Origin of the sequence: Bacillus sp. FSL K6-0993 (genome assembly GCF_037977205.1) — a bacterium.
Taxonomy (GTDB): domain Bacteria; phylum Bacillota; class Bacilli; order Bacillales; family Bacillaceae; genus Bacillus; species Bacillus subtilis.
The window spans coordinates 581199-622500 of sequence record NZ_CP150275.1; the positions used below are offsets into that span (position 1 = coordinate 581199).

At 42.8% G+C, this 41302-nt stretch carries 44 protein-coding genes, 2 tRNA genes, 1 rRNA gene, 3 pseudogenes and 1 riboswitch (2 of these 51 only partly in view); of the genes and pseudogenes, 30 read left to right on the forward strand and 20 right to left on the reverse strand.

Annotated elements, in window-relative coordinates; translation table 11 throughout:
* The 4 genes from MHH79_RS03040 to MHH79_RS03055 form a co-directional block, all read left to right on the forward strand.
* Positions 1–83, forward strand: partial view of a nitroreductase family protein gene (locus MHH79_RS03040; protein WP_100506840.1) — the 3' portion only. It extends 538 nt beyond the left edge of the window; only the last 83 of its 621 coding nucleotides appear in the window; its start codon lies off the left edge, out of view; its stop codon occupies positions 81–83.
* 15 nt (positions 84–98) lie between these two features.
* On the forward strand, positions 99–1037 hold the full coding sequence (locus tag MHH79_RS03045; RefSeq protein WP_063336268.1) for a ring-cleaving dioxygenase: 939 nt from the start codon (positions 99–101) through the stop codon (positions 1035–1037).
* A 97-nt stretch (positions 1038–1134) separates the two neighbouring features.
* Positions 1135–1524, forward strand: coding sequence for a DoxX family protein (locus MHH79_RS03050; RefSeq protein WP_003234169.1), 390 nt, complete (start codon positions 1135–1137; stop codon positions 1522–1524).
* A 185-nt stretch (positions 1525–1709) separates the two neighbouring features.
* Complete coding sequence (locus MHH79_RS03055; protein WP_063336269.1) at positions 1710–2048, forward strand: thioredoxin family protein; 339 nt, start codon at positions 1710–1712, stop codon at positions 2046–2048.
* A 50-nt stretch (positions 2049–2098) separates the two neighbouring features.
* Here MHH79_RS03055 and MHH79_RS03060 read toward each other — a convergent pair whose 3' ends face one another.
* The 4 genes from MHH79_RS03060 to MHH79_RS03075 form a co-directional block, all read right to left on the reverse strand.
* Positions 2099–2335, reverse strand: a complete 237-nt coding sequence (locus MHH79_RS03060; RefSeq protein WP_015482867.1) for a spore germination protein — start codon at positions 2333–2335, stop codon at positions 2099–2101.
* Between the two features lie 218 nt (positions 2336–2553).
* Positions 2554–2847: a hypothetical protein gene (locus MHH79_RS03065; RefSeq protein WP_250541155.1), complete on the reverse strand. Its 294-nt coding sequence runs from the start codon at positions 2845–2847 to the stop codon at positions 2554–2556.
* Positions 2848–2879: 32 nt separating this feature from the next.
* On the reverse strand, positions 2880–3110 hold the full coding sequence (locus MHH79_RS03070) for a spore germination protein (protein WP_038827548.1): 231 nt from the start codon (positions 3108–3110) through the stop codon (positions 2880–2882).
* 123 nt (positions 3111–3233) lie between these two features.
* Complete coding sequence (locus MHH79_RS03075; RefSeq protein WP_063336270.1) at positions 3234–3818, reverse strand: DUF421 domain-containing protein; 585 nt, start codon at positions 3816–3818, stop codon at positions 3234–3236.
* A 208-nt stretch (positions 3819–4026) separates the two neighbouring features.
* Here MHH79_RS03075 and MHH79_RS03080 point away from each other — a divergent pair, with 208 nt between their 5' ends.
* Entirely contained in the window at positions 4027–4734 is a 708-nt protein-coding gene (locus MHH79_RS03080) for a DUF421 domain-containing protein (RefSeq protein ID WP_063336271.1), read from the forward strand.
* Positions 4735–4748: 14 nt separating this feature from the next.
* Here the strand turns inward: MHH79_RS03080 and cotP are convergent, their stop codons facing one another.
* Genes cotP through MHH79_RS03095 form a run of 3 tightly spaced genes read right to left on the reverse strand, consistent with a single transcriptional unit; the run spans position 4749 to position 5721 of the window.
* Positions 4749–5180, reverse strand: coding sequence for a spore coat protein CotP (gene cotP / locus MHH79_RS03085; protein WP_063336272.1), 432 nt, complete (start codon positions 5178–5180; stop codon positions 4749–4751).
* A 12-nt stretch (positions 5181–5192) separates the two neighbouring features.
* Positions 5193–5435 (reverse strand): spore germination protein, encoded by a 243-nt coding sequence (locus tag MHH79_RS03090; RefSeq protein ID WP_014475957.1) that lies wholly within the window; start codon positions 5433–5435, stop codon positions 5193–5195.
* A gap of 13 nt (positions 5436–5448) precedes the next feature.
* A complete protein-coding gene (locus MHH79_RS03095; RefSeq protein WP_038827544.1) occupies positions 5449–5721 on the reverse strand; it encodes a spore germination protein in 273 nt (90 codons plus the stop codon).
* 354 nt (positions 5722–6075) lie between these two features.
* On the opposite strand from MHH79_RS03095, the gene MHH79_RS03100 reads away from it, so the two are divergent.
* The 3 genes from MHH79_RS03100 (at position 6076) to MHH79_RS03110 (ending at position 7651) form a co-directional block, all read left to right on the forward strand.
* Entirely contained in the window at positions 6076–6675 is a 600-nt protein-coding gene (locus tag MHH79_RS03100) for a TetR/AcrR family transcriptional regulator (RefSeq protein WP_015382890.1), read from the forward strand.
* Positions 6672–7016, forward strand: a complete 345-nt coding sequence (locus MHH79_RS03105; RefSeq protein WP_063336273.1) for a DoxX family protein — start codon at positions 6672–6674, stop codon at positions 7014–7016. The genes MHH79_RS03100 and MHH79_RS03105 overlap by 4 nt, the downstream gene beginning before the upstream one ends.
* Positions 7017–7177: 161 nt before the next feature.
* Positions 7178–7651: a GNAT family N-acetyltransferase gene (locus MHH79_RS03110; protein WP_015382892.1), complete on the forward strand. Its 474-nt coding sequence runs from the start codon at positions 7178–7180 to the stop codon at positions 7649–7651.
* A 10-nt stretch (positions 7652–7661) separates the two neighbouring features.
* Here MHH79_RS03110 and MHH79_RS03115 read toward each other — a convergent pair.
* A pseudogene (locus MHH79_RS03115) lies at positions 7662–8006 on the reverse strand (HIT domain-containing protein).
* Between the two features lie 469 nt (positions 8007–8475).
* Between MHH79_RS03115 and MHH79_RS03120 the strand changes: the two are divergent.
* Together MHH79_RS03120 and MHH79_RS03125 are read left to right on the forward strand one after the other, a co-directional pair.
* Positions 8476–9657 (forward strand): MFS transporter, encoded by a 1182-nt coding sequence (locus MHH79_RS03120; RefSeq protein WP_063336274.1) that lies wholly within the window; start codon positions 8476–8478, stop codon positions 9655–9657.
* 18 nt (positions 9658–9675) lie between these two features.
* Positions 9676–10242 (forward strand): TetR/AcrR family transcriptional regulator, encoded by a 567-nt coding sequence (locus MHH79_RS03125; RefSeq protein WP_047182160.1) that lies wholly within the window; start codon positions 9676–9678, stop codon positions 10240–10242.
* A 40-nt stretch (positions 10243–10282) separates the two neighbouring features.
* On the opposite strand, the gene vmlR is transcribed toward MHH79_RS03125, so the two are convergent.
* The 3 genes from vmlR to dinB form a co-directional block, all read right to left on the reverse strand.
* Complete coding sequence (vmlR, locus tag MHH79_RS03130) at positions 10283–11911, reverse strand: ABC-F type ribosomal protection protein VmlR (RefSeq protein WP_063336275.1); 1629 nt, start codon at positions 11909–11911, stop codon at positions 10283–10285.
* Between the two features lie 322 nt (positions 11912–12233).
* The gene (locus MHH79_RS03135; protein WP_014475969.1) at positions 12234–13610 is read right to left on the reverse strand and encodes an amino acid permease; all 1377 of its coding nucleotides are present in this window, start codon (positions 13608–13610) and stop codon (positions 12234–12236) included.
* A gap of 171 nt (positions 13611–13781) precedes the next feature.
* Complete coding sequence (gene dinB, locus MHH79_RS03140; protein ID WP_015482874.1) at positions 13782–14300, reverse strand: damage-inducible protein DinB; 519 nt, start codon at positions 14298–14300, stop codon at positions 13782–13784.
* A gap of 168 nt (positions 14301–14468) precedes the next feature.
* Here dinB and MHH79_RS03145 point away from each other — a divergent pair, with 168 nt between their 5' ends.
* Both MHH79_RS03145 and MHH79_RS03150 read left to right on the forward strand, forming a co-directional pair.
* A complete protein-coding gene (locus MHH79_RS03145; RefSeq protein WP_015252707.1) occupies positions 14469–14927 on the forward strand; it encodes a MarR family transcriptional regulator in 459 nt (152 codons plus the stop codon).
* Positions 14924–17581: an MMPL family transporter gene (locus MHH79_RS03150; RefSeq protein WP_100506844.1), complete on the forward strand. Its 2658-nt coding sequence runs from the start codon at positions 14924–14926 to the stop codon at positions 17579–17581. Before MHH79_RS03145 ends, MHH79_RS03150 begins: the two co-directional genes overlap by 4 nt.
* Positions 17582–17728: 147 nt before the next feature.
* On the opposite strand, the gene MHH79_RS03155 is transcribed toward MHH79_RS03150, so the two are convergent.
* Together MHH79_RS03155 and MHH79_RS03160 are read right to left on the reverse strand one after the other, a co-directional pair.
* Entirely contained in the window at positions 17729–18358 is a 630-nt protein-coding gene (locus MHH79_RS03155; protein WP_003234135.1) for a nitroreductase family protein, read from the reverse strand.
* Between the two features lie 15 nt (positions 18359–18373).
* Entirely contained in the window at positions 18374–18868 is a 495-nt protein-coding gene (locus MHH79_RS03160) for a MarR family transcriptional regulator (protein WP_072557150.1), read from the reverse strand.
* A 208-nt stretch (positions 18869–19076) separates the two neighbouring features.
* On the opposite strand from MHH79_RS03160, the gene MHH79_RS03165 reads away from it, so the two are divergent.
* Positions 19077–20285: a Bcr/CflA family efflux MFS transporter gene (locus tag MHH79_RS03165; RefSeq protein WP_015382899.1), complete on the forward strand. Its 1209-nt coding sequence runs from the start codon at positions 19077–19079 to the stop codon at positions 20283–20285.
* Positions 20286–20321: 36 nt separating this feature from the next.
* Here MHH79_RS03165 and MHH79_RS03170 read toward each other — a convergent pair whose 3' ends face one another.
* Positions 20322–21059, reverse strand: coding sequence for a sulfite exporter TauE/SafE family protein (locus MHH79_RS03170; RefSeq protein ID WP_015482876.1), 738 nt, complete (start codon positions 21057–21059; stop codon positions 20322–20324).
* Between the two features lie 248 nt (positions 21060–21307).
* On the opposite strand from MHH79_RS03170, the gene MHH79_RS03175 reads away from it, so the two are divergent.
* The 3 genes from MHH79_RS03175 (at position 21308) to MHH79_RS03185 (ending at position 24719) form a co-directional block, all read left to right on the forward strand.
* Positions 21308–21982, forward strand: coding sequence for a GntR family transcriptional regulator (locus MHH79_RS03175; protein ID WP_063336277.1), 675 nt, complete (start codon positions 21308–21310; stop codon positions 21980–21982).
* 126 nt (positions 21983–22108) lie between these two features.
* Positions 22109–23371, forward strand: a complete 1263-nt coding sequence (locus tag MHH79_RS03180) for a glycoside hydrolase family 18 protein (RefSeq protein WP_100506845.1) — start codon at positions 22109–22111, stop codon at positions 23369–23371.
* A gap of 160 nt (positions 23372–23531) precedes the next feature.
* Positions 23532–24719: a glycosyltransferase gene (locus MHH79_RS03185; protein WP_100506846.1), complete on the forward strand. Its 1188-nt coding sequence runs from the start codon at positions 23532–23534 to the stop codon at positions 24717–24719.
* 38 nt (positions 24720–24757) lie between these two features.
* Here the strand turns inward: MHH79_RS03185 and MHH79_RS03190 are convergent, their stop codons facing one another.
* Both MHH79_RS03190 and phoB read right to left on the reverse strand, forming a co-directional pair.
* Entirely contained in the window at positions 24758–25468 is a 711-nt protein-coding gene (locus MHH79_RS03190; protein ID WP_100506847.1) for a membrane lipoprotein lipid attachment site-containing protein, read from the reverse strand.
* Between the two features lie 65 nt (positions 25469–25533).
* On the reverse strand, positions 25534–26922 hold the full coding sequence (phoB, locus tag MHH79_RS03195; RefSeq protein ID WP_080467403.1) for an alkaline phosphatase PhoB: 1389 nt from the start codon (positions 26920–26922) through the stop codon (positions 25534–25536).
* A 327-nt stretch (positions 26923–27249) separates the two neighbouring features.
* On the opposite strand from phoB, the gene fra reads away from it, so the two are divergent.
* Positions 27250–27621 (forward strand): iron chaperone frataxin, encoded by a 372-nt coding sequence (gene fra, locus MHH79_RS03200; protein ID WP_100506848.1) that lies wholly within the window; start codon positions 27250–27252, stop codon positions 27619–27621.
* 74 nt (positions 27622–27695) lie between these two features.
* Here the strand turns inward: fra and MHH79_RS03205 are convergent, their stop codons facing one another.
* On the reverse strand, positions 27696–28193 hold the full coding sequence (locus MHH79_RS03205) for a YdhH/YoaO family protein (protein ID WP_100506849.1): 498 nt from the start codon (positions 28191–28193) through the stop codon (positions 27696–27698).
* A 17-nt stretch (positions 28194–28210) separates the two neighbouring features.
* A pseudogene (locus MHH79_RS03210) lies at positions 28211–28339 on the reverse strand (GNAT family N-acetyltransferase); the annotation flags it as partial.
* A 50-nt stretch (positions 28340–28389) separates the two neighbouring features.
* Between MHH79_RS03210 and MHH79_RS03215 the strand changes: the two are divergent.
* Complete coding sequence (locus tag MHH79_RS03215; RefSeq protein ID WP_340034984.1) at positions 28390–29367, forward strand: HD domain-containing protein; 978 nt, start codon at positions 28390–28392, stop codon at positions 29365–29367.
* A gap of 141 nt (positions 29368–29508) precedes the next feature.
* Positions 29509–30125 (forward strand): annotated as a pseudogene (locus tag MHH79_RS03220) (YdhK family protein).
* 15 nt (positions 30126–30140) lie between these two features.
* Here MHH79_RS03220 and pbuE read toward each other — a convergent pair.
* Positions 30141–31307, reverse strand: a complete 1167-nt coding sequence (pbuE, locus tag MHH79_RS03225; protein WP_063336285.1) for a purine transporter PbuE — start codon at positions 31305–31307, stop codon at positions 30141–30143.
* A gap of 55 nt (positions 31308–31362) precedes the next feature.
* Positions 31363–31462: riboswitch (purine riboswitch) on the reverse strand.
* Positions 31463–31638: 176 nt separating this feature from the next.
* On the opposite strand from pbuE, the gene MHH79_RS03230 reads away from it, so the two are divergent.
* The 8 genes from MHH79_RS03230 (at position 31639) to gmuG (ending at position 38884) form a co-directional block, all read left to right on the forward strand.
* Positions 31639–31950 carry a PTS sugar transporter subunit IIB gene (locus MHH79_RS03230; RefSeq protein WP_047182172.1) on the forward strand — a complete coding sequence of 104 codons (312 nt, stop codon included), beginning with the start codon at positions 31639–31641 and terminating at the stop codon, positions 31948–31950.
* Positions 31950–32282 carry a PTS lactose/cellobiose transporter subunit IIA gene (locus MHH79_RS03235; protein ID WP_015382911.1) on the forward strand — a complete coding sequence of 111 codons (333 nt, stop codon included), beginning with the start codon at positions 31950–31952 and terminating at the stop codon, positions 32280–32282. Before MHH79_RS03230 ends, MHH79_RS03235 begins: the two co-directional genes overlap by 1 nt.
* Positions 32283–32300: 18 nt before the next feature.
* A complete protein-coding gene (gene celB, locus MHH79_RS03240; protein ID WP_100506851.1) occupies positions 32301–33629 on the forward strand; it encodes a PTS cellobiose transporter subunit IIC in 1329 nt (442 codons plus the stop codon).
* 17 nt (positions 33630–33646) lie between these two features.
* Positions 33647–35044 carry a 6-phospho-beta-glucosidase GmuD gene (gmuD, locus tag MHH79_RS03245; protein ID WP_340034985.1) on the forward strand — a complete coding sequence of 466 codons (1398 nt, stop codon included), beginning with the start codon at positions 33647–33649 and terminating at the stop codon, positions 35042–35044.
* A gap of 147 nt (positions 35045–35191) precedes the next feature.
* Complete coding sequence (gene gmuR, locus MHH79_RS03250) at positions 35192–35905, forward strand: transcriptional regulator GmuR (protein ID WP_015382914.1); 714 nt, start codon at positions 35192–35194, stop codon at positions 35903–35905.
* Positions 35906–35933: 28 nt separating this feature from the next.
* Positions 35934–36833: a fructokinase GmuE gene (gene gmuE / locus MHH79_RS03255; protein ID WP_063336287.1), complete on the forward strand. Its 900-nt coding sequence runs from the start codon at positions 35934–35936 to the stop codon at positions 36831–36833.
* Positions 36830–37777 (forward strand): mannose-6-phosphate isomerase, class I, encoded by a 948-nt coding sequence (gene manA, locus MHH79_RS03260; RefSeq protein WP_063336288.1) that lies wholly within the window; start codon positions 36830–36832, stop codon positions 37775–37777. Before gmuE ends, manA begins: the two co-directional genes overlap by 4 nt.
* An 18-nt stretch (positions 37778–37795) precedes the next feature.
* Positions 37796–38884 (forward strand): mannan endo-1,4-beta-mannosidase, encoded by a 1089-nt coding sequence (gene gmuG, locus MHH79_RS03265; protein WP_063336289.1) that lies wholly within the window; start codon positions 37796–37798, stop codon positions 38882–38884.
* Between the two features lie 59 nt (positions 38885–38943).
* Here gmuG and MHH79_RS03270 read toward each other — a convergent pair whose 3' ends face one another.
* A complete protein-coding gene (locus MHH79_RS03270; RefSeq protein WP_024573398.1) occupies positions 38944–39798 on the reverse strand; it encodes a manganese catalase family protein in 855 nt (284 codons plus the stop codon).
* A gap of 335 nt (positions 39799–40133) precedes the next feature.
* Between MHH79_RS03270 and MHH79_RS03275 the strand changes: the two genes are divergently transcribed.
* The 3 genes from MHH79_RS03275 to MHH79_RS03285 all read left to right on the forward strand — a co-directional run.
* A tRNA-Arg gene (locus tag MHH79_RS03275) sits at positions 40134–40210 on the forward strand.
* Between the two features lie 13 nt (positions 40211–40223).
* A tRNA-Gly gene (locus MHH79_RS03280) sits at positions 40224–40297 on the forward strand.
* Positions 40298–40458: 161 nt separating this feature from the next.
* Positions 40459–41302: ribosomal RNA gene (locus MHH79_RS03285) — 16S ribosomal RNA — on the forward strand (it continues 706 nt past the right edge of the window).

The window sequence follows — 41302 nt, forward strand, 5'->3', positions numbered from 1 at the left end:
TTACGATTGGAAAAGAAAAAACAGAGAGCAGAAGACCGCGCGGCTACCGGAAGCCTGTGAATGAGTTTGTTGAGTATATGTAAAAGGAGCGGATAAAAATGGCTAAAAAAACGATGGGAATTCATCATATTACAGCGATTGTCGGTCACCCTCAAGAGAACACAGATTTCTACGCAGGAGTGCTTGGGCTTCGTTTGGTCAAGCAAACTGTCAATTTTGATGACCCAGGTACGTATCATCTTTATTTTGGGAATGAAGGCGGGAAGCCGGGAACAATCATTACCTTCTTTCCGTGGGCTGGAGCCCGCCAAGGCGTCATTGGAGACGGTCAAGTTGGCGTGACTTCGTATGTCGTGCCGAAAGGGGCTATGGCATTTTGGGAAAAGAGACTAGAAAAGTTCAACGTTCCATACACCAAAATCGAGCGCTTTGGGGAACAATATGTAGAATTTGATGATCCTCATGGACTGCACTTAGAAATCGTGGAAAGAGAAGAAGGAGAGGCTAATACGTGGACTTTCGGAGATGTAACGCCCGATGTTGCCATTAAAGGTTTTGGGGGTGCAACCCTATTATCAGCGCAGCCTGACAAAACCGCTGACCTTTTAGAAAACATCATGGGGCTGGAGCGAGTCGGCAAAGAAGGAGACTTCGTTCGTTATCGTTCTGCCGGTGATATCGGAAATGTGATTGACCTTAAGTTAACGCCTATTGGCCGCGGGCAAATGGGGGCCGGAACGGTGCATCACATCGCTTGGCGGGCTAACGATGATGAAGATCAGTTAGATTGGCAAAGATATATTGCTTCCCACGGATATGGTGTAACTCCTGTTCGGGATAGAAACTATTTTAATGCCATTTACTTCAGGGAACATGGGGAAATCCTGTTTGAAATCGCAACTGATCCCCCGGGCTTTGCACATGATGAAACACAAGATACAATGGGCGAAAAACTGATGCTGCCTGTGCAATATGAACCGCATCGCACACAAATTGAACAAGGGCTGCTGCCGTTTGAAGTAAGAGAGTTAGATTGATTTGACACATAAAAATAAAGAAACATATATTCAATTGATGATTGCTGGATACTGTCAGCAAAGAATCAGATGAAATCAAAGATGAGGAGAGATACAAATGGAAGATGCAGGACTGTTGCTTATTCGTATAATGATTGGTGTGGTGTTTTTGTTTTATGGCACACAAAAATTATTCGGCTGGTTTGGCGGATACGGGATTAAAGGAACCGGACAATGGTTCGAATCAATTGGGGTGAAACCAGGAAACGTTGCGGCCGCGCTATCAGGTCTTGGGGAGTTAGTAAGCGGAATTCTATTTATTTTAGGCGTATTCCTCCCGCTTGGAGCTGCTATCATAACGATCATTATGTTAGGTGCCATCGTAAAAGTCCATGGAGCGAAAGGTTTTGCGAATGGCGCGGGAGGTTTTGAATATAACCTGGTGCTCATTGCAGTTTCCATAGGGGTTGCACTCATCGGTTCAGGAGCTTACGCTTTGCATTTTTAATAAGAAAGTATGTAAGAACAGTTGCTGCTTGTCAGTAACTGTTCTTTTATTTTGATATTTTCGGCAAACTTGCAGGTACTCTGCAAAGCAAAAAAGCGGATATAATAAATATAAATCTGTATAGTGAATGATACGTATTGATGAGCTTGGTCATGAAAAACAGACCTATTTGAAGGAGTAAATGGATGAAAGAGATGGCAGGATTACATTCATTAGATTCTATAGAAAATTTTATCAAACAGCACAAATTCAGTTTTATTTATATATCAAGGCCTGGCTGTACAGTATGTCACGCAGTTCTGCCCCAGCTCAGAATAGTATTGGATCAGTTTCCAAACATCAAATTGGGGCATATTAATGCTGACGATGTAGCAGAGGTCGCCGGCAGATTTTCAGTTTTCACCGTTCCTGTGCTTCTTTTGTTCATTGATGGGACTGAGTTTCTAAGAGAAGCCCGTTTTGTTCATTTTGAACAGCTTGAACAAAAGCTGAAAAGGGTTTATCGATTATATGAAGGTGAATAAAGAAATAAGGTAAATAAAGAACTCAAATGAGTTCTTTTTTTTGCATCAATTTATTCTTCACTAGGTGAAGAAGGGTTATCAACCTGCCCTTGATCACTTGTATCATTATCACAACTTGCTGAAATAATAATTGAATTAGAAGGAGAATAATCTCCTAATGTGAAATTGACTCCGTAATTTTTGCTGTTCGCAGTATGGCTGTTTTGCAAGTTTTGTCCGATATCTGTATTGGCGTTTTGTGTCATTCCATTTATCGTGAGATTTGAAATGTTGATTTGAGATCGCATGCTTCAAAAACTCCTTTCACTCAGAAGTAGTCGTCATAGAGGACGCTGGCAGTCTATTTACTTCTATGATATTGCGTTTTTATATCATTGCATCAACATAATGGTAAAAATAATAGCGCCTCTTTAAGCGAGTGATTGAGCATCTTTTTTGAAGATGATCAACCTATCAGCAGAAATAAAGCCGCCTGATAAAGAGGCGGCAGATCGTTATATGTCATCTATGAATTTGGTGTATCGTTTTTCGTTTGCCTAAAGGATAAGATGGTCGTTTTTAATGATGAGTAGGAGCCTATAGCAGCGTAGCCATAAAACCAGCCCATAAATACGCCAGAAAAGAGGCTGTGTCGATGGCTTATGAAAACAGAAATGACAAGGCCTGTTATTAAGGCAACTGACGGTACAAATGTTTTGGGGATTTTCAATAATATTTTGAGGATTTGGGTTATCAATATAATGATTGGAACAGCTATTACAGCATCCCAAAAGTTTGTGTGAATAATTGGAAAAGGCATACGGCACCTCATGAAGTGTTCATTTCTTATTTTTACGCTAAAAGCTTGGAAAGCAGTTCTTGGACCGCATTTGTAACATGTAGGGCTTGATTGGCGGAGCTTGTTTGGCTTAAAGCATTGGATTCAAAAACCAAACCTGTATTATTCCCTCCGGAACCATCTGTCTCTTTAGAAACAGAGAAAGGGCTGATGGAAAATGCAAAACCGTTATTAAAAACGCTGTTTCCGGATATCGAATGAATATAAACTGGGAATTTCATCATTTTTCTCTCCTCTCTGTTATGACTGTTTATACAATATGGTGTGTGAGCAGCAATTGCTTAAACAAACCGGCAAAAACATTCAGTGAGAGACAAAAACCTGCAAAATTCCCCAAGTGCCTTTTGTTAATGCAGTTTTTTAGGGATGTTTTTTTTATTCTTTTTACCAATTTCATCAAAAATATTCTGATTGCTAGACAAATGGGCTTGTCCGTCCTTATTTATGAAATCCGGGTGAATGAGTTTTTTCAGATCCCTGACTGTTAAAGGCTTGGCGTCATCAGTTAATTCTATTCCTAATTGCCCGTTTGCCTCTAATGTCGCAATTTTGACATCTTGTATAGCCGTAACGCCGTGAAGCCGTAGCTGCATTTCAAGCTGATCAGCTGTAAGTCTCATCTTCTTTAGGTTTTCGATATGAAGCTGACCGTTTTCAATAACAATTTTTGCTTTTCCGGTTAACATCTTTTCAATGAAGTTCGATCTCATTTGGATCCATTCCATAACGATGAGTGTTATTGTGAAAATTGCCGCCGCAATTAATGTTTTGAAGAGGCTGTACTCGATGATTGGCTGAACGATAATAGTTCCGATCGAAATCATGACAACCGTTTGAGTTGAAGTCATTTGGGCGATTGATTTTCTTCCTGAAATTCTCAGTAAAATGACTCCGGCTACAATGAGAACAAGAGATTCCCAAGTGAAATTCATGCTACCACCTGACCAATGATGAATTAGATTTGTCATGGGATTGGCTTTCCTTCTGGCCAATCGCAATTTAATATATCCGAAAGGCAGTCGGTTCATTCTGTCCTGAACCGAACAATATTTTTGGTATAGATGGATATATTAAGCCAAACAATGATAGCAGCAGGAGTTTTTTGGCCAAAACAATCTGGGAAGCGGGGAACGCCATAACATGATTGAACTTGAAGTTGTCATTAGAACGGTTGCCAGCTTTGGCTTGCTGTTAATTGCAGAACGGATTTTAGGCAAACAGACAATCTCTCAAATGACGATTTTTGATTTTATTGCGGCGATCACACTAGGGGCGATTGCTGCCGGATTAGCTTACAATACTTCAATAAAACCGCACAATATGGCCATTTCGTTTAGTATTTTTGTGCTAACCATTTTTCTTATTTCGTTCCTGTCGATAAAGAACAGGAAGCTGAGGAAATTTTTTGCCGGAGATCCTACAGTGCTGATTCAAAACGGGAAGATACTTGAATCAAATATGAGGAAAATGCGTTACACACTTGATTATTTAAATCAGCAATTACGGGAAAAAGAAATATTTAATATCGAAGAAGTACTTTTTGCCATTCTTGAAACGAATGGTCAGCTGACTGTGTTAAGAAAACCGCAATTCCGGCATGTGACCAAACAGGATTTAATGATTGCGGTAAACCAAGAACACAGGCTTCCGATAGAGCTTATTATGGACGGAGAAATCATTGAGAATAATTTAAAGCAGAATCGTTTGACGGAATCCTGGCTTTTGGAAGAATTGCGAAAAAGAGACATAAAGGTGAAAGAGACCGTGTACGCAGTGCTGCTGGGTAATGGGGATATTTATGTGGATCAATATAAAGACCATATATCAGCCCCTATGGATAAGGAATGAAGGAACAATCAATCTTAAAGCCCCTTATTGAACGCAATGGTTTCAACTTGTCTTGGGTACGAAATGTGCAGAAGCCCGTTTAACATCTGAAACTGTAATAAATGAAATTCAGTAGCTTCAGGAAGCTGAATCGTCCGCTCAATTTCGCCGTAATACCGTTCACGCTGCACCTCCATTTCGGCAGGAAAAAGAGGGGTGACGGTTCCTTTGATCAGCAGCTGGGTTTTAGATAGTAAGCGGATCGTTAATTCTTCCTCATACAAACCGGGCATTTCCACAATGATAAAATTATATTCTTCATCTTGATAAAAGTCGTAAACGAGAGTATAGGTGTTGGTATTAAAAAATTGTTCCGGGGCTTTATACTTGAGCACATTTGTCCAAAAGTCATTTTGCTTATATTCATTTGTAATCTCAAGCCACTTTCTCATTTTTTCGAGATCCATCTAGGATCCTCCTTAAATTTGGTTTGAAATCGGTGCAGAAGGGTTTCCAATTTGGTCTTGATCACTGATATCAGTATCGAGGTTCCCGGTATTTAAAAGAGAAGAAGAAGGCGAAAAATCCCCTAGAGAAAAGTTTGCCCCAAAGTATTTGCTGTTCGCTGTATGGCTGTTGTGTACGGTTGGACCGACATCAATATTTCCGTTTTGTGTGACGCCGTTCACCTTAATATTTGCGATGTTAATTTGGTATGGCATAGCGAAACTCCTTTTAATCTAAAATTGGTGGTACTGGAAGCTGAGGAGCATTCATAGTGGTATTATCAGAGTTTCCGAGTTCTGTCTGGTCGTTGACATCAGGATCATTTAAGAAGTTTTCCATGATTGATTCTGCAGGTGATGTATCACCGAAAGAGGAGTTGATCCCTTGGGATTTATTATTTGCGGTATGGCTGTTATGCGCGGCTTCACCTATTGTAATTGAACCATTGCCCGAAATACTGTTGATCTTTAAATAATATAGGTTGATTATTGTAGACGGCATCCCATCACACCCTTCCATCATTCTGTACAGTACATTATGCGCCGCTGCACCCAATTGTTCCTTGCATTTGCGGGCAAAACTCTATCTGGCCCCGGAGTGATGCTCGTTAGAAAAAAAGAATAAAGTTTGTCACAGCCTGAATTTCAATCTATTGGCAAATACTTATCAGTGAATGAAAAGCCATTGATACAGTAATCAATGAATTGATTCAGTTATTCGAAATACATGAGACCCTTTAATAAAGGAAGCTGGCAAACAGGATCAGTTTGAAATCATTGACAATGAAGCTAATGCCATGAAATAATACTCGTGAATAACATTACTTGCGAGTATTATTTTTGGGGGTGGTCCTCGTTGAAAAGTAAAAAAGGACGTAAAGGAGAAGAAAGCCGGAAACGGTTACTCAAAGCTGCCGCTAATGAATTTTCGATTCGGGGATTCCATGACGCGAAGGTAAGTGAAATTGTGAAAAAAGCTGGGTTCACACAGCCTTCATTTTACCTGTACTTTCAAAGCAAAGAAGCCATCTTTGCCGAGTTAATCACCGATTTTCACTCTCGAGTCAGAAAGCTGACAGAGTCACTTCTTCTGGAAAACGGATTAAACACGGAGGATGTGTCAAAACGGGTACTGCTAGCTGTAGAGACTGTTTTTCAATTTTTGGCTGAGGACAAGGATTTAACCAAGATCGGCTTTTTTCTCAACCCGGAAGCAAAACAAATGAAAAAAGACTTGGCGATGGTTTTGAAAGAGAACTTAGAAGCAGAACAGCGGCTTGGCTATTTTCACTCTGAACTGGATATGGAAACTGTCGCTGAGTGTTTGGTCGGCATGATTGAACATTTAACCGATTCATTTTTGTTAACCGGAATCAAAGATCCGGCAAGCCTCGCAGCAGAGGTTGTGAATCTTTTAATATACGGGATGCTTCCGAAAGGGAATGACGTAAGATGATATCTATTATTATGAAAGTCAGTTTGGCAGTTTTTATGCTTGCGGGAGGCATCATAAAGGTAAGCCGCGTTCCCTTTCAAGTTGAGCATTGGCGGCATTATCAATATCCATTATGGTTTCTGACTGTTACTGGCATTCTTGAAATAGCCGGGGCACTTGCTATGATCGCGGGAATTTGGAATCGGTATGCAGCGATTGGAGCAGGTTTTCTGTTTGTCGTTCTCATGGCGGGAGCAATTCATGCGCATATGTTTCGAGCAAGACAATCGGTCATCATGGCGATACCAGCGATGATCTGTTTGATTGTTTCTATCATGATCATCATGGGGAGTTACACGTAAGCTTTTCACTAATGTTTAAGAACAAGCCCATTTGCAGGAAATCTCCTTTTCTTATCGAATAATAGAAAGTCCAGGAATTAACTGAATCAGTAAAATAGAGCTCCATTTCTGCGTTATTCGTCCGGCATCAGCTGGGCTTTTTTATAAAGGAGGAATACAGGATGGCATTAACTTTGGAAGACATGACTGAGGAAGAGTTCGAAGCCTTTCGCGGGATGTCCGTGCAAAATTATGCGAAACAAAACATAACGTCAGGAACTTGGACGGAAAAAGAGGCATTTGAGAAATCGGAGCAAGCATATGAGAACATGATTCCGAATGGGCGAGACAGCAGCAATCATTATTTTTGGAACATCACAAATGACCAAGGGGAAAGAATGGGCTGGCTCTGGCTGTATGCTGATCCATTTCATCCGCAAAAGGAAGCGTTTATCTATTCCTTTGGATTGTATGAAGCCTTTCGCGGAAAAGGACTTGCTCAATTGGCGCTTCAAACGCTTGATGAAAGAGCAAGAGAGCTTGGTGCGGAAAGGCTGGCTCTACATGTATTTGCACACAACGAGACAGCCGTCTATCTTTATCAGAAGATGGGTTATGCCATGACCAATATACGTATGCGGAAACAGCTGTGCTGACCCCAGACGCTTACTTAAGCGGTTCTCCAAACACAATATGCCAATGTAAATGTTTAGAGTCCTGGTAAGCTCCTAAGTTGGTGATTACACGGCATGCGCCTTTTTCGTCCGTCACCATGGAAGCGACCTCTTGAATGACACTCATTAATTCAAGAAGTAAGTCATGATCGGACTCTTACAAGGTGATTAACGAAGAGATATGTCTCTTGGAAACAGCCACAATATGAACCGGATAAAAAGGCTTTGTATGATAGTAAGCCAATATGTTATCCGTCTCTATTACCTTATTCACTTTCGTTTTGCCGCTAAATACCTCATCACAGTAAAAGTTTTCAGTCATATGATCCATCTTCATTTTGTTTGTTGGGTTTATCCTTCTACTGTCTTCCGTTATTTCCCTTCTTTTGCATTTGATTTAGGGGAACACTTTTTATCATTTTCAGTTCGTTTTGATGTTTGAAAACAAAATGGTGTCCTATGACGGCAGCAGGCTCTGATCCTTTCCTCCAGTATGGAAATGCCTATCTGGAAGTGGTGACAGGGTACTTTAAGATATAAACAAGGACAACGTGTGTTGTTCTTTTTTTATGTGCATTATTATTGAAATCGTCAACATTTTACGGAGCTTCTCGCCTATAACGATCGAATCAAACTTATTTTCTTCCATTTGGAAGTCTGACTATTGTCAGTTTTTTTGAGTGAAAACATTTAAAAATAAGTGGTTATCATAATTTTTTCGTGGATTTCCAGTTTACAATCTGACTATAGTCAGATAAAGTGAGTGTAACCAATTAAATCGATCAACAGAAAAGGAGAAGAAGCTCATGGAGTTACAGGCGGAAAAAATACATGCTGCAAAAATGTGGTCTATATCATTTATTATTGTCACGCTTTCAAATGCATTTTTATTTATGGTGTTTGAAATGTTATTGCCGACATTGCCTTTGTTTGTAACTGCTATCGGAGGCGGGGCAAAGCAAGTCGGATTGGTTACAGGGATTTTTATGATATCTGCCATTGCCATACGTCCTTTTGCAGGGGTTTTGGCTCAACGATTTAATAAAAAAAATTTACTTATATTTGGAATTGTTATCAGTGCCTGTTCAACCGGTGCATATTATCTGGCGTCAGATGTGAGCGTCCTATTGCTCATTCGCTTAATACATGGTGCCGGTTTTGGATTAGCTACTACTTATTTTGCGACGATTGCCGCGGAGATTATTCCGAAGGAGCGCCGAGGCGAGGGGATTGGCTATTTTGGGGTAGGCGAAACGATTGCTGTTTCGGTTGGGCCTATGATTGGTATCTCAGCACTGGAGCTTTATGATTTTGAGAGGCTTTTTCTAGGCGGGATGTCCATTCTTTTACTGGCAGTGCTTATGGCTGCACTTGTGCGGAGGCGGCCTGAAGCAAAAGACACGGGTGAAAAGGGAAGGATAAAGATAAAGGTGTTAGAAAGACGTGTGCTGTTTCCTTCGTTTCTAATTTTTTTAGTCGGCATTGCTGCATCTGGGATTATGTCCTTCTTTGCGCTCTATGCGATCGAAAAGGGTTTCCGAAGTGTCGGAATGTTTTTCTTTCTGATTGCAGCAGCCAGTTTTTTTATACGTCTTATCTCCGGGAAAATATTTGACCGATTCGGAGCGGCAGCCATCCTTATCCCCGCATCAATATTCTCAATAGCAGGCCTTTCAATATTATATATTGCCCAAACCAATGCAATGTTTTTTACTGCGGCGATATGTTACGGATTTGGGTTCGGCTCAATATTTCCGGCTATCCAGACATGGTGTATCAATCTTGTAGAAGAGCATGAACATGAGGATGCTATGGGGACATTCTTTAATTTTTTTGATATGGGAATTGGCGGAGGATCATTGTTATTAGGTGTGGTGGCAACGATTTATTCTTATCGGGAGCTTTATATCGCTTCTATTTTGGTGTACCTGTTGTTTCTTTTATTATATATTTTATTTATCTGTTCCAAGAGAAAACGGATGAAATAATTTGGGGAGGGCAGAACAGTGACCCGTGAGAATATAAAACGCACAGCCGTTCGCCAATTTAATGAACTTGGCTACGAGGGAGTCAAAATGGCGCATATTGCAAAAGAATTAGGAATTCGGAAACAATCTCTGTCCTACCATTTCTCGTCAAAAAAGGATCTGCTGATGGAAGTATACCCCGAGATTGTTGAAGAAGAAGTAGCGTTTATCAATGATTTTTTTGAATCACGAAAGCATATGCCAGCCAAGAATCTTATATATGATTTTTTAAAAGAAACACAGGTGCGCTTTCATGCTATGCCCAATGTAGCCTTTTTGCAGGCGATGTCGTTTAAGGCTCCTGCTGAAGTAAGTGATTTTATTTCAGCCCAGTACTTGATGTTTCTGCATGCTTTGAAAAGCCGGGTTGCACTTGTTTTTAAAGAATCGGTCATCACCTGTCCGCCCGAGAAGTGTGCGATAGCCTTCATCACTCTTTTTGACGGGCTGAACATTCAGCTGGTTTATGAGAATAAACAATCATTTGAGCGGTCTTTAGAGATTTCCTTCGATATTTTTTGGCGAGGGCTGAAGGCAAAAGCTTGAAAAATACCAAGGGCGAACAGCCCTTGGTATCCCCTACACGCTATTGATCCAGCTCTTTCATTCGTTTCGTAAGCTCATTGAAAGCCTGATCAAGCTCCTTGTACCCTTTATCATTTGGCGTCATAAAACTGAGCTTGCCCAGCACTTCTTGTCTTTCTGTCTCAAGCTTTAATCGAAGCTCCTCCCGCTCATTTCTTTCTGAAGGAGCGTCGTTTAACTGCTTTTCGATGCCGTTGTTTGAGATGACGAGTTTACTGTTTGTTGTTTTTTCGAGAAAGTATCGGTCATGTGAAACCGCCAGCAATGTGCCGCTGTAGTGTGACAGTGTTTCTTCCAGCTGTTCGCGTGAAGGCAGGTCGAGATGGTTTGTCGGCTCATCTAAAATCAGCACGTCTTTTTCCTCCAGCATATATGCCATCAGCTTGATCTTTACACGCTCACCCATACTCATATGCTTGATCGGTTCAGTCCATTGGGCAGCTGTAAAACCTAAGTGTCTCATCAGACTTTGAACGTGCCCTCTTGCTTTGTATGTTTCATGATCAAATAACTCTTCCGGTGTTTGTTCTAAAGGCAAATCAAACACCTCTTGCGTTAAATAGCCGATATTTGCGGACGGCGATACCCATACGCTTCCCTCAGCCGTTTCCTGTCCCAGAATGATTTTCAATAATGTTGTTTTTCCGCTGCCATTGGGTCCTATGATCGCTACCTTTTCGCCGTGCTGAATTGTAAAGTTTGCGTTTTTAAAGAGGGACCTTTCTCCAAACGCTTTTGTTACATTCTGAACTTCTAAAAAACGTTTTCCTGTTTTGTGGGTTGTATCGAATGAGAAGCGGACTGTATATTCTGGGGTAACGGGTTCCGCCTTTGCTTTTTCCAGCTCTTTTTCAAGCCGCTTCTGCTTGGATTTTATCTGGGCATCCGTACGCTTCGCTTTTACCCTGTGATATTCTTTAAACCCTTCCTTTTTCGTCGATTGGGCGTGGGCTTTTTCCGACCAAGAAGCGAGCTCATTCATTTGTGCTTCAATCCGTTCAACCATTTTTTGCTGCTTTTCATATTCACGCTGCTGGGCGAGTCTTTTCTTTTCCCGGAACTTCATATACCCGGAGTAATTCCCTTTGAATTCAATCAGCGTCTGATCCTCAAGCGACCATATTTTTGTTGCGGCTTCGTCTAAAAAATAACGATCGTGAGAAACAAGAATTACAGTGCCTCTATAACTTTTCAGCTGTTGGATGAGAAATTGCAAGCTTTTTTCATCAAGGTGGTTTGTCGGTTCATCTAACAGCAGCAGATCTGCATCCTCTGATAGTCCTTTCGCCAGCCGCGCTTTCAGTTTTTCACCGCCGCTTAACTGTTGGAAATCACGGACGGGCACACGCCATTTCTCCAATAATTTCTTTTCGGCAGGTGTCTGATCCGCAAAGGAATACGCCGCGGTTTCCTGTTCAACCATCGTCATTTTTATATCCTGCCGAAGGATTTGTCCCTGTGCAGGGGCTAAGTCATTGTGAATGAGGTGCAGCAGCGTAGATTTCCCAGCACCGTTTTTGCCGATAATCCCAATGATATCTCCTTGCTGAACACTGGCATTTATGTTTTTAAAAACAGTCAGATCCTTCACTTCATAGCTGACATTTGTTAATGTTACGATCTCTTTCATCCATATCCCTCGCTTTAAAGGGAGAATAAAAAAATCCTCCCAAAATGTGTTGGAAGGATTAGCCGCGCCGTTGCATGATCAAATAAGCTATTTATTTATAAATAGCAGTGTCGTATATATAGAAAATGGGCAGACTAATCCTATTTTTTCTGATTTGAAATATTGATTTCAAACGGTAAAAATAAGATTAGTTAATCATTGTCCACCCATCATCCCTTCTTGTTTGATTACAAATACTATAGCATACCTTCAAATTCAAAAGCAAAGGTCATTTTCATCAAAAAAACTCCTGCTCTCATTTTTAAGGCAGGAGTTTCGAGTCTTATTGATGCTTCGCTTTTCTCACTTTATAAATCACAATCAGCAAAATAAACCAAACCGGTGTGACAAATAAGGAAACACGAGTATCCTGTGCCAGTGCCAGCACAACCAGAACAAACGCCAGGAACGCAAGAATCAGGTAATTTGTAAACGGATAAAGCGGAAGCTTAAACTTGTTTGTTTTCGCTAATTCAGGTCTTGTTTTGCGGTATTTCATATGGCAGATGACCGTAATCCCCCAAATATAGATAAAGCATACGGTTGAAATACTTGTGATCAGGGTGAATACGCCTTCTGGCATAATGTAGTTTAACGTAACACCGATTAAAATCACGATAGCCGAAAAGAATAAAGCATTTCTAGGCACTTTACGCTGAGTCAGTTTCGCCATTGACTCAGGCGCATTGTGATCTTTCGCCAGGGAATAGACCATACGGCTTGTACTGAATACAGCGCTGTTGCATGCTGAAGCAGCGGATGTCAACACAACAAAGTTGATAATACTTGCAGCCCCGACGATGCCAACCGCGACAAATACTTGTACGAATGGGCTTTCGCTGGGATTGATGACATCCCAAGGATAGATGCTCATAATCACGAGAAGAGCCCCGATATAAAAAAGCAGCACACGGACAGGAATATTGTTAATCGCCTTAGGGATTACTTTTTCAGGGTTTTCTGTTTCACCGGCTGTAAGCCCGACAAGCTCAATGCCGACAAAAGCAAACACAACCATCTGGAACGAGAGGATAAACCCGTGCATGCCATTCGGGAACAGGCCTCCGTGGCTCCAGAGGTTTGTGAAGCTGGACACTCCTGAGCTTGTGGAAAAGCCTTTGAAAATCATCACAAGGCCAATGACGATTAACGCCAAAATGGCAATGACTTTAATCAAAGCAAACCAAAATTCTAATTCTCCAAAAAGCTTGACTGTCGCCAGATTCATAATCAGTAAAATAATAAGAGCGATTAAGCCAGGCACCCATTGCGGCACACCCGGGAGCCAATATTGAGTGTAGAGCCCGACTGCTGTCAGATCAGCCATCGCAATGGAAATCCAGCAGAACCAATATGTCCAGCCGGTGATAAATGCTGCCATATCGCCTAGGTAGTCTTGTACAAAATCCACAAAAGAGTGATAGTTCAAGTTTGATAACAGCAGTTCACCCAGCGATCTCATAATTAAAAAGCAAATGATCCCTGTGATCATATAAGCAAATAAAATCGACGGTCCGGCAAAATGAATCGATTTGCCTGAGCCGAGAAATAAGCCTGTCCCAATGGCTCCGCCGATGGCGATGAGCTGGATATGCCTGTTTTTCAAGCCTCTCTGCAACGTTTGCTGATTTATATTGTCTTTCGTCATGTCGTCTGTCACTTTATGTGTTCCTCCATTGAAAATTGTTTATTGAGTCAGCAATCTATTTTTAATGATTATTATAACACTAAAATTTCTATCTTTTTTACTAAAAAAGGATTGATGAAAAGAATTTTAATGTGATTTGGACTATTTCCCGAAAAAAGCGGCTCCATTTAGGGAGCCGCTTTCTTATGCTTTTTCAGTTTTTTTCATAAACAGGTAGAGCCCGTAATCTGTCGGTGCGGATGCGTAGCCTGCCTGCCGCAGCATTGCTGTGATATTGCCGCGGTGGTATGTCCCGTGATTGACAACGTGGGGAATCAGTTCGGAAACAGTTGTTTTCATGATGCCGCTTGAGGGATTTTGAATCTGGAGTGGCTTATTGAGCTGTTCTTTTTGCTGTAAAAATAGTGTAAAGCGCTCGGATAACCTCAGAAAAAGGTCTTCCATTTCCTCTATTTCTTTTGCCTCTGTCTGTTCTTTAAGCTGTTCAGCTAAAGCCAACGCATCGCTCAAGGTTTTGCCGGAAAACACTTCAATCCAGCCGAGATCAGAAAGATAAACATGAGACAATACATGGGATATTGACGGAAACACACTTTGAATTTCTTGATGGTATACCTCTTTTGGAAGCTCTTTTAATCGGTTGAATATTTGTTGATTGGCCCAGACGTTATATTCATACAATTTGAATGCCAAATCTGACATGTTAAAATTCCCCCTTTCGTGTGTATATCTTCCATTATACACGAACATGGGTTCTTATGTAGAGTGCTCGTGAATAAAATCTGTTGACATATATGGTTTAGGGGAGTAAACTAATTGACATTGAACATAAAGTTTAGTGGGGTAAACTATAATGAGGAGGGGAAGATATTGAATGAACAAAAGCTATGTCAGGCGATAAACCTGTTTGTGGAAGTCCTGCTTGAAGGGACAGAATTTGTGCATCGTGAAATCAATCAGGATGTCTTCAAGCATATCTCAAGGGAACAGGCAGACCTGTTGAAAATTTTAAAAGTCAAGGGCCCAACCTCTCCCGGCAGCCTGGCCATGTACCAAAATGTACATAAGAGCGCGATCTCTAACAGACTGAAAAAGCTGCTCGAAAAGGGATTGGTTCAATGGGACGACTGTCCGGCAAAAAGTGATAGGCGCTCTAAGCTTATTAACATTACACCCAGCGGTGAACACATACTAGAAGAATTAGATTCTGCCATCTTTAATGCGCTCAAACCGCTGATCGATGATATAGATGAGGAACACTTACATTCCATCATCGAGATATTCACCATTTTAAAAAGCAAATTTAAAGGAGGAGATTCTGCCGAATGAGAGCAATCATCAAATTCAAGTGGGCAATTGCAGCCATAGTATTAGCACTAACCGTCGTTTTGAGTTTGTTTTCTCCGAACTTAACGGAGCTGGCCAATCAAAAGGGGCAGGCCCAGCTTCCCGCTGATGCTGTTTCAGAAAGGGCAAACGCCATTTTAAAACAAGCGGGAGAAGACAATAATTCGATCAGTGTTGTCTTTACATTAGACCACGCTTTAAAGAAAGAAACAGAGGACCAGCTCCGCGCCATGATCGATAAAATCAAAAAGATCGACGGTGTAGAAGATGTAACATCTCCTCTGTCAGCGGAAAAAGAAGTCAAAGACCAGTTGATGTCGAAAGACAAGAAAACCGTTCTCATGCCTGTCACGATTACAGGTTCTGATAAAAAGGCGGAAAAAATTGCGGACGAGATTTATCAAATCGTTCCTGATGATTTGACGGCATATATTACGGGAGCTTCCCTTATCAACCAGGATTTCGCTCACAGCTCAGAGGAAGGGCTTAAGAAAACGGAAGTGATCACAGTCTGCCTGATCATCGGTTTACTGTTGATCGTGTTCCGATCTGTTGTGACGCCTTTTATTCCGATTGTGGTTGTCGGTTTTTCTTATCTGATCAGTCAATCCATACTGGGCATCCTTGTATACAATGTTGATTTTCCTATCTCGACGTTCACGCAAACCTTCTTAGTTGCGATCCTGTTCGGCATTGGAACAGATTACTGCATACTGCTTCTTACACGATTCCGTGAAGAATTGGCAAACGGGCATGATAAAAAAGAAGCGGCGCTTATCGCTTACCGCACAGGGGGAAAAACCTTATTTATCAGCGGATTTGCGGTATTGATCGGATTTTCCGCCTTAGGATTTGCGAAGTTTGCGATTTTCCAATCCGCAGTAGGGGTAGCAGTCGGTGTGGGAATTTTAATGATCATCCTCTACACACTGCTGCCATTATTTATGGTGACGCTGGGTGAAAAATTATTCTGGCCTTCTAAGAAAGTGCTGTCGCACAGTGATAACAAATTATGGGCGTTTCTCGGCAGGTATTCCGTCGCTCGTCCGTTGCTGTTTATAGTCATCACGGTCATTATCACGCTTCCGTTCATCTTGACCTATGATGACCAGATTTCATTCGACTCAACTGCGGAAATCAGCAGCGATTATAAATCTATAAAAGCTCTCGAGGCCATTAAGGATGGATTCGGGGAAGGAAAAGCGTTCCCGATCAATGTTGTCGTAAAAGGAGACAAAGATCTTACAACAGCTGATACAATCCCTTATCTAGGAAATATCAGCAAAGCGATCGAGAAAGTTGATCATGTTGACTCTGTTATGACCATTACGCAGCCGACTGGTAAAAAAATCAAAGATTTATATATTGATAACCAGCTAGGATCGGTTTCAGACGGGCTGGATAAGACGGTAAAAGGGATTGCCGATGTCCAAAGCGGATTAACGGATATAGAAAACGGACTGAATCAAATGGCAGGGCAAACCGGCTCGGCCTCAAATGGAGAGTCTGGCGGTTCACTGGGCGATGCGGCAGATGGCTTGGGCAAAATCAATCAGCAGCTGCAGCTCATGAGCAAAAAGATTTCCCAAACCGGCAATACCGCACAGACCGTGCAGCAGCTTACGGCAATCAGCGGACAGCTTGGCCAGATTCAAACCGGCCTTGAACAAGCGAACCAGCAGCTCTCAGGCCAGCAGGCACAAGCCGGAACGCTGACAGAAAGCCTGAAGAAGCTGTCCGAAGGCGTGAAAAGCGCAAATGATGGCCTGACGAAAGTCTCTGACGGTATTACAGCTTCCAGTGATATGTTAGAGGACATGAGCAAAAGTCCAACTGTAAGAGATACAGGCATATTCATTCCTGATCAAGTAATGAAGGACAAAGACTTTAAGAAGTCAATTGACCAGTATTCCTTTGCGGACGGAAAAGGTGTTCAATTAAGTGTCGTTCTGGATTCAAATCCTTACTCAGAACAAGCTATTACGACAATAAACCAAATTAAAAAAGCTGTCGCAAACGAAGTTGACGGCACTCCTTTGGAGGATGCACAGATCGTATACGGCGGGGTCACGAGTATGAATGCGGACTTAAAAGAGCTGTCCACAACGGACTTCTCCAGAACAATGGTGATCATGATTATAGGCCTGTTTATCGTGTTAACCATTTTGTTCCGCTCCATGATCATGCCGATTTATATGCTCGCGTCACTGCTGCTGACGTACTATACGTCGATATCCATAACAGAATTAATTTTTGTAAACGGCTTAGGAAACGCCGGCGTCAGCTGGGCAGTACCATTCTTCAGCTTTGTCATCTTGATCGCGTTAGGGGTAGATTATTCAATCTTCTTGCTTGATCGATTTAAGGAAGAGGTGCACCTTGGCATTCAGCAAGGTGTCGTCAGGTCAATGAGCAAAATGGGATCTGTCATTATTACAGCTGCCATTATATTGGCCGGTACGTTCGCGGCGATGATGCCTTCAGGCGTCAATACACTGATGCAGGTGGCAAGTGTTATCATCATCGGACTCTTGCTTTACGGCCTTGTCATACTTCCGCTCTTCATTCCGGCAATCATTGCGACCTTTGGAGAAGGAAACTGGTGGCCGTTCGGCAGGAAGAAAGGAAAAGAATAATTGAGAGAAGAGTGATGAATGGTCATCACTCTTTTTTCATGACTAAACGACTAACTTCAGACGTGTTACCCGAAAAAGGTCAGACGATCAAACGGCGGCTGTACTTAAAAACAAAGAGCCCGGAAAACATTCCTGGGCTCTTTGTTTTTATTTCCATTCTGCAATTGTATCAATCGGCAGACGGTAGGAAGCATAGCCTTCATCTGCAGCTTTTCCGATAGAAAGTAGCATAACCGGTACATAACGTTCTTTATCTAATCCGAAGGTTTCCGCGATGTTTTCTTTATCGTATCCGCCGATCGGGTTTGTATCGTAGCCATGCGCGCGTGCAGTCAGCATCAGCTGCATGGAAACAAGACCTCCGTCAATCAGGATCGTTTCACGGTTGACCTGTGCCGGAAGCTTTTCAAAATGTGCGGTCAGCGCGGCGATTTGTCTGTCTTTGACCTCCTGCGGCATGTAACCGAGTTCCACAGCTTTTGAATAGATTTCTTCTAAGTAGTCTGCATTATTCATGTCTGCAAATACAGCGATGACAGCAGATGATGTTGTGACCTGTGTTTGGTTAAAGCTTGCAAGCGGTGCGAGTTTTTCTTTTCCTTCCGGGCTGTCAATGACAAGAAAACGCCATGGCTGCGCGTTAACAGAAGATGGGGCAGTTGTTGCTTCCTCTAAGATCTCTGTCATTTCTTCTTTGCTGATTTTTACTGCCGGATCATAGTTGCGGATAGAACGGCGGCCTTTCATAATTTCCATAAAATCGTTTGTTTTGATCATGTTGATACACTCCTCTTAAGCTTCGATATTATCTATATTGTTTCGCATGCGCGCCAGCACATCAATGAGCAGGCGGCGTTCTTCTGCGCTTACATTTGCGAGCATTTCCTTCATGAAACGCTCCTTTTCCTTCTTAGAAGACTCAATTCGCTCTCTTCCTTGGTCTGTTAACCGAACAAGGGTGATGCGGTTGTCCTCAGGCTTGCGCCGCCTTGATACCATGCCTTTGGCTTCCAGCTGTTTCAGGTGTCTGGTAACGGCTGCGCTATCGATATTTACTTTCTTTTGAAGGTCGCTTTGACTGATCTCATCTGCATGATAAAGCAATGTCAGCAATTCCAAACGAGATTGGCTGATGCCCGTGCATGCCTCGAACTTCACGCCAATCACCTTGTTCACGCCTTGCAGCTGATATAAAATCTCGGCTTCCTCTGAACAAAATGACGCCAAAACCCATCCCTTCTTTCCTGTCAAAACTATTAATTGATATATCAATGATTGACACGTCAATTAATATACAACGAATGATTTCATCTTGCAAGCCATTTGCATCTTCGAAAAACCTCCCAGCGGAATGTCACTTTGCCGAGCCCGTGCTCAAGCGGCTTTCACAGGCTGAAAGTTATGATACAATATACAAATGTTTCACGGCTTCAATCCATTGTTGGAGCTGACATCCATTATATAAGGGACTAGGTTGAAGGGAAGGTTTGATAACATGCTGCACAATCCAACTGGAAAAGAACGCTTGGCACTAGCGTTTCTGCTCGGCATGCTTGCTATATTGGGCCCGCTTAATATAGATATGTATTTGCCAAGTTTTCCTGAAATCGCGGAAGATTTATCAGCAAGTGCTTCACTTGTTCAGTTAAGTTTAACAGCCTGTCTGGTCGGGCTTACGATCGGCCAGCTGATTGTCGGGCCAGTCAGCGATGCGCAGGGAAGACGAAAACCGCTATTAATCTGTATTTTTTTATTTGCGTTATCTTCTCTGTTTTGTGCACTGTCGCCCAATATAACAACTTTAGTGGCTGCGCGTTTTTTACAGGGCTTCACTGCTTCTGCAGGGCTTGTGCTGTCTCGCGCAATCGTCCGCGATGTGTTTACCGGAAGAGAGCTTTCTAAATTTTTCTCGCTGTTAATGGTCATTACCGCGGTGGCGCCAATGGTTGCGCCTATGACAGGCGGTGCCATTTTGCTTTTGCCGTTCGCAACGTGGCATACAATTTTTCACGTCCTCATGATCATCGGATTTTTACTAGTTCTTCTGATTGCATTGAGGTTAAAAGAAACGCTTCCGCCGGAAAAACGGATTCCAAGCTCAATCGGAACATCCGTCAAAACGATGGGCAGCCTGCTGAAGGATCGATCCTTTATGGGGTACGCGTTAACTGTCGGATTTATTCACGGGGGAAGCTTTGCATATGTGTCTGGTACGCCTTTTGTATACCAGGACATCTACGGGGTGTCTCCGCAGGTATTTAGTATTCTTTTTGGCATTAACGGGCTGGCGATTATATCGGGCAGCTTTATCATCGGACGCTTTGGCGGAATCATTCATGAAAAAAGCCTTCTTCGTATAGCGGTCATTACGGCTGTGATTGCGACGGCTGTGCTATTAACCATGACCATGATTCACGGTCCTCTTGCTACATTAGTCATATCCATTTTCATTTACATGATTACGATCGGCATGGTTCTGACCAGCACGTTTACCTTGGCCATGGAAAAGCAGGGGCACCGCGCCGGAAGTGCAAGTGCGCTGCTTGGAATGCTCCCGCTGCTCCTCGGTTCAATCGTGTCACCGCTTGTAGGCATTAATGAGACAACAGCCGTTCCGATGGGAGCGATCATGTTTGTGACAGCTGTCATCGGCTCACTGGCGTTTTTTGGATTAACCAAAGAACGAGTAGGGCAGAATTCATAAAAAAAACCTGACATGACGTCAGGTTTTTTGTTTTATTTAGAATAATAACAGCAGGCCTGCAATCGCCGGAGTCAAAAAGATGGCTGATTTCAAAACCACCTTTGGCATAAGGTTGGTGAATTTTGCGCCTACATAGGCACCGCACATTGTCCCGACCAGAACTTTGATCAGCAATACATAATCAACAAAACCTTCTGTGATATATCCGATGCCTCCACCTACAGCCAGAGGGATGATCACAAGCATCGTCGTTCCGACAGAATGGCGAATGGACAGATTCAGCATAATCATTAAACCGATTTGAATAAAAGGTGCCGACCCTATGCCGAATGTGCCGGAAAGAACGCCGGCTACAATTCCTAAGATGACCGCTCTCGTATACGTTGAAAGAGTGCTTTGATTCACTTGAGCCTTCTCTTTTAAAATAAATAATCTGATTAAAATGAGAATTGCTGATAAAAATAACATTCCAGCCGTCAAATAATGAAGCAAATCAGCCGGAATAAAAGATGTCAGCTTGGCGCCGAAAAATGAGCCAACCGCAGCAAAGCCTCCGACTATTAAGCCGATTTTCATTTGAATGTTGCCCTCGCGATAGTGGCTGTATGCCCCTGATAAGCTTGTAAAAGCCATGCCGGCAAGCGAAGTGCCTAAAGCCGTATGAATCGGGATATGGAAAAGAAGCGTTAAAAGGGCAATGACAAAGCCGGCTCCACCGGCGCCAATAAAGCCTAAAATAATTCCTAGAAGAAACATAACAAGAATAATGAGCATATTTTTTCCTCCATTGAAAAGATGTAAAAATGTAATCGTGCGCTATTCTGGCGGAGGTATGGTGTCCTATTGACGAAGAAAAACACGCCGTTTTTTCAGTTGCCAGTAGTCCGTCGACCGTCGTTCAGCAAACATATCGTACCTCAAATTCTGGGATCTGACAAGGCAGTTTGTTGCTTCCCATTACCATCTGTTATATGATTTTGATGAAGAAAAGCCCTTGAATATATTCAAAAGAGGTATTATATATGGACGATTTTAAATTAGATAAGCCGACTCCCTACTACCTGCAATTTTATAACCAGCTAAAAAAAATGATCTTCAACGGGACTTTTAAGCCTGGGGAACGGATAAACGAAACACAGCTGGCGAAAAGCTTTGGCGTCAGCCGCTCTCCGATAAGGGAAGCCATGCGATTGCTTGAGAAAGATGGTTTGTTAAAAGCGGATGACCGAAATGGATTTTCGATCACGTCATTAACGGCAAAAGATGTAGATGAGATTTATAAAATCAGAATTCCGCTGGAGCAGCTGGCAGTTGAATTAGTCATAGACGAAGCGGACGAAGAAGAGCTGACCATACTCGAAAAACAGCTTGAAGAAACAGAGAAAGCGATTCACAACGGCACGGAAGATACGGAAATCATTCGTTTAAACCAAAAATTTCATGAGCTGCTGGTTGATTTCAGCCATAACAGACATTTGAAAAATTTGCTTGAGCATGTAAATGATCTGATTCACTTTTGCAGAATCCTTAATTATACTGGTGACCACCGTGCAGAAACGATCCTGAGTGAACACCGCAAGATATTTGAAGAAGTGAAAAAGAAAAACAAAGAAGCAGCCAAACAGTATGTGCTGGCTCATTTCAATCATGACTGTGAGCATTTGAAGCATGTACTTGAAGAAGGAACAGAGAATTGATTTGTATGATCCGGTACCAAGGGGGAGCAGAACCCTTGGTATTTTTTTATGTATTCACCACATATCTAAGAGGCCCCGTTAATAAGATTTTATGATGGTTTGACTAACGAATAATGGGGGTTAAACATGTTTATCCATATCGTCGGGCCTGGTGATTCTTTGTTTTCGATAGGCAGAAGATACGGTGCTTCTGTTGATCAAATACGGGGTGTGAATGGTTTAGATGAAACGAATATCGTGCCGGGGCAGGCTCTGCTTATCCCTCTTTATGTATATACAGTCCAGCCGGGAGATACGCTTACCGCCATTGCAGCTAAAGCGTTTGTGCCATTAGAGCGTCTGCGAGCCGCCAATCCGGGCATCAGCCCAAATGCTTTACAAGCGGGAGCAAAAATAACGATTCCTTCGATCTCAAATTACATTGCGGGAACATTAAGTTTTTACGTGCTCCGAAATCCTGACCTCGATCGGGAGCTGATCAATGATTATGCGCCATACTCGTCTTCAATTTCGATTTTCGAATACCATATTGCACCGAACGGCGACATTGCAAACCAATTGAATGATGCGGCTGCTATCGAGACAACTTGGCAAAGACGGGTGACGCCGCTTGCGACCATAACAAACCTTACATCAACAGGATTCAGTACAGAACTCGTTCACCAAGTCCTGAACAACCCGACAGCGAGAACCAATCTGGTCAACAACATTTATAACTTAGTTTCCACAAGGGGATATGGCGGTGTGACAATCGATTTTGAACAGGTGAGCGCCGAGGATCGTGACCTTTTCACTGGTTTTTTGCGTCAGCTGAGAGATCGCCTTCAGGCGGGAGGATATGTGCTGACGATAGCTGTTCCGGCAAAAACAAGCGATAATATCCCCTGGCTGAGAGGCTATGATTACGGAGGAATAGGAGCGGTTGTTAATTATATGTTTATCATGGCTTATGATTGGCATCATGCCGGAAGTGAGCCGGGTCCTGTAGCGCCGATTACTGAAATAAGGAGAACCATTGAGTTTACGATTGCGCAGGTGCCGAGCAGAAAAATCATTATCGGAGTCCCGCTCTACGGGTACGACTGGATCATCCCGTATCAGCCGGGCACAGTTGCTTCAGCGATTTCAAATCAAAACGCAATCGAAAGAGCGATGAGGTACCAAGCCCCGATACAATATTCAGCCGAATATCAATCACCGTTTTTCCGGTACAGTGATCAGCAGGGGCGGACGCATGAGGTATGGTTTGAGGATGTCAGGAGCATGAGCCGGAAGATGCAGATCGTCCGCGAATACAGATTGCAGGCTATTGGCGCTTGGCAGTTAACGCTGGGCTTTACACCGGGCCCATGGCTTCTGCGGAAATTTTTTACGATCAGAAAAGTATAAAAAAAGACACCAGAGCTTGGGTGTCTTTTTTTTGATTAAGTCCAGAGCAGCAGAATAGTTCATTCATTTGTACCTTGCATGGGTTGTGTTCCCATTTTACGATTAGTAGTAGTCTGATCAAACAAAGAGTCAGAATACGATTTGAGAGGGAGTTGTCTACATGAAGACAGTATTGATTTTGAATTTTCCTGCGGAAGGCCATGTGAATCCTACCTTAGGCATTACAAAAGCGTTTTCCGATAAGGGATATGATGTCCATTATATATCCACTGAAAAATATAAAAAACGATTAGAAGCAGCGGGAGCAACGGTCCATCTTCACCGGGATCTGCTGCGAACGACACCTATTCATGTCGGTTCGCCCAATGGCATTCTTGATTTCGTGAAAATCCATATCAAAACGTCATTGGACATTTTACAGATTGTCAAAGACTTATCTAAGAGCATTCAATTTGATTTTGTTTATTATGATAAATTCGGCGCGGGGGAATTGGTAAGGGATTACTTAGATATTCCAGGAGTCTCTTCATCGGCGTCTTTCTTGTTTGGCGAGGAGCACCTGAAAATCCTGCCGCTGCATCCGGAGTCTGGAGCGCCGCTTGAATTGGATCAAGAGTGCGAAGACCTTTTGGCAAAAATGAAAGAAACGTACGGTGTTGCCCCGAAAAACCTGGTTCAATTCATGAACAATAAAGGGGAATTGAACGTAGTGTATACAAGCCGTTATTTTCAGCCAGAAAGTGATCGTTTCGGGGATGAATGTCTGTTTATCGGGCCGAGCTTTCCAAAGAGAGCGGAAAAAACAAATTTCCCGATTGAACAGCTAAAAGATGAGAAGGTCATTTATATTTCAATGGGGACTGTACTGGATCATACAGAGGATTTCTTCAACCTTTGTATTGATGCATTTTCAGGCTTTAACGGAAAAGTCGTCATCGCTGCCGGAGAAAAAGCGGACCTGACCAAATTAAAGCAGGCGCCGGAAAACTTTATCATTGCTCCGTATGTCCCTCAGCTGGAAGTGCTGGAGCAATCGGATGTTTTCATTACACACGGCGGAATGAACAGCGTAAACGAAGGCATTCATTTCAGCGTGCCACTGGTTGTCATGCCTCATGATAAGGATCAGCCGATGGTGGCGCAGCGTCTCTCTGAACTCCATGCAGGCTATGTCATCTCTAAAGATGAAGTCAATGTCCAAATATTAAAACAGGCCGTAGATGAGGTTTTGCGCAACGATCAGTATACGGCAGGCATTAAAAAAATCAATCAAAGCTTCAAAGAATGTATGGACATGGAAGAAGTGATGGAGCGGATTGATGAGTTGATTCGCCAAAAAAACAAATAAGAAAAAGAACTCCCGTACCTTGTACGGGAGTTCTTGATTTAAAACTTGATTTTGATTTTTTGAGCATCACTGATTTTCTTATGGTTATGGTCAAAGACGTCACTTGTCGTGATTTCGATCCACTTAATCTCTTTTGTTTTCTTCTCAGCATCCGCGGCCTTATCATGAGCATGGCCGCTTGATGCGTTCACAATAAAGCCGAGATTTCCGGACTTTTCGGCGCCGCCTTGCAATTCGCCGTTTAACTCTTCAAGATAAATATCTTTGTTCCAATCGAAGGTTTCGCCCGTATTTGTTTTCATCAATGCAATCGGTGCAACATTTACTTTTTTTGAAGAGGTGTTCTTGATATCAACGAAAACCTTAACGAAATCAAACTCTTCATCGTGTGTTAACTCATGAAAGTAATCAATCATGCTGTAGTCCGGGCGCAAGTGGATCAGCTTCATTTTTTTTACTGTTAACTCCACGTCGCCAATTTTATAGGTTTTGTTCACTTGTTTGATATCTTTTAAGACAGCTTTTCCTTTATCATCTGAAAACGTTTGGCCGACCTTAAGCAATGACCGGTCATCAGTTACCTGGGAATTAGGCTGATAATCATCTGTGCTGTCCTTCTGGGATGAAGTGCTTTGCGGCTCAGCTTTTACTGTTTTCTCCCCGCCTGCATGCTGTTTTTCAGTACTGGCGTTTGATGAGCAGCCCGCAAGCATGATAGCAAAAACGAAAATTGAAAGAATTCTTCTCATGATGATTCCTCCATTAAAAAGAGATCCCGTTACTTCATACAAGCAACGGGACACCTTGTATTCTTTTACTTATCGTTAATCTTAATATTGTATTGTAAAGCTTTGAAGACATTTTTGGCGATTTCTGTATTGTCGATTTGGCCGGCAAATGTCTCACTAGACGGACCGTATGCATAGACGGGAACATCTTCACCGGTATGTCCGCCTGTTGTCCATCCAGTGTGAGAGCGTTTATTAAAAATGTTCTCGATTGCGTTATCGATATCCAGCACTTCCTTCGATTTTGCCGCTTCTTCAACAGATTGAATTTCGGCTTTTGTTAAAGCCAATTTTTTTTGATCGATATATGTTTTCAAAGTTTTTTCAACATCCGCGCCGTCAGCGATCTTTTCTGCCATAAAGTCAGGTGTGCGTTTTGCGGCTTTAATGGGTTCACTGAACCAGTTGTAGATGCCGTCCGCACCGATGGAATATCCGCCGGTTGAGTGGTCAGCCGTTGCGACAACCAATGTGTGCTTGTCTTTTTTAGCGAAATCAATAGCCGCCTTATAAGCTTGTTCGAAGTCTTCCATCTCGCTCATGGCGCCGACGATATCATTGTCATGGCCCGCCCAGTCAATTTGGCTGCCTTCCACCATGAGGAAGAATCCGTCTTTATCCTTGTTTAATTTTTTAATGGCTGTGTTTGTCATATCTTTAAGTGATGGAATATCCTTCGTACGGTCAATCTTTTTAGGCAGGCCGCCGTCAGCGAATAGGCCGAGAACTTGGCTGTCTTTGTTTTTCAGCATGTCCTTGCGGTTATCCACATAGCTGTACCCCGCTTTTTTGAATTCCTTAATCAAATTACGGTCCTTACGGTCAAAATTGCTTTTTCCTCCGCCTAGAAGGACATCAATTTTGTGCTTGCCGTTGACCATCTCATCAAAATAATCATTCGCAATTGAGTTCATATTTTTTCGGCTGTGGTCGTGTGAACCGAAAGAGGCCGGAGTGGCGTGTGTAATTTCTGAAGTGGCCACAAGTCCTGTTGCTTTTCCTTTTTCTTTCGCAGCTTCAAGCACCGTTTTGGCTTCTGACCCGTCGTTATCCACGGCTATGGCATTATTGTATGTTTTAATTCCCGCAGACATAGCCGTTGCCGCCGCTGCAGAATCCGTTACATTTTGTTCAGGATCATCGGGGTAAGTTGTTTGCTGGCCGACAAGATACTGATCAAAAGCCGTAGGCTCCACAACTTTTGTCTTTTTATTATCCTTTAAGTATCGATAAGCGGACGTATAAGAAACACCCATACCATCACCAATCAGAACAATAACATTCTTAATTTCGTCGTGGTTCCCCTTTTTCTTTTCCTGGGCGCTGGCTTCAGGCACACTGCCGCTGGCTAAGCTGCTGAACGCAATTGATGATAAAACCGCGATAGGCAGTAATTTCTTCGGGAATTTTTTCAACTGGATAACCTCCTAAATATAGATGAATCTCAATGACAACCCAATTATATTTTTAAACTGTTAAGCTAGTATTAATCGATTTTAAAGATTGGATTTACAAGAATAATGAACTGGCTATCAAAGGAAAGAGTGATAGTACTAAAGAAATAAATGGGAGGAATAGATACTGGCCGTGGATAGGCGGACTGAAATCTGCTATAGTCGCATAGAAGCAACCCGCTTACATCTTGAACAATTTTAAGTATTATGTTGGAAAGAGGTATTGTGTAAGTACATGTCTGAGCAGTTCATATGGAGTGGCATCATTTTATTTTAGGAGGGAACAACATGGACGTTTTTTCTGAGTATTTAGCGGGGATTGATGACCCGTTCCGCCGAGAAAGAACGGAAGAGGTGTTGACTTGGATCAAAGATAAATATCCAAATTTACATACAGAAATAAAATGGAACCAGCCGATGTTTACGGATCACGGTACATTTATTATTGGCTTTAGTGTTTCTAAAAAGCATTTAGCTGTCGCTCCTGAAAAAGTAACGATAGCGCACGTAGAGGATGATATTGTGAAGGCCGGATATGACTACACCGAGCAGCTAATACGTATCCCTTGGAACGGTCCAGTTGATTACACGCTACTTGAGAACATGATTGAGTTTAATATTCGGGATAAGGCAGACTGCTCCACTTTTTGGCGGAAATGAAGAAAAAGGCATAACATATGAGCTGTATAAAATATGCTATGCCTTTTCATTTGTCTATTTTTCGTTTTGATCATCTATTGCTGCTTTTCATCAAACAAGGTCTTTTCATTGAGCGTAAGCTGACTCGCAGAATAATGATTACCTTGTTTCCATTTCACTTCAATCGTAATATCATGGCCTTCAAGCTCATGTTCATCTAACCGCTCTAAAAAAGAAACGGATTTTTCTTTTGCGCTTCCATCAGAAAAAGTGCCTCCAGCATAATCATGCATCGGGATTTCCGTGTCAGAACTCAGCAGAACTTCATCATCCTTTTTTACAATCAGTGATTCCAAATAAGTGTTGTCTGTTTCATGTGGTTCACCGATCCAATAAAGTTCGCCGCTGTATTCATTTGGTGCATCTTCATTTTTTTTGAAAACAGCTTCCCAATTCTGGTCTTTGCTTTCTCCCTGCCAATTCGGATACTCCAAACGAACATGATGAATCAGGTGATAGGAAAAAAAGATCAAGCAGAAAGCGATTAATAGGAATGCCGTGAAAATGAGAGGGTATTTATAATGACTGGACATAAAAGACTCCTATTCGTTTAATCAATTACCTTCGAAAATAGAATTTCATCCCGAATCAAAATGCCGTTTTCAGCCACCTCGGGAATCTCCGGCTTGAGTCGGCGCGCTTTTTCAACTGCGTTCGGAAACACTGCGGCGAATTGAAAGATTGCATATAAACAATATATAACAAAAAAATAGATGTTGAGGTGACGGCATGGAAATCAGCGATGTCATTTACGGGCAGCACCATATAGACGGAGTGCTGGAAGAGCTTATCAAAAGCGCTCCTGTGCAAAGATTAAAAGGAATCTATCAAGGCGGAGCAAGCTTTTTAGTCAATCGAAGGTGGAATGTGACCAGGTATGAGCACTCCATCGGCGTAATGCTCCTCATCAAAAAGCTCGGAGGAACGATAGAAGAACAGATTGCGGGTCTGCTCCACGACGTATCACACACAGCTTTTTCTCATGTGGTCGACGTTGTCTTTGAAAATCAAGCAGAAGACTATCATGAAAACATCTTTCAACAAGTCATTGTTCACTCTGAAATCCCGGACATTTTACAAAAACATGGCTATCATACTGAAGAACTTTTATCTGACGATTCAAGGTGGACATTGCTCGAACAGCCCGCACCGGAGCTGTGTGCTGATCGGACAGACTATACGCTGCGTGATATGTACCGATATGGACACCTTAACCTGCACGAAGCGCAAACCTTTTTGGATCATCTTATTGTGAGAAACGGAAGGATGTTTCCTGATAGTATTGAAGCTGCCGAATGGTTTGTCAGTGTGTACTACAAGGAAGTGATTGATTTCTTTTTGAATCCCGTGAATGTATATGGATATGAGTATTTAGCGCGAGCATTGAAGGCAGCGCTGCGGCATGATGTCATATCCGCAGAGGATCTCCTGAAAACGGACCAAGAGGTACTGAACATCCTGCGTGCATCAAAAAATGAAGAAGTCCTGAGCTTGCTTACAGCTATTCATCCCGGCATACAAGTAATAGAGGATGACATTCAGTACGATTTCCATCAAAAGAAGAAAATGCGCCTAATCGATCCATCCATTTTTCTTGATGACGAATGGATCAAATCCTCAGATGCTTCTGAAAAGGTGAGGAAAATGGGTGAGGCCGCTTATCAAAAAGCAAAAAAAGGTGTGTATATAAAAATCTTAAAACAGTAATTGCCGCCTGACAGCGGCTTTTTTCATGTTTGGCTTTGCAAACAAAGGGGAATAGGACAAACTGCGGGAATGCTTTATGAGAATATCAGCGTATTTACATACCGTTCGGGGGTATAGTATTATCGATAGGGCATGTTTTCATTGTCTGCGGGCAAAAGTTACAGGGAAAAATGAAGCAAAGGAGAATGAACATGAAAATCTCTAAAAATGCACTGGGAATTCTGATGTTATCTCTTGTTTTAGTTTTATCAGCATGCGGCAATAACAACAGTACGAAACAAAGCACACATGACAATCATTCAGACTCCTCAACACATGAAGAGATGGACCATTCCGGATCAGCTGACGTTCCAGAGGGATTACAGGAATCTAAAAATCCGAAATACAAAGTAGGCAGCCAGGTAACCATCAATACTTCCCATATGAAAGGCATGAAAGGTGCCGAAGCTACGGTAACAGGCGCCTATGATACAACGGCGTATGTTGTTTCTTATACTCCGACTAATGGGGGACAGCGTGTGGATCATCACAAATGGGTGATCCAAGAAGAAATCAAAGATGCTGGAGATAAAACGTTACAACCCGGAGATCAGGTGATTTTAGAGGCTTCTCATATGAAAGGCATGAAAGGAGCAACAGCCGAGATCGACTCCGCGGAAAAAACAACTGTATACATGGTTGACTATACATCGACAATGAGCGGCGAAAAAGTGAAAAACCACAAATGGGTCACAGAAGATGAGCTTTCAGCTAAATAATAAAAAATCCTCCTTTTACAAGGAGGATTTTTTTGCTGTCTGAACAGGTCTTGTTAAAGAAATTACAGCAAACAGGACAGCGATGATCACAATTGACCCGCCGCACCATGCTGTTGACACCACAGTACCCGTCTGATCCAAAACAACACCGCCAATGGCTGAGCCAAGGGCAATTCCGACTTGGAGGGCCGACGTGTTAAAGCTTTGCTGAATGTCAGACGAATCAGGTGCAATTTCAATTAAATAGCTTTGCTGAGCCGGGGCGAGGCTCCAGCTCAGAAGACCCCAAATCACCATGACAGGCAAAAAGAAAATCATAGACGATGTAGACAGCGGCAGTAAGAACATAATGATGGCAAAGGAACCGGTCACCAGCAAAATGCTCTTAAAGGAACCAAGCCGGTCAGATAGCGCTCCTCCGAAAGGGCCTCCGCATACAGCAGATATCCCGAAAAGGAAATAACAAATGCTGACCCAGAAAGAGCTCAGGTGAAGAGTCTCTTCTAAAAACGGCGCAAAGTAAGCGTAAAGCGTGTAGTGGCCAGCTAATGTAAACATCGTGACGAGGTGTGAACTCGCGATTTTCAGATTACCGATCGTCTTGAGTTGTTCCCGGAAAGGAATCATTTTCTCCGCCGGTATTCTTTCAAAGAAGATTGAAATAATCAGCATGGAGATCAGCGCCAACAGGCCGATGCCAAGGAACAAAATCCGCCACCCGAAGGAATCGCTGATTAAGATTCCGAGCGGCACGCCTAATGCGATAGCAGAGCTGAAACCCATAAAAATAATTCCGATTGCGCGGGCTCTGTATTCAGGCGCTACAATTTTCGGGGCAATTGTTAAAGAAAGCACAACAATCAGCCCTGTACTCATTGCTGCCAATACCCTAGATACCATCAGTGTTGCGAAATTAGGGCTGAAATAGGCGACAAGATTGCTAAGGAAGAAAACAAATAAAGCAATTAGATATAAGCGCTTCCGCTCAATCTTCGCAGTCAATGCCAAAAGCAGCGGCCCAGACACTGCATATCCCAGCGCAAACACACTGATCAACTGTCCGGCTGAAACAATGGAAATGTCTAAATCATTTGCGATCTGAGGAAGAATTCCCCCCACAATTAACTCAACCAATCCGACTGCAATCGTAGAAGCTGCAAGCAGGAAAACTTTGAAATTCATAACAAACTCCTTTACTTAAATGTTTTGATAAATAAAAAAAATCCTGATTACAAAAAATGTCATAAACAAATTTTGTAATCAGGATTTTACGGTTCCTGGTAGACACCCTCAAACCATATTATTGAGGTTATACAAGTGATAATAGCTATTTAATTGATTCGTTTCCGTTGATGAGTGTACCACATTATGAATGAATCTTCCATAGAAAAATTTACAAAATGATGAACCGGACAAGTATATGATTATATTTATTTTATAAAAGTATAGACATTTAAAAATAAATGACTATAATAATCCATGTAAGCGTTTTAATCACAAGGGGGGATAGCAGTTGAAAAAAATATTACTCGCGTGCAGTTCAGGAATGTCTACCAGTTTATTGGTGACAAAAATGAAGGAATACGCACAGTCTATCGGTGAGGATGCGGAGATTTGGGCTGTTGGCCAGGATAAAGCAAAAGAAGACATGAGAAAAGCGGATGCCGTTTTGATCGGTCCGCAAATGAGCTTTCTGAAAAGCGAACTCCAAAAAGAGGCGGATCAATACAACATTCGGGTTGAAGTCATTGACATGATGGCCTACGGAATGGCAGATGGGAAAAAAGCGTATGAGCAGGCATTGTCCTTAATGGAGAATCAATAATGGAACAGGTGAAAATCACGAATTTAACAGATGAACAAATCAGTTTTCAGCTTATCTTGCACAGCGGCAATGCCCGCAGCTGCATCATACAATCACTGCGCGCCTACAAAGAAGGGAACAAGGATGAGGCGGATGCCCTCATTACCAAGGCTGAGCAGGATTTATCCGCGGCCCATGACATTCACTTTCAAATGATACAGAAGGAATCCGGCGGAGAAGCACAAGCTTTCTCATTGCTGCTCATGCATGCGGAGGATCACCTGATGTCAACATTATCCATGAAAGAATTAGTGAAAGAGATGCTTGATATTTTTAAAACAAAGAATCTATAAATAATCGGGGTGGATAGGGTGTTCGAGAAAATCAGCCAATTCCTTGTTCCAATTGCAGGGAGGTTAAACAATAACCGTTATTTGCAAGTGCTGCGTGATGCATTTATGCTGGCTTTCCCGCTTACGATATTCGGGTCCATTTTTGTCGTGTTAACGAATTTGCCGTTTCTAAACAAAATCATGAACGCCTCAACGCTTACATCGTTTCAGTCTCATTTCGGCATTGCCTCCACGGCGACTATGGGCATTATGTCTGTCTTTGTTGTGTTCGGAATAGGCTATTACCTGTCAAAAAGCTATCAGGTCGAAGCTGTATTTGGCGGAGCGATTGCTTTGGTTTCCTTTTTGCTCTTAACGCCATTTATCGTTCAGCCGGAAACAGGAGATGCCATTACAGGGGTTATCCCGGTCGACCGTCTCGGTGCAAAAGGGATGTTTCTTGGGATGATTACGGCATTTCTTTCTGGTGAAATTTACAGAAGAATTGTTCAAAAAAACCTGACAATCAAAATGCCAGCCGGCGTTCCGCCTGCTGTAGCAAAATCATTCGCCGCACTTATTCCGGCTTTTATCACATTGACTGTATTTTTGCTGATTAACGTAATGGTGACTCTGTTTTTTAAAACAAATATGCACGACGTCATTTATCACGCAATACAGGCTCCGCTTGTCGGACTTGGAAGCGGTATCATCCCAACGCTGATTGCCGTGTTTTTCATTCAAATTCTTTGGTTTTTCGGACTGCATGGACAGATCATTATCAACTCCGTGATGGACCCGATTTGGAATACACTGCAGGTAGAAAACCTTTCTGCTTACACGGCGGGAAAAGAAATCCCTCATATTATTTCAAAACCGTTTATGGAGATTTATACAGTAGGGATGGGCGGAACCGGGATGACGCTTGCGATTGTGTTTACCATTCTCATATTCATGAAAAGCAGGCAGATGAAGCAAGTATCAAAACTTGGCCTCGCTCCCGGTATTTTTAACGTAAACGAACCGATTATCTTCGGGCTTCCGATCGTCATGAATCCGATCATTATTGTGCCTTGGGTGCTGGCACCGATGGTTGTTACGCTCGTCACCTATCTGGCTATGTCAGCCGGGCTCGTTCCGCCTCCGACTGGTGTGACGGTGCCGTGGACGGTTCCATTATTCATTAATGGCATCATGGCGACGAACTCAATCATGGGGGGCGTGATGCAGCTTATCAATCTGCTGATTGTCTTCGTGATCTGGTTTCCATTCCTAAAAGCAATGGATAAATTAAATCTGGCAAAAGAAAAAGAACAGGCTGTGCAGGATTCAGCTGCTCAGCAACATGATAACAGCATAAAAATGTGACATAAGGGGAGAGAGACTTGGCACAAACAGAACAATATCGTTTTCCAAAGGATTTTTGGTGGGGATCATCCGCTTCAGCAACACAAACGGAGGGTGCCGCCGACAGAGACGGAAAAGGCCAGAATATATGGGATTATTGGTTTGAAAAAGAACCGCATCGTTTTTTTGATCATGTCGGACCCGCAGACACATCTCAATTTTACGACAACTATAAAGAAGATATCAGGCTGATGAAGGAGCTTGGCCACAACTCGTTCCGGATGTCGATTTCCTGGTCACGTTTAATACCAAACGGAACGGGCGAGATCAACGATAAAGCCGCAGATTTCTATAACAATGTCATTGATGAGTTGATCGCTAACGGAATTGAACCTTTTGTCAATTTGTTTCATTTCGATATGCCGATGGCGCTTCAAAAAATCGGCGGCTGGGTAAACAGAGAGACGGTTGACGTGTATGAAAACTATGCTAGAACTTGCTTCCGTTTGTTTGGCGGCCGGGTGAAAAAATGGTTCACGCATAATGAACCAATCGTTCCCGTAGAAGGCGGATACCTATATGATTTTCATTATCCAAACAAGGTCGACTTTAAAGAGGCCGTCCAGGTTGGATTTCATACGATGCTATCAAGTGCCCGCGCTATTCAGGCTTACAGGGAGATGAAGCAGGACGGGAAAATCGGCATCATCTTAAATTTGACCCCTTCATACCCGAGAAGCAGCCATCCGGCGGATGTGAAAGCCGGGGAAATCGCAGACGCGTTTTTTAACAGATCTTTTTTAGACCCATCTGTTAAAGGCGAATTCCCCAAAGAGCTGGTTGACATTTTGAAGCATGAAGGCTTTATGCCTGATTACAACGCTGAAGATCTTGACATCATCAAAAAGAACACGGTTGACCTGTTGGGAGTGAATTATTATCAGCCGAGACGTGTGAAAGCGAAAGAACATCTTCCGAATCCCGACGCTCCTTTTTTACCGGACAGATATTTTGATCCCTACGTCATGCCGGGCCGCAAAATGAATCCGCATCGCGGCTGGGAGATCTATGAAAAAGGCGTTTATGATATTTTGATTAATTTAAAAGAAAACTACGGCAACATCGAGTGTTTTATTTCTGAAAACGGTATGGGGGTTGAAGGTGAAGAGCGCTTCAGGGATGAACAAGGCATCATTCAAGATGATTACCGGATTGAATTTATAAAAGAGCACCTCAAATGGATTCACCGCGCCATACAGGAAGGCTCGAACGTAAAAGGCTATCACTTATGGACGTTCATGGACAACTGGTCTTGGACAAATGCCTATAAAAACCGATACGGATTTGTATCAGTCAATCTTGAGAAAGACGGAGAAAGAACCGTCAAAAAGAGCGGAAAATGGTTCAAAAAGGTTGCTGAGCATAGCGGTTTCTAGATTTCCTAAAGGTCAAGATCTTCCGGCAATCATCATAACGAATAGAGATGACGAAAATCCGCAACATTGATGAAATAGGGAAAAGAACTTATGATATCCGTAAAAGCTTATGTGATATCAGACTCTAACAGCTGCCGGAGGATACCAATGAATAAATACGAAATTATTGCAAATGAAATGAGAAATAGAATTAAAAATAACGTATATCCGATCGATCAGCCCATTCCTGATGAAGTATCTCTTGCAAAAGAATTTAACTCAAGCCGCATGACGATGAAGAGAGCCTTGGATAATTTAGTTGCCGAGGGTCTGCTGTTTAGAAAACGAGGCCATGGCACGTTTATTATTCAATCTGCAATACAGGATGACCATGTCCATGTAGTCAGCAATGAGATTCTCGGATTGACCAACTTGCTGAAAGATAAAAAAATCCAAAGCAAGGTCATTCAGTTTGAAGTGCAATTTCCCACTGAGGAAGTGGCCGCCCATTTGTCTATTGATCAGAAAACACCGGTGTATTATGTCGTTCGGCTGCGAATTGTAGAAGGTGAACCCTATGTATTGGAAAAAACATATATGCCGACTCATTTAATACCGGGCATTAATGATGATGTCCTTCATGGTTCGGTCTATAACCACATCTCAAACGAGCTGCAGCTCAAAATTGCCGGCTCACATCGGAAAATCAGAGCCTGCAAATCTGATCATATTGACCAGCAGCATCTAGGCTGTAAACAGGATGATCCAATTCTTGAAGTTGAACATGTGGGCTTCTTAGATAACGGCATTCCATTTGAATATTCCTTTTCACGTCATCGGCATGACAAGTTTGTTGTGACTTCTGTAAACATACGGCGCTGATTGCGGAGACAACAAGGAGGCCACCTGCATGCTTGGCGGTATTGAAGCAGGCGGCACAAAGATTGTTTGTGCTGTCGGTAGAGAAGATGGAACGATCATTGACAGGATAGAATTCCCCACAAAGATGCCGGATGAAACGATAGAGAAAGTGATTCAATATTTTCGCCAATTTTCATTACAGGCAATCGGCATCGGCTCCTTTGGTCCCGTTGATAACGATAAAACCAGTCAAACATACGGTACCATTATGGCCACGCCGAAAGCGGGCTGGAGACACTACCCCTTTTTGCAAACTGTTAAGAACGAAATGAAACTCCCAGTCGGGTTTAGTACGGATGTCAACGCTGCAGCGCTGGGTGAATTCCTTTTCGGTGAAGCGAAGAGGCTCGACAGCTGCCTGTATATAACGATTGGGACTGGCATAGGCGCGGGAGCTATTGTAGAGGGGAAGCTCCTTCAGGGGCTGTCACACCCAGAGATGGGCCATATTTATATCCGGAGGCATCCGACTGACGTATACCAAGGGAAGTGCCCTTATCATGAAGATTGCTTTGAAGGCTTGGCTTCCGGTCCCGCCATTGAAGCGCGCTGGGGAAAAAAAGCCGCGGATTTATCAGATATAGCCCAAGTCTGGGAACTGGAAGGGTACTATATTGCCCAAGCGCTGGTTCAGTATATTTTGATCCTTGCACCTAAAAAAATCATTCTTGGCGGCGGCGTCATGCAACAGAAACAAGTGTTTTCTTATATCTATCAATATGTACCGAAAATCATGAACAGCTACTTAGATTTTTCTGAATTGTCAGATGATATAAGTGATTATATTGTACCTCCACGTTTAGGCAGTAACGCCGGAATCATCGGCACGCTAGTTTTGGCGCATCAGGCCTTACAAGCAGAGGCAGCATCTGGGGAGGTGCGATCATGACACATCCTTTATTTTTAGAGCCTGTCTTTAAAGAAAGAATATGGGGAGGGACGAAGCTTCGTGACGCTTTTGGCTACGCAATACCCTCACAAAAAACAGGTGAGTGCTGGGCCGTTTCTGCACATGCCCATGGCCCGTCGGTTGTAAAAAGCGGTCCGCTGGCAGGAAAGACACTTGATCAAGTATGGCAAGATCATCCAGAGATATTCGGGTTTCCGGATGGTAAGGTGTTTCCGCTGCTGGTAAAGCTGTTGGACGCCAATATGGATCTCTCCGTGCAAGTCCATCCTGATGATGATTATGCAAAACTGCATGAAAATGGTGACCTTGGTAAAACGGAGTGCTGGTATATCATTGATTGCAAAGATGACGCCGAACTGATTTTGGGACATCATGCAAGCACAAAGGAAGAGTTCAAACAACGAATAGAAAGCGGTGATTGGAACGGTCTGCTGAGGCGAATCAAAATCAAGCCCGGAGATTTCTTTTATGTGCCAAGCGGTACACTCCATGCTTTATGTGAGGGAACCCTTGTCCTTGAAATCCAGCAAAACTCTGATACAACGTATCGCGTATACGATTATGACCGCTGTAATGACCAGGGCCAAAAAAGAACACTTCATATAGAAAAAGCCATGGAAGTTATAACGATACCGCATATCGATAAAGTGCATACACCGGAAGTAAAAGAAGTTGGTAACGCTGAGATCATTGTTTATGTGCAATCAGATTATTTCTCAGTGTACAAATGGAAGATTAGCGGCCGAGCTGCTTTTCCTTCACATCAAACCTATTTGCTGGGGAGTATTCTGAGCGGATCAGGACGAATCATAAATAATGGTATTCAGTATGAATGCAATGCAGGCTCACACTTTGTCTTGCCTGCGCATTTTGGCGAGTTTTCAATAGAAGGAACATGTGAATTCATGATATCTCATCCTTAATGAATGGGGGAGTTGCATTTGTTTAAGAAACATACGATCTCTTTGCTCATTTTATTTTTACTTGCGTCTGCTGTTTTAGCAAAACCAATTGAAGCGCATACTGTGTCGCCTGTGAATCCTAATGCACAGCAGACAACAAAAGCAGTGATGAACTGGCTTGCGCACCTGCCGAACCGAACGGAAAACAGAGTCCTTTCCGGAGCGTTCGGAGGTTACAGTCATGACACATTTTCTATGGCTGAGGCTGATAGAATCCGAAGCGCCACCGGGCAATCGCCTGCTATTTACGGCTGCGATTATGCCAGAGGATGGCTTGAAACAGCAAATATTGAAGATTCAATAGATGTAAGCTGCAACAGCGATTTAATATCGTATTGGAAAAATGGTGGAATCCCGCAAATCAGCATGCACCTGGCGAATCCTGCTTTTCAGTCAGGGCATTTTAAAACACCGATTACAAACGATCAGTATAAAAAAATACTAGATTCTTCAACAGCAGAAGGGAAGCGGCTGAATGCCATGCTCAGCAAAATTGCTGACGGACTTCAAGAGCTGGAGAACCAAGGTGTGCCTGTTTTGTTCAGGCCGCTGCATGAAATGAACGGTGAATGGTTTTGGTGGGGACTTACATCATATAACCAAAAGGATAATGAAAGAATCTCTCTATATAAACAGCTCTACAAGAAAATCTATCATTATATGACCGACACAAGAGGACTTGATCATTTGCTTTGGGTTTACTCTCCCGACGCCAACCGAGATTTTAAAACTGATTTTTACCCGGGCGCGTCTTACGTGGATATTGTCGGATTAGATGCGTATTTTCAAGATGCCTACTCGATCAATGGATACGATCAGCTAACAGCGCTTAATAAACCATTTGCTTTTACAGAAGTCGGCCCGCAAACAGCAAACGGTAGCTTAGATTACAGCCTATTTATCAATGCAATAAAACAAAGATATCCTAAAACCATTTACTTTCTGGCATGGAATGATGAATGGAGCCCAGCAGTAAACAAGGGTGCTTCAGTTTTATATCATGATAGCTGGACACTCAACAAGGGAGAAATTTGGAATGGTGATTCTTTAACGCCAATCGTTGAATGAATCTGTTTGTCATAATTAAGAAGGTGCTCAAGAAGTTTCTTGAGCACCTTCCCACTGGATTAAGCATTCATATCGCCTAACCCAGGACTGTGTTCATTTGGTATTTCAGGAAGCACTGGTACGGGAAACCCTGCCGGAGGATCTATTACTTGTAACTCTCCGCCATTTCGGCTTGGAGATTTCCCTTGATAGATTTCACTGATTCTCGTTTCATCCAACCTAAAGTTAAACTGTGCATTATGGTAGCCTAATTCGACATACTTTCTGCACTCAGGATATTTATTAATGTCATAATTCGGCACAGGGAGCAGCTTCGCCCATTCAACGCCCAATGTCTCGAGCGCTTTCGCGAATGCATTCTGGTGAGCATTGTCGCGTACAATCAGAAAAGCAAGTGTTTCGCGGAACGTCTGATTAGAGCTCATTTCATAAATTCTTGTTTTTTGCAGCACACCTGTCGACTCAAGAAGCAGGTTATCCAGCAGGTCAGTAATTAAGTTTCCGTGGTTATACACCCACGACCCGTTCCACGGATTGCCCCCTGCATCAACAGGAAGGGAACTTTGCGCTCCAATAATATAATGATGAGGATTAGCATGTTTAACCGCTTCATCAAGTGGCGCTTGATCTGTACCTTGACTGCCGACACCTTCACCGCCTGATTCATCTAATAAAGCATTGATTGTGTTTTGAACCAGTTCAACGTGGGCAATCTCCTCTAAAAAAATGCCGCGAAGCAGATCGCGGTACTGTTTCTGCTTTCCTCTGAAATTAGAGCTTTGGAAAAAAAACTGCATCATTGTACGCATTTCTCCGTAATGACCGCCTAATATCTCCTGCAGGACCTTAGCAGCTGCCGGGTCTGGCTTGTCCGGTTTAATGATATTAATCAGTTCCTCTTTGTAGTAATACATAACACGCCTCATTTCTTCTTAAGAGATTTTCTTATATTATTTGTAAGATGAGATAAAATATATACATGATAAGCATGGGAAGGCGTGATAGAAGAAAATAAAAAAATACAGGAAAAGTGTTGACCAAATAAAACAGGCATGGTATATTATTAAACGTCGCTGATGAACAGCGTGAAACAAAACAGAAAAACAAAAAAGTTTTTCTAAAGTGTTTACAAGATTTTAAAAATGTGTATAATAAGAAAAGTCGAATTGAAAAAGATTCGAAAAACATTTCAAAAAAACTTCTTGACTTCAACATCGAATGATAGTATGATAGTTAAGTCGCTTAATAAGCGCCCGTAGCTCAATTGGATAGAGCGTTTGACTACGGATCAAAAGGTTAGGGGTTCGACTCCTCTCGGGCGCGCCATATAAGATACCACGCGGGTGTAGTTTAGTGGTAAAACCTCAGCCTTCCAAGCTGATGTCGTGAGTTCGATTCTCATCACCCGCTCCATTATTGAATGATCTTTGAAAACTAAACAAGACAAAACGTACCTGTTAATTCATTTTTTATAAATCGCACAGCGATGTGCGTAGTCAGTCAAACTAGGGCCTGCACGACGCAGGTCACACAGGTGTCGCCGCAGGATGCGGTGAACTTAACCTGTGATCCATTTATCGGAGAGTTTGATCCTGGCTCAGGACGAACGCTGGCGGCGTGCCTAATACATGCAAGTCGAGCGGACAGATGGGAGCTTGCTCCCTGATGTTAGCGGCGGACGGGTGAGTAACACGTGGGTAACCTGCCTGTAAGACTGGGATAACTCCGGGAAACCGGGGCTAATACCGGATGGTTGTTTGAACCGCATGGTTCAAACATAAAAGGTGGCTTCGGCTACCACTTACAGATGGACCCGCGGCGCATTAGCTAGTTGGTGAGGTAATGGCTCACCAAGGCAACGATGCGTAGCCGACCTGAGAGGGTGATCGGCCACACTGGGACTGAGACACGGCCCAGACTCCTACGGGAGGCAGCAGTAGGGAATCTTCCGCAATGGACGAAAGTCTGACGGAGCAACGCCGCGTGAGTGATGAAGGTTTTCGGATCGTAAAGCTCTGTTGTTAGGGAAGAACAAGTACCGTTCGAATAGGGCGGTACCTTGACGGTACCTAACCAGAAAGCCACGGCTAACTACGTGCCAGCAGCCGCGGTAATACGTAGGTGGCAAGCGTTGTCCGGAATTATTGGGCGTAAAGGGCTCGCAGGCGGTTTCTTAAGTCTGATGTGAAAGCCCCCGGCTCAACCGGGGAGGGTCATTGGAAACTGGGGAACTTGAGTGCAGAAGAGGAGAGTGGAATTCCACGTGTAGCGGTGAAATGCGTAGAGATGTGGAGGAACACCAGTGGCGAAGGCGACTCTCTGGTCTGTAACTGACGCTGAGGAGCGAAAGCGTGGGGAGCGAACAGGATTAGATACCCTGGTAGTCCACGCCGTAAACGATGAGTGCTAAGTGTTAGG

What these genes read in the sequence shown, in the direction of transcription:
- cotP (WP_063336272.1), bottom strand. Translation starts at nt 5,180, where the DNA reads ATGGATCTCGAAAAAATGAGAAAGTGGCTTGAGATTACAAATGAATAT.
- MHH79_RS03155 (WP_003234135.1), bottom strand. Translation starts at nt 18,358, where the DNA reads ATGATCAAAACAAACGATTTTATGGAAATTATGAAAGGCCGCCGTTCT.
- gmuR (WP_015382914.1), top strand. Translation starts at nt 35,192, where the DNA reads ATGAATAAATACGAAATTATTGCAAATGAAATGAGAAATAGAATTAAA.
- MHH79_RS03215 (WP_340034984.1), top strand. Translation starts at nt 28,390, where the DNA reads ATGGAAATCAGCGATGTCATTTACGGGCAGCACCATATAGACGGAGTG.
- MHH79_RS03095 (WP_038827544.1), bottom strand. Translation starts at nt 5,721, where the DNA reads ATGCCGTCTACAATAATCAACCTATATTATTTAAAGATCAACAGTATT.
- MHH79_RS03090 (WP_014475957.1), bottom strand. Translation starts at nt 5,435, where the DNA reads ATGCCATACCAAATTAACATCGCAAATATTAAGGTGAACGGCGTCACA.
- MHH79_RS03065 (WP_250541155.1), bottom strand. Translation starts at nt 2,847, where the DNA reads ATGCCTTTTCCAATTATTCACACAAACTTTTGGGATGCTGTAATAGCT.
- MHH79_RS03070 (WP_038827548.1), bottom strand. Translation starts at nt 3,110, where the DNA reads ATGATGAAATTCCCAGTTTATATTCATTCGATATCCGGAAACAGCGTT.
- MHH79_RS03075 (WP_063336270.1), bottom strand. Translation starts at nt 3,818, where the DNA reads ATGAATTTCACTTGGGAATCTCTTGTTCTCATTGTAGCCGGAGTCATT.
- MHH79_RS03205 (WP_100506849.1), bottom strand. Translation starts at nt 28,193, where the DNA reads ATGTCCAGTCATTATAAATACCCTCTCATTTTCACGGCATTCCTATTA.
- MHH79_RS03150 (WP_100506844.1), top strand. Translation starts at nt 14,924, where the DNA reads ATGAGAGCAATCATCAAATTCAAGTGGGCAATTGCAGCCATAGTATTA.
- MHH79_RS03165 (WP_015382899.1), top strand. Translation starts at nt 19,077, where the DNA reads ATGCTGCACAATCCAACTGGAAAAGAACGCTTGGCACTAGCGTTTCTG.
- MHH79_RS03080 (WP_063336271.1), top strand. Translation starts at nt 4,027, where the DNA reads ATGATTGAACTTGAAGTTGTCATTAGAACGGTTGCCAGCTTTGGCTTG.
- MHH79_RS03170 (WP_015482876.1), bottom strand. Translation starts at nt 21,059, where the DNA reads ATGCTCATTATTCTTGTTATGTTTCTTCTAGGAATTATTTTAGGCTTT.
- MHH79_RS03045 (WP_063336268.1), top strand. Translation starts at nt 99, where the DNA reads ATGGCTAAAAAAACGATGGGAATTCATCATATTACAGCGATTGTCGGT.
- MHH79_RS03175 (WP_063336277.1), top strand. Translation starts at nt 21,308, where the DNA reads ATGGACGATTTTAAATTAGATAAGCCGACTCCCTACTACCTGCAATTT.
- MHH79_RS03190 (WP_100506847.1), bottom strand. Translation starts at nt 25,468, where the DNA reads ATGAGAAGAATTCTTTCAATTTTCGTTTTTGCTATCATGCTTGCGGGC.
- dinB (WP_015482874.1), bottom strand. Translation starts at nt 14,300, where the DNA reads ATGTCAGATTTGGCATTCAAATTGTATGAATATAACGTCTGGGCCAAT.
- MHH79_RS03055 (WP_063336269.1), top strand. Translation starts at nt 1,710, where the DNA reads ATGAAAGAGATGGCAGGATTACATTCATTAGATTCTATAGAAAATTTT.
- pbuE (WP_063336285.1), bottom strand. Translation starts at nt 31,307, where the DNA reads ATGAATTTCAAAGTTTTCCTGCTTGCAGCTTCTACGATTGCAGTCGGA.
- MHH79_RS03235 (WP_015382911.1), top strand. Translation starts at nt 31,950, where the DNA reads ATGGAACAGGTGAAAATCACGAATTTAACAGATGAACAAATCAGTTTT.
- vmlR (WP_063336275.1), bottom strand. Translation starts at nt 11,911, where the DNA reads ATGAAAGAGATCGTAACATTAACAAATGTCAGCTATGAAGTGAAGGAT.
- manA (WP_063336288.1), top strand. Translation starts at nt 36,830, where the DNA reads ATGACACATCCTTTATTTTTAGAGCCTGTCTTTAAAGAAAGAATATGG.
- MHH79_RS03120 (WP_063336274.1), top strand. Translation starts at nt 8,476, where the DNA reads ATGGAGTTACAGGCGGAAAAAATACATGCTGCAAAAATGTGGTCTATA.
- fra (WP_100506848.1), top strand. Translation starts at nt 27,250, where the DNA reads ATGGACGTTTTTTCTGAGTATTTAGCGGGGATTGATGACCCGTTCCGC.
- MHH79_RS03180 (WP_100506845.1), top strand. Translation starts at nt 22,109, where the DNA reads ATGTTTATCCATATCGTCGGGCCTGGTGATTCTTTGTTTTCGATAGGC.
- gmuE (WP_063336287.1), top strand. Translation starts at nt 35,934, where the DNA reads ATGCTTGGCGGTATTGAAGCAGGCGGCACAAAGATTGTTTGTGCTGTC.
- MHH79_RS03185 (WP_100506846.1), top strand. Translation starts at nt 23,532, where the DNA reads ATGAAGACAGTATTGATTTTGAATTTTCCTGCGGAAGGCCATGTGAAT.
- MHH79_RS03050 (WP_003234169.1), top strand. Translation starts at nt 1,135, where the DNA reads ATGGAAGATGCAGGACTGTTGCTTATTCGTATAATGATTGGTGTGGTG.
- MHH79_RS03060 (WP_015482867.1), bottom strand. Translation starts at nt 2,335, where the DNA reads ATGCGATCTCAAATCAACATTTCAAATCTCACGATAAATGGAATGACA.
- MHH79_RS03110 (WP_015382892.1), top strand. Translation starts at nt 7,178, where the DNA reads ATGGCATTAACTTTGGAAGACATGACTGAGGAAGAGTTCGAAGCCTTT.
- MHH79_RS03270 (WP_024573398.1), bottom strand. Translation starts at nt 39,798, where the DNA reads ATGTATTACTACAAAGAGGAACTGATTAATATCATTAAACCGGACAAG.
- MHH79_RS03105 (WP_063336273.1), top strand. Translation starts at nt 6,672, where the DNA reads ATGATATCTATTATTATGAAAGTCAGTTTGGCAGTTTTTATGCTTGCG.